Annotated in this window: 46 protein-coding genes and 2 tRNA genes; 25 read left to right on the top strand and 23 right to left on the bottom strand. The window is 73.3% G+C overall.

Annotated features, from left to right (window positions below):
• Nucleotides 1–112 precede the first annotated feature (112 nt).
• Nucleotides 113–571, top strand: a complete 459-nt coding sequence (locus ACIGG8_RS33575; RefSeq protein WP_396552430.1) for a hypothetical protein — start codon at nucleotides 113–115, stop codon at nucleotides 569–571.
• Nucleotides 572–801: 230 nt separating this feature from the next.
• The gene (locus ACIGG8_RS33580) at nucleotides 802–2,175 is read left to right on the top strand and encodes an FAD-dependent oxidoreductase (protein WP_396552431.1); all 1,374 of its coding nucleotides are present in this window, start codon (nucleotides 802–804) and stop codon (nucleotides 2,173–2,175) included.
• Nucleotides 2,176–2,202: 27 nt separating this feature from the next.
• Here the strand turns inward: ACIGG8_RS33580 and ACIGG8_RS33585 are convergent, their stop codons facing one another.
• The 3 genes from ACIGG8_RS33585 to ACIGG8_RS33595 form a co-directional block, all read right to left on the bottom strand.
• A complete protein-coding gene (locus ACIGG8_RS33585) occupies nucleotides 2,203–2,883 on the bottom strand; it encodes a DsbA family oxidoreductase (RefSeq protein ID WP_396552432.1) in 681 nt (226 codons plus the stop codon).
• A gap of 106 nt (nucleotides 2,884–2,989) precedes the next feature.
• Complete coding sequence (locus ACIGG8_RS33590) at nucleotides 2,990–5,668, bottom strand: MXAN_6230/SCO0854 family RING domain-containing protein (RefSeq protein ID WP_396552433.1); 2,679 nt, start codon at nucleotides 5,666–5,668, stop codon at nucleotides 2,990–2,992.
• A gap of 269 nt (nucleotides 5,669–5,937) precedes the next feature.
• Nucleotides 5,938–6,654, bottom strand: a complete 717-nt coding sequence (locus tag ACIGG8_RS33595; RefSeq protein WP_396552434.1) for a chitinase — start codon at nucleotides 6,652–6,654, stop codon at nucleotides 5,938–5,940.
• A 236-nt stretch (nucleotides 6,655–6,890) separates the two neighbouring features.
• Between ACIGG8_RS33595 and ACIGG8_RS33600 the strand changes: the two genes are divergently transcribed.
• Entirely contained in the window at nucleotides 6,891–8,822 is a 1,932-nt protein-coding gene (locus ACIGG8_RS33600) for a hypothetical protein (RefSeq protein WP_396552435.1), read from the top strand.
• 65 nt (nucleotides 8,823–8,887) lie between these two features.
• On the opposite strand, the gene ACIGG8_RS33605 is transcribed toward ACIGG8_RS33600, so the two are convergent.
• Nucleotides 8,888–9,082: a DUF6011 domain-containing protein gene (locus ACIGG8_RS33605; RefSeq protein ID WP_350526494.1), complete on the bottom strand. Its 195-nt coding sequence runs from the start codon at nucleotides 9,080–9,082 to the stop codon at nucleotides 8,888–8,890.
• Between the two features lie 60 nt (nucleotides 9,083–9,142).
• Between ACIGG8_RS33605 and ACIGG8_RS33610 the strand changes: the two genes are divergently transcribed.
• The gene (locus ACIGG8_RS33610) at nucleotides 9,143–9,919 is read left to right on the top strand and encodes a TetR/AcrR family transcriptional regulator (protein ID WP_396552436.1); all 777 of its coding nucleotides are present in this window, start codon (nucleotides 9,143–9,145) and stop codon (nucleotides 9,917–9,919) included.
• A 91-nt stretch (nucleotides 9,920–10,010) separates the two neighbouring features.
• Here the strand turns inward: ACIGG8_RS33610 and ACIGG8_RS33615 are convergent, their stop codons facing one another.
• Nucleotides 10,011–10,415 (bottom strand): winged helix-turn-helix transcriptional regulator, encoded by a 405-nt coding sequence (locus tag ACIGG8_RS33615; RefSeq protein ID WP_396552437.1) that lies wholly within the window; start codon nucleotides 10,413–10,415, stop codon nucleotides 10,011–10,013.
• 96 nt (nucleotides 10,416–10,511) lie between these two features.
• On the opposite strand from ACIGG8_RS33615, the gene ACIGG8_RS33620 reads away from it, so the two are divergent.
• Both ACIGG8_RS33620 and rarD read left to right on the top strand, forming a co-directional pair.
• The gene (locus ACIGG8_RS33620; RefSeq protein WP_396552438.1) at nucleotides 10,512–11,366 is read left to right on the top strand and encodes an SDR family oxidoreductase; all 855 of its coding nucleotides are present in this window, start codon (nucleotides 10,512–10,514) and stop codon (nucleotides 11,364–11,366) included.
• A gap of 192 nt (nucleotides 11,367–11,558) precedes the next feature.
• On the top strand, nucleotides 11,559–12,536 hold the full coding sequence (rarD, locus tag ACIGG8_RS33625) for an EamA family transporter RarD (RefSeq protein ID WP_396552439.1): 978 nt from the start codon (nucleotides 11,559–11,561) through the stop codon (nucleotides 12,534–12,536).
• Between the two features lie 40 nt (nucleotides 12,537–12,576).
• Here the strand turns inward: rarD and ACIGG8_RS33630 are convergent, their stop codons facing one another.
• From ACIGG8_RS33630 to ACIGG8_RS33640, 3 genes are read right to left on the bottom strand one after another with little or no spacing between them, the layout of a single operon-like run.
• Complete coding sequence (locus ACIGG8_RS33630; RefSeq protein WP_396552440.1) at nucleotides 12,577–13,449, bottom strand: ABC transporter permease; 873 nt, start codon at nucleotides 13,447–13,449, stop codon at nucleotides 12,577–12,579.
• Nucleotides 13,436–14,515: an ABC transporter ATP-binding protein gene (locus ACIGG8_RS33635; RefSeq protein ID WP_396552441.1), complete on the bottom strand. Its 1,080-nt coding sequence runs from the start codon at nucleotides 14,513–14,515 to the stop codon at nucleotides 13,436–13,438. The genes ACIGG8_RS33630 and ACIGG8_RS33635 overlap by 14 nt, the downstream gene beginning before the upstream one ends.
• A 3-nt stretch (nucleotides 14,516–14,518) precedes the next feature.
• The gene (locus ACIGG8_RS33640; protein WP_396552442.1) at nucleotides 14,519–15,787 is read right to left on the bottom strand and encodes an outer membrane lipoprotein carrier protein LolA; all 1,269 of its coding nucleotides are present in this window, start codon (nucleotides 15,785–15,787) and stop codon (nucleotides 14,519–14,521) included.
• Nucleotides 15,788–15,968: 181 nt separating this feature from the next.
• On the opposite strand from ACIGG8_RS33640, the gene ACIGG8_RS33645 reads away from it, so the two are divergent.
• Together ACIGG8_RS33645 and ACIGG8_RS33650 are read left to right on the top strand one after the other, a co-directional pair.
• Nucleotides 15,969–18,557, top strand: coding sequence for a bifunctional FO biosynthesis protein CofGH (locus ACIGG8_RS33645; RefSeq protein WP_396552443.1), 2,589 nt, complete (start codon nucleotides 15,969–15,971; stop codon nucleotides 18,555–18,557).
• Nucleotides 18,558–18,740: 183 nt separating this feature from the next.
• The gene (locus tag ACIGG8_RS33650; RefSeq protein WP_350526502.1) at nucleotides 18,741–19,856 is read left to right on the top strand and encodes an ADP-ribosylglycohydrolase family protein; all 1,116 of its coding nucleotides are present in this window, start codon (nucleotides 18,741–18,743) and stop codon (nucleotides 19,854–19,856) included.
• Between the two features lie 81 nt (nucleotides 19,857–19,937).
• Here ACIGG8_RS33650 and ACIGG8_RS33655 read toward each other — a convergent pair whose 3' ends face one another.
• From ACIGG8_RS33655 to ACIGG8_RS33665, 3 genes are all read right to left on the bottom strand, one after another.
• Nucleotides 19,938–20,153: a DUF397 domain-containing protein gene (locus ACIGG8_RS33655; protein WP_396552444.1), complete on the bottom strand. Its 216-nt coding sequence runs from the start codon at nucleotides 20,151–20,153 to the stop codon at nucleotides 19,938–19,940.
• Complete coding sequence (locus ACIGG8_RS33660; protein ID WP_350526504.1) at nucleotides 20,150–21,013, bottom strand: helix-turn-helix transcriptional regulator; 864 nt, start codon at nucleotides 21,011–21,013, stop codon at nucleotides 20,150–20,152. The genes ACIGG8_RS33655 and ACIGG8_RS33660 overlap by 4 nt, the downstream gene beginning before the upstream one ends.
• A 645-nt stretch (nucleotides 21,014–21,658) precedes the next feature.
• Entirely contained in the window at nucleotides 21,659–22,405 is a 747-nt protein-coding gene (locus ACIGG8_RS33665; RefSeq protein WP_396552445.1) for a GPP34 family phosphoprotein, read from the bottom strand.
• A gap of 297 nt (nucleotides 22,406–22,702) precedes the next feature.
• Here ACIGG8_RS33665 and ACIGG8_RS33670 point away from each other — a divergent pair, with 297 nt between their 5' ends.
• The gene (locus ACIGG8_RS33670) at nucleotides 22,703–25,198 is read left to right on the top strand and encodes a hypothetical protein (protein WP_396552446.1); all 2,496 of its coding nucleotides are present in this window, start codon (nucleotides 22,703–22,705) and stop codon (nucleotides 25,196–25,198) included.
• Nucleotides 25,199–25,387: 189 nt separating this feature from the next.
• Here ACIGG8_RS33670 and ACIGG8_RS33675 read toward each other — a convergent pair whose 3' ends face one another.
• Nucleotides 25,388–26,923, bottom strand: a complete 1,536-nt coding sequence (locus ACIGG8_RS33675; RefSeq protein WP_396552447.1) for a glycosyltransferase family 39 protein — start codon at nucleotides 26,921–26,923, stop codon at nucleotides 25,388–25,390.
• Nucleotides 26,924–27,099: 176 nt separating this feature from the next.
• Here ACIGG8_RS33675 and ACIGG8_RS33680 point away from each other — a divergent pair.
• A tRNA-Arg gene (locus ACIGG8_RS33680) sits at nucleotides 27,100–27,172 on the top strand.
• A gap of 441 nt (nucleotides 27,173–27,613) precedes the next feature.
• Here ACIGG8_RS33680 and ACIGG8_RS33685 read toward each other — a convergent pair.
• Together ACIGG8_RS33685 and ACIGG8_RS33690 are read right to left on the bottom strand one after the other, a co-directional pair.
• A complete protein-coding gene (locus ACIGG8_RS33685) occupies nucleotides 27,614–28,492 on the bottom strand; it encodes a carbon-nitrogen hydrolase family protein (RefSeq protein WP_396552448.1) in 879 nt (292 codons plus the stop codon).
• 42 nt (nucleotides 28,493–28,534) lie between these two features.
• Complete coding sequence (locus ACIGG8_RS33690; RefSeq protein ID WP_396552449.1) at nucleotides 28,535–29,509, bottom strand: phosphatase PAP2 family protein; 975 nt, start codon at nucleotides 29,507–29,509, stop codon at nucleotides 28,535–28,537.
• Between the two features lie 423 nt (nucleotides 29,510–29,932).
• Between ACIGG8_RS33690 and ACIGG8_RS33695 the strand changes: the two genes are divergently transcribed.
• Nucleotides 29,933–30,904 (top strand): sigma-70 family RNA polymerase sigma factor, encoded by a 972-nt coding sequence (locus tag ACIGG8_RS33695; RefSeq protein WP_396552450.1) that lies wholly within the window; start codon nucleotides 29,933–29,935, stop codon nucleotides 30,902–30,904.
• Between the two features lie 217 nt (nucleotides 30,905–31,121).
• Nucleotides 31,122–31,409, top strand: a complete 288-nt coding sequence (locus ACIGG8_RS33700; protein ID WP_396552451.1) for a hypothetical protein — start codon at nucleotides 31,122–31,124, stop codon at nucleotides 31,407–31,409.
• Nucleotides 31,410–31,434: 25 nt separating this feature from the next.
• Here the strand turns inward: ACIGG8_RS33700 and mscL are convergent, their stop codons facing one another.
• The 5 genes from mscL to ACIGG8_RS33725 form a co-directional block, all read right to left on the bottom strand.
• Nucleotides 31,435–31,854: a large conductance mechanosensitive channel protein MscL gene (gene mscL, locus ACIGG8_RS33705; RefSeq protein WP_350525959.1), complete on the bottom strand. Its 420-nt coding sequence runs from the start codon at nucleotides 31,852–31,854 to the stop codon at nucleotides 31,435–31,437.
• Nucleotides 31,855–31,884: 30 nt separating this feature from the next.
• A complete protein-coding gene (locus ACIGG8_RS33710) occupies nucleotides 31,885–32,157 on the bottom strand; it encodes a hypothetical protein (RefSeq protein WP_396552452.1) in 273 nt (90 codons plus the stop codon).
• Nucleotides 32,158–32,436: 279 nt separating this feature from the next.
• Nucleotides 32,437–32,733: an FmdB family zinc ribbon protein gene (locus ACIGG8_RS33715; protein ID WP_396552453.1), complete on the bottom strand. Its 297-nt coding sequence runs from the start codon at nucleotides 32,731–32,733 to the stop codon at nucleotides 32,437–32,439.
• Nucleotides 32,734–32,871: 138 nt separating this feature from the next.
• Entirely contained in the window at nucleotides 32,872–34,233 is a 1,362-nt protein-coding gene (locus tag ACIGG8_RS33720) for an MFS transporter (protein ID WP_350525962.1), read from the bottom strand.
• 316 nt (nucleotides 34,234–34,549) lie between these two features.
• On the bottom strand, nucleotides 34,550–36,034 hold the full coding sequence (locus ACIGG8_RS33725) for a potassium/proton antiporter (RefSeq protein WP_396552454.1): 1,485 nt from the start codon (nucleotides 36,032–36,034) through the stop codon (nucleotides 34,550–34,552).
• Between the two features lie 241 nt (nucleotides 36,035–36,275).
• Here ACIGG8_RS33725 and ACIGG8_RS33730 point away from each other — a divergent pair, with 241 nt between their 5' ends.
• Nucleotides 36,276–38,993, top strand: a complete 2,718-nt coding sequence (locus tag ACIGG8_RS33730) for a penicillin acylase family protein (RefSeq protein ID WP_396552455.1) — start codon at nucleotides 36,276–36,278, stop codon at nucleotides 38,991–38,993.
• A 99-nt stretch (nucleotides 38,994–39,092) separates the two neighbouring features.
• On the opposite strand, the gene ACIGG8_RS33735 is transcribed toward ACIGG8_RS33730, so the two are convergent.
• Complete coding sequence (locus ACIGG8_RS33735; protein ID WP_350525965.1) at nucleotides 39,093–39,668, bottom strand: 5-formyltetrahydrofolate cyclo-ligase; 576 nt, start codon at nucleotides 39,666–39,668, stop codon at nucleotides 39,093–39,095.
• A gap of 62 nt (nucleotides 39,669–39,730) precedes the next feature.
• Between ACIGG8_RS33735 and ACIGG8_RS33740 the strand changes: the two genes are divergently transcribed.
• The 10 genes from ACIGG8_RS33740 (at nucleotide 39,731) to ACIGG8_RS33785 (ending at nucleotide 49,249) form a co-directional block, all read left to right on the top strand.
• Nucleotides 39,731–40,642 (top strand): GGDEF domain-containing protein, encoded by a 912-nt coding sequence (locus ACIGG8_RS33740; protein ID WP_396552456.1) that lies wholly within the window; start codon nucleotides 39,731–39,733, stop codon nucleotides 40,640–40,642.
• Between the two features lie 51 nt (nucleotides 40,643–40,693).
• Nucleotides 40,694–41,614 (top strand): UTP--glucose-1-phosphate uridylyltransferase GalU, encoded by a 921-nt coding sequence (galU, locus tag ACIGG8_RS33745; protein WP_350525967.1) that lies wholly within the window; start codon nucleotides 40,694–40,696, stop codon nucleotides 41,612–41,614.
• Between the two features lie 22 nt (nucleotides 41,615–41,636).
• Entirely contained in the window at nucleotides 41,637–42,974 is a 1,338-nt protein-coding gene (glp, locus tag ACIGG8_RS33750) for a gephyrin-like molybdotransferase Glp (RefSeq protein ID WP_396552457.1), read from the top strand.
• Between the two features lie 127 nt (nucleotides 42,975–43,101).
• Nucleotides 43,102–43,542 carry a cyclic pyranopterin monophosphate synthase MoaC gene (moaC, locus tag ACIGG8_RS33755; RefSeq protein ID WP_350629603.1) on the top strand — a complete coding sequence of 147 codons (441 nt, stop codon included), beginning with the start codon at nucleotides 43,102–43,104 and terminating at the stop codon, nucleotides 43,540–43,542.
• On the top strand, nucleotides 43,539–44,072 hold the full coding sequence (locus tag ACIGG8_RS33760) for a MogA/MoaB family molybdenum cofactor biosynthesis protein (RefSeq protein ID WP_350525969.1): 534 nt from the start codon (nucleotides 43,539–43,541) through the stop codon (nucleotides 44,070–44,072). The genes moaC and ACIGG8_RS33760 overlap by 4 nt, the downstream gene beginning before the upstream one ends.
• Complete coding sequence (locus ACIGG8_RS33765; RefSeq protein ID WP_350526001.1) at nucleotides 44,069–44,695, top strand: GNAT family protein; 627 nt, start codon at nucleotides 44,069–44,071, stop codon at nucleotides 44,693–44,695. Before ACIGG8_RS33760 ends, ACIGG8_RS33765 begins: the two co-directional genes overlap by 4 nt.
• A 149-nt stretch (nucleotides 44,696–44,844) precedes the next feature.
• Nucleotides 44,845–45,849, top strand: a complete 1,005-nt coding sequence (locus ACIGG8_RS33770; protein WP_396552458.1) for a hypothetical protein — start codon at nucleotides 44,845–44,847, stop codon at nucleotides 45,847–45,849.
• Between the two features lie 81 nt (nucleotides 45,850–45,930).
• Nucleotides 45,931–46,004 (top strand) — tRNA-Ala (locus ACIGG8_RS33775).
• Nucleotides 46,005–46,363: 359 nt separating this feature from the next.
• On the top strand, nucleotides 46,364–47,557 hold the full coding sequence (locus tag ACIGG8_RS33780) for a glycosyltransferase 87 family protein (RefSeq protein WP_396552459.1): 1,194 nt from the start codon (nucleotides 46,364–46,366) through the stop codon (nucleotides 47,555–47,557).
• A 72-nt stretch (nucleotides 47,558–47,629) separates the two neighbouring features.
• Nucleotides 47,630–49,249: a DUF2079 domain-containing protein gene (locus ACIGG8_RS33785; RefSeq protein ID WP_396552460.1), complete on the top strand. Its 1,620-nt coding sequence runs from the start codon at nucleotides 47,630–47,632 to the stop codon at nucleotides 49,247–49,249.
• 81 nt (nucleotides 49,250–49,330) lie between these two features.
• Here ACIGG8_RS33785 and ACIGG8_RS33790 read toward each other — a convergent pair whose 3' ends face one another.
• Together ACIGG8_RS33790 and ACIGG8_RS33795 are read right to left on the bottom strand one after the other, a co-directional pair.
• Nucleotides 49,331–50,194, bottom strand: a complete 864-nt coding sequence (locus ACIGG8_RS33790) for a peptidase (protein WP_396552461.1) — start codon at nucleotides 50,192–50,194, stop codon at nucleotides 49,331–49,333.
• Nucleotides 50,195–50,196: 2 nt separating this feature from the next.
• Nucleotides 50,197–51,528: a VWA domain-containing protein gene (locus tag ACIGG8_RS33795; RefSeq protein WP_396552462.1), complete on the bottom strand. Its 1,332-nt coding sequence runs from the start codon at nucleotides 51,526–51,528 to the stop codon at nucleotides 50,197–50,199.
• A 469-nt stretch (nucleotides 51,529–51,997) separates the two neighbouring features.
• Between ACIGG8_RS33795 and ACIGG8_RS33800 the strand changes: the two genes are divergently transcribed.
• The gene (locus ACIGG8_RS33800; protein ID WP_396552463.1) at nucleotides 51,998–53,488 is read left to right on the top strand and encodes an amino acid permease; all 1,491 of its coding nucleotides are present in this window, start codon (nucleotides 51,998–52,000) and stop codon (nucleotides 53,486–53,488) included.
• Between the two features lie 128 nt (nucleotides 53,489–53,616).
• Nucleotides 53,617–55,026, top strand: a complete 1,410-nt coding sequence (locus ACIGG8_RS33805) for a glycosyltransferase 87 family protein (RefSeq protein WP_396552464.1) — start codon at nucleotides 53,617–53,619, stop codon at nucleotides 55,024–55,026.
• A gap of 27 nt (nucleotides 55,027–55,053) precedes the next feature.
• Here ACIGG8_RS33805 and ACIGG8_RS33810 read toward each other — a convergent pair whose 3' ends face one another.
• Entirely contained in the window at nucleotides 55,054–56,814 is a 1,761-nt protein-coding gene (locus tag ACIGG8_RS33810) for a penicillin-binding transpeptidase domain-containing protein (protein WP_396552465.1), read from the bottom strand.
• Nucleotides 56,815–57,044 lie beyond the last annotated feature (230 nt).

Below are 57,044 nucleotides of genomic sequence, written 5' to 3' on the forward strand. Positions count from 1 at the left end.
TGCAGGGGGGACCCTGTGGGAGAGTAGGACGCCGCCGAACAATCATTGCTGAAGAACCCCCATCCGGTTTCCGGATGGGGGTTCTTCGCGTTTCCGGACTAGCCTGACCGGCATGGACGAGACGGACGGGTTCGAGGCCCGGTTGCACAGCGCCTGGGAGTGGTGGGATACCGCCATCGAGGACGCCCAGGAGGGGCGCTGGACCCGTACGACGCTTGAACGCCGGGTCATGGACGACATCGCCGTCGCGACCCCGGCGTACGTGGACCCCTCCACCGAACTCCCCTGGCCCGTACGGCTCGGCCGTCTCGCTGCCTGGGCGGAGGTGCTCCGCGTCGCGGCCCGGGCCGGCGGCTGGGAGCTCGTGTCCGTCACCGGTGTGACGCCGCCCCGGCCGGCGGGTATGGCCGAACTGCTCTCTGCCATCCACGCGGTGGGCGAGCAGGGCGAGATCTGGCTGCGGCGGCTCCCCCTCGACGGCCCGCCGACGTCCCGGGCGGTCCGCGGCTTCGAAGCGTTCCTCTTCGGCCCCGGCGCCGCCGACGACCTCCGTCAGTTCTTCTACGACTGAGACCCGCGCCGTGGTCTGCCGCAGTGACGATCGAATGACGATCGAATGCCGGACGGAGCCACCGTTGCCCTTGGTGCCTGCGGCCGGATTTCCTTGTCCCGCTTGACCGTTGACCTCCGACGCGTGATCCGACCGGCACCGGCCCGACCCCGTGGCCGGCGGCCGCGCTTGGCGATCGAAGATCATCGAGCGGTAGTCTCCCTCCGCAACACGACGCGAAGGGGAGTTCGATGGCGCGGGTTGCGGTGATCGGTGGGGGTACCAGCGGGCTGGGGACAGCGCTCATGCTCGGTCGACGGGGCCACACGGTCACGTTGTTCGAGCAGGACGCGCGCGAGGCCGGAGACGACCTGAACCAGGACTTCTTCCACTGGAACAGGCCGAGGGTCCCGCAGGCCGTCCAGCCCCACTCGTTCCTCGCGCCGGTGCGTACCGTCCTGCGCGCCGAAGCCCCGGATGTCCACGCGGACCTGCTGGACCGCGGGGCCCACGAGTACCACGACTTCGACTGGTTCGAGGAGCGTCCGCCGCACCGGGCGGGTGACGAGGACCTGGTGACCCTGCGCACCCGGCGCATCGTGCTGGAGGCCGCCCTGGCCGCGGCCGTGCGGCGGGAGCCCACCGTCGAGATGCGGTCGGGCTGCCGGGTGAGTGCCCTCACCTTCGGGGAGGGCGGCCCCGCCCGGGTCACCGGGGTCCGGGTGGGCACGGAAACGCACCGGGCGGACCTCGTCGTCGATGCCTCCGGCCGTCGCTCGCCGGTTCCCGCGTGGTTGGTCGCGGCCGGTTGCCGCCCGCCGGTGGTCGAAAGCCACCGCACCGGGATCGCCTACCTGAGCCGCTGGTACCGCTTGCGCGCCGAGGGCCCGCGGGACGCGGGGCGGGTGAAGAACGGCTCGGCCGCAGCGTTCGCGTTCGCCGGTGTCTTCCCTTCCGACAACGACACCTTCGCGGTGAACGTGATGCTCTCCACGGCGGATCCGACCCGCGGCGCGCTCACCGACCCCGCCGTGTTCGAGGCCGTCGCCCGCCGCTTCCCCGCCACCGCCGCCTGGCTCGACCTGGCGGCCGAACCGCAGTCGGCCGTCCTGGCGATGGCCGGCCTGGACAACCGCTGGACCGCCCTCGCCGACGAGGACGGCCCGGTCGTCACCGGCCTGGTCAACGCCGGCGACAGCCTCGTCCACACCAACCCCACCCTGGGCCACGGTGTGGCCCTCGGCCTGCTCGCCGCCCAGTACCTGGCCACCCATGCCGACCGGATCGCCGCGGACCCGACCGACTACCACGCCTGGACGACGCAGGCGCTCCGCCCTTGGTTCGACGCGCAGGTGACGGCCGACCGGGCCAACGAGCAACGGCTCGCCGAGGGTTCGACCCTCCCGGAGCGACGGGCGGCCGCCGTGGCCGCCTGCGCCTTCGACGACCCGGTCGTCATGAGGGCCCGGGCCCAGGTGCGCCATCTGGTGCGGACGGCGGACGAGGCCTACGGCAGCGAGGAGGTGGACCGGCACGTCACCGCCTGGCTGGCTGCCCGACCGGACTTCACGCCGGAGCACGACGGTCCGACCCGGGCCCAGTGGGAGGCGCTCATCCCGGCCTGAGCGCCGGGGCAGGCGGTCGGGCCCGTGCTACTCCTTCGGCGCGAGCGGCGTCAGCGGCGTCAGCGGCACGGTGACCCGGCTCTCCCAAGCCTGCTCCAGCGCGCGGGTGAACGTTTCCGCAGGCTGGGCGCCCGAAACGCCCAGCCTGCGGTCCAGGACGAAGAAGGGCACGCCCGTCGCCCCCATCGCGCTCGCCGTCGTCTCGTCCTCGCGGACCGCGTCCGCGTACGCCTCCGGGTCGGCCAGCACGGCCGCCGCCGCCGCACCGTCCAGCCCGGCCTCGGCGGCCAGCTCGACCAGCCGGCCCTCCTCGAACGCCGAGCGCTCGTCGGCGAAGTTGGCCCGGTAGAGCACGTCCAGCAGCTGGGCCTGCCGACCGTGTTCCTCGGCGAAGTGCAGCAGGCGGTGCATGTCGAAGGAGTTCGCCGCGTCACGCCCCTCGCTCAGGTACGGCAGCCCCTCCGCGCGCGCGTTCTCGGCGATCCGCGCCTCCGCCGCCACGGCCTGCTCCAGGCTCATCCCGTACTTGGCGGCCAGCAGCGGCACGACCGGACGGGCCTCGTGCGGCGCACGCGGGTCCAGCTCGAAGGAGCGGTGGACGACCTCGATCTCCTCGCGGTGCGGGAACGCTTCCAGGGCCCGCTCGAACCGCGCCTTGCCGATGTAGCACCACGGGCAGTTGATGTCGCTCCAGATCTCGACGCGCACGGCGCTGCTCTCCTTCCCTCGCGCAGGCCCTTCCCGCGTCGATCTCCGGCGTCAACGCGGTCGGGAGCCTGAATATTTCAGGACAAGAAATATTCAGGCTCCGGCGTCACGGTCGAGGCGCCAGCCCGGCCACCAGGTCCCCGGCGGTCAGCCGCTCCAGCTCCTCGGCCGCGGCATCCACCGGCCCGGGGTACAGCCGGTACAGCGCGCCGGACAGCTGCTCCGGCACCGGCACGTCCCCGTCCACCAGCGCGACGAACGCGCGCCCGCCGTTCGGAAGCCGGGCCGTCCCGGTGCCGTCATCGTCCCGGAGCGCCCGCAGCCGTGCGGCGAAGGAGCCGAGGTCCTCGCCCTCCCGCCGGCGCCACCGCCGCACGGGGCCGCCGTCGCGTCCGCGCACGTGCACCACGTCGGTGCCGGCCGCCGCCCGGGCGCAGGCGACGTCCCACAGGGTGGCCCGGTTCTCCGGGCCGAAGTGGGCGAGCACGTCGCGGCTGAGCGCGCCGACCTCGGCCTGGTGCCGGTACACGCTGTGGTAGCCGCCGTCGGCGCCGGTGTTGAGGTCCGTCCAGGTGTACCGCCGCTCCGCCAGGTCGACGATCATGGGCACGGAGATCTTGGCGTCGCCGACCAGGTCCAGCCGCTGCCGGACCGTCCGCGGGTGGTAGTGCGCCCCGCCGGACGGTGTCGCGCCGAGGTCCATGAAGCCGGCGAAGGCCTCGGTCAACTGCTCGAAGGCGACGTCGTTGTAGCTGAACACGATCACCACGGCGTACCGGGCGCCGCCCGCCGCCAGCCGGGCGACGTCCAGGTCGACGAACTCCGTGGCGCCGTTCGGCGGCGGTGCCGAGACGTAGTCCCCCGAGTGCACGGCGGCCCGGTCGCCGTGCACCAGGTTGGTGAAGTCGCACAGCCCGCTGAACCGCCACTGTCCGTCGTACAGGGCGACCGAGAGGTCGAGGTCCACCCGCAGGTGCTCCGGCTGCATCCAGTGCACGAACAGCCGCAGCCGCTCGCCCTCCGGCAGCCGCTGCCGACTGCCGCGCGGCACGCAGACCAGCGTCTTGGCGGCGGCCCGCTCGGCGAACGGCGCGACCAGGTCGACCAGCCCCTCGTCGAGCAGCGCCAGGTCGTACCGCTCGCCGCCGGTGCTCCGCCGCAGCAGCTCCGCCTCGATCAACGCGCAGACGGGAGCGCTGAGTTCGGTGGGCACCACGGTGCCGTGGTCCTCCCGGGCGTGCGCCAGCGAGACGGTGCCCCGGGGGAAGTAGAGCCGTCGCTCGCCTGCTGTACGGGCCCCGCGCAGCCGTCCGTACGCGCCGAGCAGCGGCCCGGGCGCGACCCGTTCGAGCGCGCCCGCGACCGCTTCCAGCAGCTCCGGGGGCAGCGGGGCACCGGGCGCGCGGGTGGCGTGCACCCTCAGCACGTGGTGCAGCCGGCGGACCAGCTCGCCGGGGCGGCCGGCCAGGACGCGGACCGCGCGGACGGCGTCCCCGGCGGCCAGCAGGGACTCGACCCGCCCGGCGAAACCGGTGAACGCCAGCCGGGTGCGTTCCCGGCCCGGTTCCCCGCCGGTGACCACGCGCAGCGGCGCGGGCGGCTCGGCGAACTCTCGGCCGACCTCGTGCGTGCGCAGGTCCGTCTCCCGCAGCAGCACGAACGCGGCCGTCACCGCGGGGAAGTGCCGCCGGTACTCGTACGGGTGCAGCAGCTCGCCCGCGCGCAGCCAGGCCGAACGGTGGCGGCGCAGGTCCTCGGCGAGGGCGACGGGGGAGAGGCCCTCCAGGACCTCCAGCAGGCCGCGGCGCAACGGCCGGGGCAGGTTGCGCAGTCGCAGCCGCCGCGCGGTGGCGGGCAGCAGGTCGGGCTCGGCGCCGGACCACGCCCAGAGCAGCCGCAGCACATCGGTCGCGGTGTCGACCCGTTCGGCCAGGACGGGCAGGGCGTCCGCGCCTCCACGGCGCAGCAGGGCGGCGAGCACGGTGGCCTTGGTCTCGCGCAGCGGGATCCGCTCGGGCAGGCGCTGCGGCAGGTCCTCCGGTGCGTGGGCCAGCAGCGCGGCGAGGTCGTCCCGGTCCTGCGGGGAGAGCGGGGTGCGGCGGGCCAGCAGCCGGTGGAACTCGGCCATGGCGCCGGTGACCTGGTCCTCGGCGATCAGTCGCAGCGGGCGCAGGGCCTGGCGGCCGCCGAAGTCCTCGGCCGCCCTTCGGCCGACCGTGCTGTCCTCGCCGAGGTAGGTGCCGGCGTCCAGTGACGTGCCGCAGACCGGGCACCGCTCGCCCCGCCCCTCCTCGGCCAGCCCGTCGTGGCAGGGGGTGCAGAGCAGGTGCGCGCACGGTGCGAGTGCGCCGATGCCGACCTGGGAGCCGCGCCGACCGCAGTGAGCGCAGGGCTGGTTGGGCTGGTTGAGCAGGAAGGCCCGGATCTGCCGGGTGTAGAAGACGTGCGCGTGGTCGGGCACGGCGTCCGGGAAGCGGCGGAACAGCGGGACGTGCTCGCGGTCCGCGCCCAGCAGGTGGTCGATCCTGGCGAGCAGCCCGTCGCCGAGTTCGGCGAGCCGGACGGGCGTCAAGCGGGCCAGGGCGGCCCGCAGCCGACCGGTCAGGACGTAGCCGCGCCGGACCAGATCGGCGTCGAGGGCCACCAGCCCCCGGGCGCTCCACGGGTCGGCGGTGGGCAGCAGCTCGCCGGGGGCCACACAGACGGCGCCGCGCCGGCGGAGAAGGAAGGAACCGAGGTCGAGATCGACGTCGACGTCGAAGGGAGCCGCGATGGCTCGGGGCATGCGGAGAGATCCCCCCCACGGAGGCGGAAAGAAGAAAGGGGGCGGAGAGGGGGCGCGCTACAGGGTCCGAGGAAGGATGAGAAGGAAGCGCGTCGCGGAGCCGCCGACGTGGTCACCATAGCCGGGTCCTGCCGCTCCGCCCACCGATTATTTTCGGCCGCTCCAGAGTGGGAAGTCGGCCCGGCCGACTTCCCACTCCGCGTCAGCGAGGCCTCAGCGCCGCACCGGCGGCTCACCGACGCCGCACCGAGACCTCGGCGCCGCGTCGATCAGCAGGAGATGTTGCCGCCGCCGACGTCCGTGCCCAGGGTGCCGACGAACTTCCGGTAGAGGTTGATGCGGTCGTTGCGCTGGTCGGGGTTCTTGCCGTTGCACTCCAGGGCGCCGTTGATGCTGCGGATGGTCTCGCCGAAGCCCCTGTTGTTGACGATGGCGTCGTGCGCGGTCATCCGTCCGGCGCCGTTCTGGCTGTTCCAGAACCAGAGGGCGGTCTTCCAGGAGGTGGCCGGGTTCCTCTCGACCTGGTACGGGTCGTGCAGCAGGTCGATGTGCAGGGCGTCGCCGGCGGCCTTGTAGTTGAAGTTCCAGCTGAGCTGCAGCGGGCCGCGCCCGTAGTACGCGGACTGCCCGGCCGGGCACCCGTAGGGCTGCGAAGTGTCGCAGTAGTGCGGGTAGTTGGCCTTGTTCTGCTCGACGACGTACTTCAGGCCGCCGGTTTCGTGGCTGACGTTGGCGAGGAAGGCGGCGGCCTCGCGCTTGCGGGTGGCGGTGTCGCCGGTGGCGGCGAACTTCGGGTAGGCGTTCAGCGCGTCGACCAGGCCCTTGTACGTGTAGAAGGGGTTCCGGCTCGGGAACATCTGGTTGAACTGGGACTCGCTGACCACGAACGAGCCGGCGGCGGACGCCGGGGCGGTCTGACCGGCGAGGGCGAGGGTGCTCAGGACGGCGGCCGAGGCGGCCAGCGACATGGTGCGCGAAAGCTTCATCGGATCCTCGATGTGTCCTCGATCGACAGGGGGACGGCGGCACTTCGGCTGCGAAGCGCCTCGGCCATCGTGGTGGCAGGTGGCTGCGAGTTGCATGCCTCGGAGGTCTGAACCACTCGTAAGGGCCGTATCCGATCGGAGAGTTGGCCGGAGTTCACCGTCAGGCTGATCACCGGGGCGTCGCCCGCACCGGATAGCCTCGTCCGGATCGAGACGACGCAACCGGGGGGCAAGGCATGGGCGGTCACACCGACGACGAGGGCGACGCCCGGCTGGCCGCCGAGGGGGAGGTCGCGGTCGCCCGGCTGGCGATCGACTCCGGTGAGCTCGACCACGCCGCCGACCACCTCTCCGACGCCATCCTCGCCGACCCGCAGCTGCCCGAACTGCACGAGGCGCTGGCCGAGTTGTCCGCCGCTGCCGGCGGCCCGGCGGCCGCGCGCGAGCTGTTCCCGCTGGACGGCGAGGTGTACCTCGGCACGGTCGTCTGCCGCGCCCACGTGGAGGCGGCCGCCGGGGACTGGGACGCCGCCGTCGGCCTGCTCGCCTCCGCCATCCAGTACGAGCCGGCCCGGCCCTGGGCGCACACCGCCTGGCTGGCCCGGGAGGACCTGCCCGGCCTCGTCGACCCGGACGCCGTCGCCCAGGCGGTGGCCCGCGCGGCCGGCGCCCTGCCCGACCCGCTCCCCGCCGAACTGGCCGATTCCGTACGGCCCTTCGACGTGTTCGTGCAGGCCGTGCTGGCCCGCCACGGCGACCACGCGCTGCTGCTGGCGATGGCCTCCGGCCTGACCCGGCGGCTCGGCGCCACCGCCCACGCCGTCGAGCTCGCCGAACGGGCCCATCGCGCGGCACCCGGGTACCTGCCCGCCGTGATGCTCGGCAACGCCCTGCGCGCCGACGGCCGTCCGGAGCGCGCCCTCGCGGTCTGGGAGGCCGAGTTGGAGCGGGTCGCGCCGGACCGGGACAACTCCAGCAGCTACCTCGCCGTCGACGTGGCCGAGTTGTACGGCGCCCTCGACCGCCCCGCCGAGGGCCTGCCCTGGCTGGACCGGGTGCTCGCCACCGAGCCCGACCACCCCAAGGCGGCCCCGGCCCGGTACGGCCTGCAGCACGCCCTGGACGGCGACCCGGCGCACCTGCTGGGCCTGGCCGACCACCACCGCGCCCACCCCGACCACGAGTACGCCCAGGACGTCCTGGCCCGGTTGAGCCACCAGGAGCCCTGGCTCGGCATGGTTCCGGGCACGCCCGAGGCCACCGTCAACCTGCTGCACCAGGTCCTCGCGGCGCCCGACACCGACCGCGGGACGGCGATCGACTGCAACGTCTCCACCCTCGAACCGCCCAGCTCGCAGCTCGCCCTCCACCTCGCGCTGCCGCTGTGCGCCGTCGTCTACCAGTCCGTCGACGAACCCGACCCCCGGCGGCCGCTGACCGCGACCGCCACCCGGGTCTGGGCCTGGGAGGGCACCGACCCCAGGCCCGCCGTCGCCCCGCCCGCGCCGGAGAGCGCCGAACTCGTCCGCGCCACCGCAGGGATCGTCTGGCCGACCGTCCCGGCCGCGTACGACCACGCCGTCCGCCTCGCCGGGTTGTCGCTCGACGACCTGCTCGGCGTCCTGACCCACCCGCCACTGCCGCCCGAGGACGAACTCGGCCGGGCCCTGCTCGCCCACCAGCCCGAGCTGTGGGTGCGTGCCGTCCAGTCCTTCGCCTGCCTCGGCATCGCCCACCACCGCACCGACCAGCCGTGGCCGGAGTCGGAGCGCCGCCGGGTGCTGCTCGACCTGCTGCTCGGCCCGGAGGACTGGGTCGCCGAGGCGGCCGGCTTCGCGCTGGTCGCCATCGGCTGGACGCACCCGGAGGCCCGCGCCGACATCGCCGGGCAGCTCCGGCGGCGGCTGCACTACTGCGTCGACGCCCGGCGGGTGCGCGTGGTGACGATCCTGCGCTCGGTGTGCCGACTGGTGCTCGCCGCGCCCTGGGTGTCGCCCGCCGACCGCGACCTCGCACGGGCGGCCATCCGCGCCGAGGACGCCGCCGACGCCCCGAAGTCCGAGCCCGACCCGGCGCCCGCGCCCGAGTCCGACCCGGCGCCCGAGCCGGAACGGCCCCCGGGACCGCAGCGCCCCGGCTTCCTCGGACGGTTGCTCGGCCGCGGCTGACCCCGCACCGGCGCCGCACCGGCCCCGCGCAAACCCCGCACTGACCCCGGCTCACCCCCGAGCGGCTACCCGACGCCCGGCAGCGGATCCTGGTCGACGTCGAACCGCGCGACCCGCTCCGCAGGGTCGCGGCACTCCGGCCCCAGCCGCAGCATCCGCGACTCCGGGTCGTGCAGCGGTCGGTGGCAGCGGCGGCAGGTCACCCGGGCGCGGAGGGCCTGCGCGGTGTCCGTACCGGGGAGTGGCTCAGGGCTGGTCATGGGGAGACGGTAGCGGTCCGGCCGTTCGGGGCCCCCGGGGATGCGTGAAACGATGACCCCATGGCCACCGACCGCAGCAGCGCAGGAGATCCGGCGCGCACCCTCGCCCTGCTCTGGGGGCTCACCGCCGAGGAGAAGCCCGGCCGGCGCGGGCCCAGGCAGGCGCGCTCGACCGGTGAGATCGCCGCCGCCGCGGTCGCCCTGGCCGACGCCGAGGGCGTGGACGCCGTCACCATGCGCCGGGTCGCCCAGGAGCTCGGGCTCTCCCCGATGGCGCTCTACACCTACGTGCCCGGCAAGGCCGAGCTGCTCGACCTGATGCTGGACACCGTCTACGCGACCATGCCCCGCAGCGCCCCCGCCGGCGACGGCTGGCGCGCCCGGGTCACCGCCGTCGCGGACGACAACCGCGCGCTGCACCGCGCCCACCCCTGGGTCGCCGCCGTGTCCACCAGCCGCCCGCCGCTCGGGCCCGGCCTGATGGCCAAGTACGAGTACGAGCTGCGTGCCTTCGAGGACACCGGTCTGACCGACGTCGAGCTGGACGCCGCGCTGACCCACCTGCTCGGCTTCGTCCAGACCTGCGCCCGGATGGCCGCCGACGAGCGCGCCGCCCAGCAGGACAGCGCGATGACCGACGAGCAGTGGTGGGCCGCCAACGCCGAGCTGCTGGCCCGGGTCTTCGACCCCGAGCGCTACCCGGTGGCCGCCCGGGTCGGCGCCGCCGCCGGCGAGGCGCACGGCGGCGCGTACAGCCCCGACCACGCCTACGCGTTCGGCCTGGCCCGCGTCCTGGACGGCCTGGCAGCCCTCGTCGGCGAGGCCCGGCCGGCCTGACCGCGCAGCCCCGCCGCCCCTGCGCCCCGCCGCCCCTGCGCCCCGCCGCCCCTGCGCCCCGTCACCCAGGCCACCCCGCCGCCCCGGCGGATCAGCGGGGCCTGGCGTCGTACTCCTCGCGGGCCTCGGAGACGGCGCACATCCGGGCCTCCACCCAGTGCGCGAGCGCCGAGACGTACTCGGCCGCCTCCATGCCGAGCGGGGTGAGGCTGTAGTCCACCCGGGGCGGGATCACCGGGTGCGCCTCCCGCAGGACCATGCCGTCCCGCTCCAGCGTCTGCAGGGTCTGCGAGAGCATCTTCTCGCTGACCCCGGCCACCCGGCGGCGCAGCTCGCTGAAGCGGTAGCCGCGTTCCCGCAGGGCGATCAGCACCAGGACCCCCCACCGGCTGGTGACGTGCTCCAGCACGCCCCGGGAGGGGCACATCCGGTCGTAGACGTCGGGCACCCGGTCCAGCAGCGACCGGTCCTCCTCGACTACCTCGATTACCTCCATGTCAGTACCGTACTTCAAAGTGCGTACTATCCAGAAGTTAGTGCCCTCCCTAGGGTGAGTTTCGAAGACACCGGAACACCCACAGGGAGCAGAACCATGTACGTCGTCACCGGAGCCACCGGACAGCTCGGCCGCCTGGTCGTGGAGGGCCTGCTGGCGGCCGTGCCGGCGAGCGAGATCGCGGTCGTGGTCCGCTCGGCAGCCAAGGCCGAGGAGTGGGCGGAGCGAGGTGTCCGGGTCCACGAGGCGGACTACGGCCGGCCCGAGACGCTCGCCGGGGCCTTCGCGGCCGGTGACCGGGTGCTGCTGATCTCCGGGAACGAGTTCGGCAGCCGGGTGGCCCAGCACGGTGCGGTGATCGACGCGGCCAAGGCCGCCGGGGTGGCGCTGCTCGCGTACACCAGCATCCTGGGCACGGCGACGTTCCGGCTGGGCGACGAGCACAAGGCGACCGAGGAACTGCTCCTCGCCTCCGGCCTGCCGTACGCGCTGCTGCGCAACGGCTGGTACACCGAGAACTACCTGGGCGACGTGGCCGGCACGCTGGAGCGGGGCGTGGTGCTCGGCAGCGCCGGGGACGGCCGGGTGGCGACCGCCCCGCGCCGGGACTACGCGGACGCGGCGGTGGCGGTCCTGACGGGCGAGGGCGACGGCCACGAGAACACGGCGTACGAGCTGAGCGGTGACGCGGCCTGGAGCCTGTCCGAGCTGGCCGCCGAGCTGGCGGAGGCCTCGGGCAGGCCGGTCGTGCACCGGGACGTCACCCCGGCCGAGCACCGCGAGGTGCTGGTGGGTGCGGGGATGCCGGAGGGCTTCGCCGAGGTGTTCGTCGACGTGGACGCCGGCATCGCCCGCGGAGAGCTGGCCGGCACCCCGGGCGACCTGGCCCGGCTGATCGGCCGCCCGACCGTCCCGCTCGCGGAGTCCGTCCGCGCCGCACTGACGGCCTGAGCCTTCCGAACGGATCGCCCGGGCGCTCGCGTCGACCCGCCCGGTCGGGTGCACCCCCGCCGACCGGCCCGGACGTCGGAAACGTCCAGCATTCAAGCAATGTCATGACCAAAATCCGGAAACGGAGATGACAGCCTGCCCTTCCGCCAGCTACGGTCACCTGACCACACGCGCGCGGAAGGGCACTCGGCCATGCCACAGTCAGAGCAGCAGGACAGCGGCCGGGGCCTCTGGTACGGCTTCGCGGCCTACGGGATCTGGGGGCTCTTCCCGCTGTTCTGGCCGTTGCTGGAGCCGGGCGCCGCCGACGACATCCTGGCCAACCGGATGGTCTGGTCGCTGGTCGCGGTGGTCCTGATGCTGGTCGCCCAGCGGCACTGGGGCTGGATACGCCCACTGCTGCGCCAGCCCCGCCGGCTCGCCATGCTGGCCGGCGCGGCCGCCGTGATCTCCGTCAACTGGGGCGTCTACATCTGGGCCGTGAACTCCGGACACGTCGTCGAGACCAGCCTCGGCTACTTCATCAACCCGCTGGTCACCATCGCGTTCGGCGTCCTGGTCCTCAAGGAGCGGCTGCGCGTCGCGCAGTGGACGGCGGTGGGCGTCGGCGCACTCGCCGTCGCGGTGCTGAGCGTCGCCTACGGGCAGCTGCCGTGGATCGCGCTCACCCTCGCCTTCTCCTTCGCCACCTACGGCCTGCTGAAGAAGAAGGTCGGGCTGAGCGGGCTGGAGAGCCTCGCGGCGGAGAGCGCCTTCATGTTCCCGTTCGCGCTCGGCTACCTGGTCTACCTGGAGCTCAGCGGGCGCGGCACCTTCGGGCACACGGTGGCCGGCTCGTACGGCTGGGGGCACTCCGGGCTGCTGATGCTCAGCGGTGTGATCACCGCGATCCCGCTGCTGTTCTTCGGCGCGGCCGCCGTACGGGTGCCGCTGACCGTGCTCGGGCTGCTGCAGTACCTGGCGCCGGTGTTCCAGTTCCTGATCGGCGTCGCCGTCTTCCACGAGGCGATGCCGCCCGCCCGCTGGGCCGGCTTCGCCCTGGTCTGGGCCGCGCTCGCGCTGCTCACCTGGGACGCGCTGCGCCAGGTGCGGGCCGACCGCGCGGTGCGGGCCGCGACCGTGCCGCAGCCCGCACCCGCGCGGACGGCCGGGGCGGCCGTCACGCGCTGAACGCCGTCACGCGCTGATGGTCGTCACCTCTTGACGATCGTCACGCGCTGATGTCCCGGCTGGTGAAGCGGGACCAGGCCGCCGAGCCGAACACGGCGACGTAGGCGGCCTGCAGCCCGAGGTTCTTCAGCACGTCGTCCCAGTACATCGGCTGGCGCAGCAGGTCGGAGAAGCTGAGCCAGTAGTGCGTGAACAGGAACGGCCTGATCGCGTCCAGCTGCGGGAAGGCGTCCAGGATCTGGACGGTGATCACCAGCCCGACGGTCGCGGCCATCGCCGCGATGCCGCTGCCGGTGAGCGTGGAGACGAACAGCCCGATCGCGACCAGCCCGGCCAGCGAGGCGGCGACCACGCCGGCCACCAGCACCGCGCGCAGCAGCGCCTCGGTGAAGCCGATGGTGTCACCGGAGATCAGCGTGACCTCGCCGAGCGGGAAGAGCGCGGCGCCGGTGGCCAGTGCCGCGGCCGCGACCGCCGCCGTCGCGGCCAGGCAGAACACCAGCCCGGCGGTGAACTTGGCGGCCAGCAGCCTGGTCCGCCCGGCCGGGGCGACCAGCAGGTAGCGCAGCGTCCCGGTGGCCGCCTCGCCCGCCACCGAGTCCCCGGCGACGACGCCGACCGTCATCGGCAGGAAGACCGGCAGCGCGACCGCCAGTGCGGTGAAGACCAGGAACAGCCCGTTCTGGGTGGTCTGCGCGATGAAGCTCGGACCGCCGCCCTCGTGCGGGCTGTCCGTGTTGAGCTTGACGACCACCCCGATCAGGACCGGCAGCACCGCCAGGATCCCCAGCAGCACCTTGGTGCGCAGTCGGCGGAAGGTCAGGTGCAGCTCGTTGCGGAACAGCGCCAGGAACCCGGACGCCGTCTGCGGCCGCCGGCCCGTACGCGGCGCAAGCGCCTCAGCCCGCGACATCGAAGCCCTCCCCGGTCAGCGCCACGAAGGCGTCCTCCAACGTGCCCCGCTCCAGCCCGAAGCCGTGCACCCGCACCCCGGCCTCCACCAGTGCCGCGCACAGCTTGGGCAGCGCGTCGTCTCCCCGCTCGCCCGGCTCGCCGTCGATCCGGCCCTCGCCGGGCACCAGGGCGGTGACCTGGTGGGCCGCCAGCACCTCGGCGGCCTGCGCCACGTCCGGGGTGCGGACCACCAGCCGGCCCTGCGCCCGGGCGGCGAGCTCGGCGACGGTGCCCTGCACCACCAGCCGGCCCCGGGACATCACTGCCGCGTGGGTGCAGACCTGTTCGATCTCGTCCAGCAGGTGCGAGGAGAGGAACACCGTGGTGCCCTCCGCCGCGACCTCCCGGACCAGCGCCCGGATCTCCCGCATGCCCTGCGGGTCCAGTCCGTTGGTCGGCTCGTCCAGCACCAGCAGTTCGCGCGGCTGCAGCAGCGCGGAGGCCAGGCCCAGGCGCTGCTTCATGCCGAGCGAGTACGCGCGGGCCTTCTTGCCCGCGGCGGCGCTCAGGCCGACCCGCTCCAGCGCCGTGTCCACCCGCTGCGGCCGGGTGCGCGGGTCGGCGGTCGGGTCGGCGGAGTCGAACCGGACCAGGTTGTCCCGCCCGGAGAGGAAGCCGTACAGCGCGGGGCCCTCGATCAGCGCGCCCACCCGGGGCAGCACGGAGGCGACGGACTGCGGCATCGACTCGCCGAGGACGGTGGCCACGCCCGCGGTGGGGGCGATCAGACCCATCAGCATCCGGATGGTGGTGGTCTTGCCGGAGCCGTTGGGGCCCAGGAAGCCGAAGACGGAGCCGCGCGGAACGGCCAGGTCCAGGCCGTCCACGGCGAGCTGGCCGCCCCGGAAGCGCTTGGTGAGGCCGCGGGTCCTGATGACGTCGTCGCCGGCGGAACCGGCGGAGGCAGCAGGGGAAGCGGGGGAAGCGGGGGAAGCGGGCGGAACGGGAGCGGGGGCCGGGCGCGATTCGGCGCCCGGACCCCCGGCCGACTCCGTAACGTCCCCCGTTACGGGAGTCCTGGTCATCCGTCAGTTCACCCCGGCGGCGTGCTGCAGGGTCGGCAGGGTGACCGCGCCGGCGAAGACCCGGCCGTCGTCGGTGAGCAGGACGTTGACGACCTTGGTGCCGATCAGGGTGCCGCCGTCGACCTGCTTGCCGAGTGACTTCATCAGCCCCTGCGGGTTCACCGAGCCGCGGCCGCCGTGCTTGCCGTCGCCCTTGCCGTCGCCCTTGGCATCGCCCTTCGGCATCTCGACCGCACCGCTGGGCAGCTGCGAGGTGAACACGGCCGTCCAGCCCTCGCCGATCACGTTCATGCCCTCGTGGCCCTTGGCATCGCCCTTGGCCTCGCCCTTGCCCGCGGCGTCGCCCTTGCCCGCGGCCTTGCCCCCGGTCGCCGCGTCGTCCGCCTTCTGCTCCGTCACCTTGGCGCCCTTGGGGGCGGTGAAGTCGAAGGTCTTGGCGGCCGGCTTGGCGAAGGACACGTCGGTGAAGTGGACGTCCAGCACGGTGGTGCCGTCGGTGGACTTCACCGCCACCGCCAGCGGCACCCCGTTGTCGGCGGCCACCGAGATCCGGACCTCGGCGATGGTCGAACCGCTCTGGGTCGGCTTCACGCTCAGCTGGTAGGCCTTCTGCCCGGCCACGTTGGCCGTGCCGGCCACGGTGACCGCGGTGGTGCCGGCGCTCGCGGTCAGGAACTGCCGGGCGGCCTCCTGCGGGGCGGTCGGCAGCTCGGCCAGCGGGGCCCGGGGGTGCTGGTCGGCGGGCCGGCCGGTCATGTGCACCGCGCTGTTGGACGAGCTGTCCCAGGCCCAGGCCTGGTCGCCGTTGCGGACCACCGTGTAGCCGGCCATGTTCTCCATCATGTCGACCCGCTGGTGCTCCGGGCCGTCCACCGCGACCCGCAGCGTCCGGTCGCCCCCGAGCAGGCCGAGCAGCTTGGCCTGCGGGTCGGCCGACGCGCCCGCCGCGTCCCCGCCGTGCCCGGACGCCGCCGCGCCGAGCCCGCCGGCCATGCCCAGCAGCTGGCTGGGCAGGCCGAGGTCGGTGCTGACGGAGACCGTCCCGGACAGGGCCTGGGTCTGGGAGCCGAGGGCCTTGGCGACGACCTGCTCCGCCGTCAGCGTCGGCAGGTCGGGCGGGGAGTCGGCGGCCAGCGCGGGCACCAGCCCGATCCCCGTGGCGATCACCGCGGCCACCGCCAGCGGCACCCCGGCACGCACCAGGACGTGCCGCCGAGAGCGGTACGGAACGCCGCCGTCCTGGTCGTCCCCCGTCGCCGTCTCATTGGTCATGGCGTACTCAACTCCTCTGCGGACACGCGCGATTGGTCTTGCCCCTCCATTAGAGGCCGCGGTGCCACCGGCGTCATCGCCCTGCAGGGCCAGATCGGGTTGGCCTTCGTGGGTATGCCGACCCTGAGACGGTCTCAGGGTTGCTCATCCCGGGGTACCGCCGCTGGCGTAGGGTCGCGCCATGGACGGAACCGCCATGGACGCAAGCAACCCCCCGACCGCGAACGCGATGCGCCGCGCCCTGCGCCGCGCCCGGGACGGCGTCGCCCTCGACGTGACCGAGGCCGCCGTACTGCTGCAAGCCAGAGGCGAGGACCTGCGGGACCTCTGTTCGAGCGCCGCCCGGGTGCGCGACGCAGGTCTCGAAGCGGCCGGCCGTCCCGGCGTCATCACCTACTCCAAGAGCGTGTTCATCCCGCTCACCCGGCTGTGCCGCGACAAGTGCCACTACTGCACCTTCGTCACCGTCCCCGGAAAGCTGCGCCGGGCGGGCCAGGGGATGTTCATGTCCCCCGACGAGGTGCTGGAGGTGGCCCGCCGCGGGGCCGAACTCGGCTGCAAGGAAGCCCTGATCACGCTCGGCGACAAGCCCGAGGACCGCTGGCCCGAGGCCCGCGAGTGGCTGGACGCGCACGGCTACGACGACACCATCGCGTACGTGCGGGCGATGTCGATCCGCATCCTGGAGGAGACCGGGCTGCTGCCGCACCTCAACCCCGGGGTGCTGAGCTGGACGGACTTCCAGCGGCTCAAGCCGGTCTCCGCCTCGATGGGCATGATGCTGGAGACCACCGCCACCCGGCTGTGGAGCGAGCCCGGCGGTCCGCACCACGGCTCCCCGGACAAGGAACCCGCCGTCCGCCTGCGGGTGCTGGAGGACGCCGGACGCAGCTCCGTCCCGTTCACCAGCGGCCTGCTGATCGGCATCGGCGAGACCTACGAGGAGCGCGCCGAGTCGCTGTTCGCGCTGCGCAAGGTCTCCCGCGCCTACCACGGCATCCAGGAGCTGATCCTGCAGAACTTCCGCGCCAAGCCGGACACGGCGATGCGCGGCATGCCGGACGCCGAACTGGACGAGCTGGTCGCCACCGTGGCCGTCGCCCGGCACCTGCTGGGCCCGGCCGCGTGCCTCCAGGCCCCGCCGAACCTGGTGGACGGCGAGTACGAGCGGCTGATCGCGGCCGGCATCGACGACTGGGGCGGGGTCTCCCCGCTCACCCCGGACCACGTCAACCCCGAGCGCCCCTGGCCGCAGATCGAGCGGCTGGCCGAACGCTCGGCGGCGGCCGGCTTCGAGCTGCGCGAGCGCCTCGCCGTCTACCCCGACTACGTGCGCCACGGCGAGCCCTGGCTGGACCCGCGGGTGCTGCCGCACGTCCGCGCGCTGGCCGACCCGGAGACCGGCCTGGCGAAGCCGGACGCGGTGGTCCGCGGCCTGCCCTGGCAGGAGCCCGAGGACCTGCCGGAGTCGTACGGGCGGACCGACCTGCACGCCACCATCGACACCGAGGGTCGCACCGGGGACCGCCGGGCCGACTTCGAGGACGTGTACGGCGACTGGGAGGTGCTGCGCGAGCAGGTGCTCGCGAAGGGCGCGCCCGAGCGCCTCGCCGGGGACCTCCGGGAGGCCCTGGCGGTGGCGGCCGACGACCCGGTGAAGCTGACCGACGACCAGGCGCTGGCCCTCTTCCACGCGGACGGCCCGGCCCTGGACGCGCTCTGCCGGATCGCCGACGACGTGCGCCGCGCCGCCGTCGGGGACGACGTCACCTACTGCGTCACCCGGAACATCAACTTCACCAACGTCTGCTACACCGGCTGCCGGTTCTGCGCCTTCGCCCAGCGCCGCACCGACGCGGACGCCTACACCCTCTCGCTGGAGCAGGTCGCCGACCGGGCCGCGCAGGCCTGGGAGGTGGGTGCCACCGAGGTCTGCATGCAGGGCGGCATCCACCCGGACCTGCCCGGCACCGCCTACTTCGACATCGCCCGCGCGGTGAAGGAGCGGGTGCCCGGCATCCACGTGCACGCCTTCTCCCCGATGGAGGTCGTCAACGGCGCGACCCGCACCGGCCTCTCGATCCGCGAGTGGCTGCAGCGGGCCAAGGAGTCGGGCCTGGACACCATCCCGGGCACGGCCGCCGAGATCCTGGACGACGAGGTCCGCTGGGTGCTCACCAAGGGCAAGCTGCCGGCCGCGACCTGGGTCGAGGTGGTCACCACCGCGCACGAGCTGGGCATCCGGTCCTCGTCCACGATGATGTACGGGCACGTGGACACCCCGGAGCACTGGCTCGGCCACCTGCGGCTGCTCGCCGGGATCCAGCAGCGGACGGGCGGGTTCACCGAGTTCGTGACCCTGCCGTTCATCCACACCAACGCCCCGGTGTACCTGGCCGGCATCTCCCGGCCCGGCCCGACCGCCCGGGACAACCGTGCCGTGGTCGCGATGGCCCGGCTGCTGCTGCACCCGCACATCCCGAACATCCAGACCAGCTGGGTCAAGCTGGGCGCCGAGGGCGCGGCCGAGATGCTCCGCTCCGGAGCCAACGACCTGGGCGGCACCCTGATGGAGGAGACCATCTCGCGGATGGCGGGCTCGGCGTACGGGAGCTACAAGTCGGTGCGCGACCTGCAGGCGATCGCCGAGGCCGCGGGCCGTCCGCACCGCCAGCGCACCACCACCTACGGTGAGGTGCCGGCCGAGCGCCGGGCCGCGGCGCTGGCCTCGGACGGGCACCTGCCGGAGCTGCTGCCCGTACTGGACTGACCGTGCCGGACTGACCGTGCGCGCCCCGGCCGCCGCCCGCGCGGCGGCCGGGCCCGGCACCGGGGAAGGGCACTGAAGTTCGAGGGATCCCGTCGATCCGCACGGCCGTCGAAGTACAGTGCGAGGGCGCGCGACCGGCCGAGCGTCGCGTCGCCCCACCCCGAGGAAAGGCGCCCCGTCGTGATGCCACTGTGGTCACGCGCCCAGCAGCAGGACTACCGAAGCCGGGTGCGGGGCTGCCTGCTCGGCGGGGCCATCGGCGACGCGCTCGGCGCCGGCGTCGAGTTCGAGGCGCTGGAGAAGATCCGGGCCCAGCACGGGCCGCAGGGCGTCACCGGCTACGTCCCCGCGTACGGGCGCACCGGCGCCGTCACCGACGACACCCAGCTCAGCCTGTTCACCGTCGACGGCCTCATCCGCGCCCACATCCGGCGCGACACCGGCAGCTGGCACCCGCCCACCGACCTGCACCTGGCCTACCTGCGCTGGGCCGCCACCCAGCGCGACTGGGGCCCGGACGAGCGCCGCCCCGACCTCGGCTGGCTGGGCCGCGAGGAGTGGCTGTACGCCCAGCGCGCGCCCGGCCAGGGCAGCCTGTCCGGCCTCACCGGGCCCGACGCCGAGCGGCTCGGCACCGTGGAGCGGCCCAAGAACCCGCACTCCAAGGCCTGCGGGACGGTGGTGCGGGCGGCGCCGTTCGGGCTGCTCACCACCTGGGAGCCGGGCCTGGTGTTCCAGCTCGCCGTCGAGTGCTCGGTGCTCACCCACGGCCACCCGACCGGCTACCTCGCGGCGGGCGCGTTCGCGGTGATCGTCCAGGCGGTGGCCCGCGGCGGCACCCTGGAGGAGGGCGTCCACCTCGCGCTCGCCCTGCTCTCCGAGCGGCAGGCGCACGAGGAGACCACGGCCGCGCTGCGGGCCGCGCTGGACGCCGTCCGGGCCGGCGAGCCCTCCGCCGACCGGGTCGAGGCGCTGGGGGAGGGCTGGGTCGCCGAGGAGGCGCTGTCGATCGCGGTCTACTGCGCGCTGGTCGCCCACGACGTCCGCTCGGGCCTGCTGCTCGCCGTCAACCACTCCGGGGACAGCGACTCCACCGGCGCGATCTGCGGCAACCTGCTCGGGGTGCTGCACGGGGACACCGCGCTGCCGCCGGGCCTGGTGGCGGGCGTCGAGGGGCGCGCGGCGATCCTCGAACTCGCCGACGACTTCGTGCTGGAGCTGATGCACGGCGCCGAGCTGCACGACCGGCAGACGGCGGAGGGCGTCAACTGGGCCGTCCGTTACCCCGTGACGGGCTGAACACCCCGCGAGGGGCCGGGCGCCGACCCCGACGCGCCGGGTGCGGAACCGCGCGGGCGGGTGCGGAACCGCGCGGGCGGGTCAGCCCGGGAGCTCGCCGAAGGCGCCCGCCGCCGCCGCCGTGGCGAAGGCGTTCCAGGCTTCGGTCGAGAAGCGCAGCTGGGGCCCGCGGGGGTCCTTCGAGTCCCGGACGGCCACCGCCCCCGTGCCGGGGACGGCGATCTCCACGCAGGCGCCCTGGCCGCCGCTGTGACTGCTCTTGCGCCATCGGGTTCCGTACTCGGACGGGGTGATCATTCGTGGAATTCCTTTTCGATGTCGGCTATCAGCGACCGGCTCTCCGCGACACCGAGTGCGGCCGCCCTCAGGTAGTCGTACAGACCGGTATAGCGGCGCACATCAGCCTCCTTCTCCAGGTAGAGATCGCTCGTCACACCTTCGAAGTAGACAACCGTGGAATCGGCTGACTCCGGGAACTCCAGCAGGGAGAATGTCCCGGTCATGCCGGGGTGCGCGCCGTGCGAGAACGGGATCACCTGGATGGTGATGTTCGGGCGCAGGCTGAGCTCCAGCATCTGCTGCAGCTGGCGGGCCATCACCGCCTTGCTGCCGACCTCGCGGCGCAGCACCGCCTCGTCTATGACGGTCCACAGGCTGCCCAGCTGGTTCTCGCCGTGGACGCGCTCCTGCCGTTTCATCCGGACCTGCACCCGGCGCTGCACGGCGTTCGCGTCGGTGTCCGGCTGGGTGCCCTCGACCACGGCCTGGGCGTACTGCTCGGTCTGCAGCAGGCCCGGGACGAAGGAGGACTCGTACGCGCGGATCGAGGAGGCCTCGGCCTCCAGGCCGATGTAGACGCTGTAGGGGGTCGGCATGTCGTTGAAGTCGTGCCACCAGCCGCGCTGGCGGGACTCCTTGGCCATCTCCATCAGGCTGGCGCGCATCTGGTCGTCGGACACCTTGTACACGTCGCAGAGGTCCCGGACGTCCCGCTGGCTGATGCTGCGGCGACCGTTCTCCAGCCGGCTGATCTTGGACTGGGAGACCATCAGCCGGCCGGCGACCTCCTCGGCCGTCATGCCGAGGCCCTCGCGGAGCTTGCGCAGCTCGGAGCCGAGGCGTCGGCGGCGGACGGTGGGATTGACGTTGGCGGACACTTCGACCTCCGGCCGGACCTCTGGTGATCGTTGGAACGGCAGCCCTCGGAACACTTCGGACATTGGGAGCAACCCCCCTGACTTGGAGCAGCATGTCACCTTGGGCCAGGTCGGCGCCGGGGAATCACAGCAGCGCGGTAGAACAGATCATCGGAATAGCGCTTCCGCGGGACAGCGAAAGCCCCCAGGTGGTAATGCGGCTCGACGACTCGGACAGGTAGTGCGACGGATGTCCCCGGGGGCGCCTCCGCACGTGCCTCCGGCATGTGTGGGAGCCGCGGCCGCAGGCCTCCGGGGACGGCAAGAGGGGCGGTCGCCGGGCGACTTGCGTCGCGGGGCGACCGCCCCTCGGTGCTTCCGGTGGTGCTCTTCGTGCTCTTCGTGCTCGTCGTGCTCGCCGTGCTCGCCGCGCTTGTCGTGACTGTCGTTCGGGCGGCGCGGGTGGCGCTCCTCGTGCTCAAGGTGCCACTGGTACCGGTCGTGCGGGTGTGCGTCGGTCGTGCGTCGGGTCGCTCAGCGCCTCCGGGGGCGCGGGCGATGCGGCCCGCGCCGTCCGGCGTGCCCTCGGGAGCGGCGGACGGCACACCGGGCGCCCGTCCGTCCGTCAGCGGGCCCGGCCGACGGGCCCCGGTCGGCGAGCGCCGGTCAGCGGACGCCGACCCGGGAGGCGGGGACCCGCCCGCCCGAACCCCGGCCCGCCGTACGGGAGCCGGCGCGGCCGGCCACGGGGGCGGGCCCGGCGCCCTGGGAAGAACGGTTCTGCTGCGTCGGCAGGCCGTTCTGCACGTCCATCACGGCGTGCGCGACCATCCCGCCGAGCGGGTCGTACCGGATCAGGTCGCGCAGCCGCGACCGCGAGGACCGGCCCTCGTTGCCCGGGTACAGGTGCTTGCCCAGCCCCACCGAGTGGGCGAGCGCCGCGAGCGCCGCGGTCCGCGGGTCCGGCGGCACACCGGTGCGGATCGCGGTGTCCAACCGCTGCTTGATCGCGGCGTTGGTGCAGTCGTCGGACGCCTGGTACCGGATCGTCGGCAGCACCCCGCACACCTGGCCCGGCACGGCCGTCACCATGCCGCAGCGCTCCAGGTGCGCCAGATAGGTCTGCCGCAGCCCCAGCCGGGGCCCGCCGATCCAGTGCGCCGCGCGAACCGGACTGCCGCGTCGGCGCAGCAACTCCAGTGCGTGGTCAAGGGTCGGGTCGCCGGTCGGCCGCGCCAGCACGACAGCGATCCGGTCTCCCTCCGGTACGATCCGTCCGGCCAGGGACAGCTCGACGAGCTGCGCCCCGGCGAGTCCGAGGTCGAGGGTCTGCGGCTGCGCCGTGGTACCCGTGGTCGGGTCCAAAGCGAGCAGCAAGAGTTCCTCGGGAACAGTTCTGCGGCTCTTGCCCATCCAAGCCTCCCCGCGTGGATGAGAGACAGGGTGACGCCTCTCACACGGGCTTGTCGAGTACGCCTCCGAATCGTGACCTTGCGGTGAAGGCGCGGAACCGGCGGCCTCGGGCCCGGCGTCTGACCGGTGAACGGACCGCGGTGCGGCCGAGCGATGGCAATAAGCGCCGGTCGGGCGGGGTGTGCGCGGTGGGAACGGCCGTCGGTGGCGGAGACTGTACAGGTACACGGGGCGGGGCGTCGGCTTCCCGAAATCGGGTTCGCCGGTGCCCCACGGGCGTTGAGGAGGCTGGGATACGTGGGCGAGTCCCCCGACAGGGTGCTGAGGGACGGCGAGCGGGAGCAGGGCCGCGAACGCGAACGGACCGGTACGACGGCCGGTGTCGCCGAGGGCGGTTCCGGCCCGGCGGCTGCCGGGGCGTCAGCCGCGACCTCCTCGGACGGTTCGTCGGACAGTTCGGCGTCGACCTCGGGCGAGGCGCCCGCGAAGGCAGCCGCGAAGCCGTCCTCGGAGTCGTCCGCGGCGGCGCCCGCGAAGGCCTCGGCGGAGGTGCCCGCGAAGGAGCCTGCGAAGGAGTCCGCGAAGGAGCCTGCGAAGGAGTCCGGCGACGCTCCGGTGGCCGGGGCCAAGGGCGGCTCGACCGTACAGCTCCGCGTCCGGGATGTGGACAGCAAGACGACGATGCTGCGGCTTCCGGTGGACAACAAGACCACCGCGCTGCGGCTGCCCGACGAGCTGGTGAAGGCCGCCGGTAACGGGAGTTCCGGTGATGAGGGGGAGAAGAAGGAAGCCCCGTCGGCGGACGCCGAGTCGAAGAAGCCCGCCGAGCGCCCGTCCGTCGCTGACCCGCGTCTCGCCATGCGGACGAAGGCGGCGGCGGAGAAGGCTGAGGACAAGGCCGAGGGGAAGCCCGAGGACAAGGCAGAGGACAAGGCGGCCGAGCCCGCCGGAGCCGCAGCCGGGTCCGAGGCCGCGCCGGCCGCCAAGGCCGCCAAGGCCGCCAAGGCCGTTGAGGACGGGAAGGCCGAGGAGACCGGCAAGGCGGCGAAGGCCGAGGAGACCGGGAACTCCACGAAGGCCGACGGCGCCGCAGCCCCCGCCGAGAACACCGAGGAAACGGACGGATCCGAGCAAGCCGAGGAGGCCGACGAACCCGAAGGCCCCTCCGCCGAGGACTCTCCCGCCGCCGACGCCGCCCCCGTCACGCTGACCGAGACCGGGCAGCCCGGTCAGAAGGCGGGGCAGGCCGAGAAGCTGGAGAAGCCCAGGCCGCTGCGCGCCTCCGCCGCGTCCGCGGCCGGCACCGTGCCCGAGCCGCCGGCGCCGGCCCCCGTACCGGAGCCCGAGCCGACGCCCGGCCCGGAACCGCTGCCGAAGCCGGCCCCCAAGCCCGCGCCCGGACCCGCGCCGGCCCCGAAGCCGCTGCCCCGGCCCGACCCGCGGCCGGTCCCGCCGGTCCCGCCGCTGCCCCGGCCCGAGCCGCTGCCCTCCCCGGAGCCACTGCCCTCGCCCGAGAACACCGCGGAGGCGATGGAGGTCCTGGCCTCCCTCAACGCCCGCCCGGTCTCGCCGCTGCGCCGCGCCCTCAAGCGGGTGACGATCTGGACCGTCTTCGTCGCCGTGGTGCTCGGCGCCCTCGCGGTGGCCCAACTGCTGCGGCCGCTGCCGGACGCCAAGGCGAAGATGACCGCCGCGGGCAGTTTCAGCTTCTCCGGTGATCAGCTCGACCTCGCCTGGCCGGCCAAGGGCCAGTCCGCCGCCGAGGTGGTCGGGGTCGGCAGCCTCGGCAGCTCGGGCCCGGAGACGCCGGCCTCGATCGCCAGCGTCACCAAGGTGATGAACGCCTACCTGATCCTGCAGAAGTACCCGCTGAAGAAGGGCGAGAGCGGCCCGAAGATCGTCGTCGACAAGCAGGCCGCGCAGGAGTCCGGCAACGTCGACGAGTCCAAGGTCACGCTCACCGAGAACCAGGTGCTCACCGAGTACCAGGCGCTGGAGCTGCTGATGCTGCCCTCCGCCAACAACGTGGCCCGGCTGCTCGCCCGCTTCCACTCCGGATCCGAGGACGCGTTCGTCAAGGTCATGAACGACACCGCCTCCAAGTTCGGCATGACCAACACCATCTACGCGGACCCGGCGGGCTACAACTCGGACACCAAGTCCACCGCCAAGGACCAGCTGAAGCTGGCCGAGCAGGTCATGCAGGACGAGATCTTCCGGCAGATCGTCTCCACCCCGGAGACCAACTTCAACAACGTGAAGATCCCCAACACCAACAACCTGATCAACCCGAAGACCGGCGTCATCGGCGTCAAGACCGGTTCCAGCACCCCGGCCGGCGGCTGCCTGATGTGGGCCGCGTACAAGGAGATCGGCGGTGTGAAGCGGCTGATCCTCGGTGTCACCCTGGGCCAGCCGGCCACCTCGCCCGCTCCGGGCGACGGCATCCTGCCGACCGTGCTGAAGGTCAGCGGCAAGCAGATCCAGGCCGCGCAGAACGGCGTGACCGGCCAGACCGTGGTGAAGAAGGGCGACGTCGTCGGCTCGGTGGACGACGGTCTCGGCGGCTCGGTCCCGCTCGTCGCGACCAAGGACCTGGTGGTGGCCGGCTTCCCGGGGATCTCGGGCACGGTCACCCTGGACGCGGCGAAGATCGGCCACAGCGAGCAGGCCGGCAAGGAGGTCGGCACGCTGCAGGTGGGCACCGGCGACAACAAGGTGGAGGTCCCGGTGGCCCTCCAGTCGGACCTCAACCCGCCGTCCATCCAGTCCCGCCTGCTGCGCATGCTGTGAGGCACTGACGTCGCCGAGCGGCCGAGCGGCCGAGCGGCCGAGCGGCTGAGCGGCTGGGCCACTGAGCCGCCGCGACGCCGAGCCGACGAGCCGGCGGAGAAACGCCGAAGGGGAGCCGGTCCGTACCGGCTCCCCTTCGGCGTTCGTGGCCGTGGCCCGTGGCCGTGGCCCGCGCCCTCCCGCCCGCGCCTACGTGTCGCGGTCGAGCAGCGCGAGCGTGAACCCGCCGAGCGGCGTGACCTGGTCCGGGTCGCCGTACTGCGTGCGGAGCAACTGCGCCTGGTCCGTCGGCATGGCGCCCAGCGGGTCCGCGGTGTCACCGAGGACCAGCAGCCAGATCCGGGACACCGAGCCCAGACAGTCCTCCGGCTTCGTGCAGGCGACCGGCGACAGGTCCTCCGCGTCGTCGGCGCTCTGCGCGACGAACACCGGGTACGGGTGGACGTCCGACGGCAGGTAGTGGCTGACGCCCGGCCAGACCATCGCCCAGGACTGGTTGCCCAACGGGGCCGCCATCCCGTCCCCGGAGTGGTAGCCGACGGCGATCGTCCGGGCGGCCACCCGGAACGGCTCCTCCGAGCCGGTGTGCGAGCCCACGTACCGGATCGCGGGCTGCCTGGGCAGCGCCGCCACGGCCGGTACGGCGAGCATGCCCGCCGCCACCACCCCGGCCACCGCCACGGCCCTGCGGGGCGCCGGACCGCGTCGGACCAGGGCCGCCACCGCACCGTAGGCCGCACCGACCCCGCCCCCGGCCAGCACCGCCCACGCGGGCACCGTGAACAGCAGGTACCGGTCGATGAAGTACGAGGTCTCCCCGAGGCGGGACACCAGCCAGACGCTCACCACCGGCAGCTCGGCGAGCAGCAGCGCCTGCCAGGCCTGCAGCCGCCGACCCGGCAGGGCCAGCGCCGGGACGGCCAGCAGCACGAAGGCGTAGAACACCAGGTGCGAGCCGAACAGGGACTCGCCGAAGCGGGCCAGGCCGCGCAGCGACGGCGTGGCGATCCAGCCCAGCTGCCGGTCCGACTGGCGGCTGCCCAGCAGCACCACCGGCAGCACCGGCAGCGCGGCCACCACGACCGCCAGCGGGTACTGCCACAGCAGCCGCCGGTCCGTCGCCTCCCGGGTGCGCCACAGGTGCAGTCCGACCAGGGCGGCCTGCCCGGCCACCGTGCTGAACGACACCAGGTGCCCCGCGCCCGCCAGCGCCATGGCCGCGCAGTACGGCGCCCAGCGCCGCCAGGTCGGCCGCTCCAGGGCCCGCAGCAGGAAGTAGGTCGCGGCCGCGATCGCACAGGTCACCAGCGCGTACGAGCGCGCCTCCTGGGCGTAGCGGGAGACCAGCGGCGGCACCGCGAACAGCAGGCCGGCCCCGATCGCCGCGACCCGCCCGCCGAACAGCCGCCGGGCGGTGAGCGCCACGAACGCCGCGGCGCCCGCCATGGCCAGCACGGACGGAATCCGCAGAGCCACCGCCGAGTCGCCGAAGACCGCGGTCCAGCCGTGCATCAGCAGGTAGTAGGCGCCGTTGCTGGCGTCGATGTGCTGGAGCAGCCGCAGCATGTCGCCCAGCGAGCGGGTGGCCACCGTCGAGGTCGCGATCTCGTCCCGCCACAGGTCCGGGGTGCCCAACCGGTACGCCCCCACGGCCAGCATCACCAGCGCGGGCCACAACCACACCTGCCCCAGCAGTCGGCCGACCGGGCGCACAGCAGGTCTCATCGGGTCCTTCGTCTCCTTCGCGCGGGGTGCCCCGGCGGATCAGGCACTTCCCGGCAGGCTACTTGACCCGGGCTGACGCCTCGTCGGCACCCGCACCCCACCCGTGACCCGTCCGCCACCCCGCTCCCCACCCCCGATCCGGTACGCTGTGAACGGCCTCGCCACAACCGGGCCACGCCTCAGTAGCTCAGGGGATAGAGCACGGCTCTCCTAAAGCCGGTGTCGCAGGTTCGATTCCTGTCTGGGGCACAGCACGGAACGCAGTCGCAGGCCCCCGCCCACTCCGGGCGGGGGCCTGCGCCGTTTCCGGCCCGGCGCTTCGCCGGCGGACCGGTCCCAGGGGCGCCGTACCTCTCGGGGACGAGCCGCCGGGGCCGGTGGTCCGTCCGCGGAGTGATCATGGAGCAGACCCCCAGGCGGTCCTGCTCGCCCTGGCCCTGACCGTCCTGACCGGCCTCGCCGCGGCCGTCCTCCCCGTCCGCCGGGTCGGCCGGATGGCGGTGGCGGCGGCGTGGGCCGGGGGCGGGTCCCGTCGGGCGGGCCGACCGATCGGGCCGGGGTGAACTCCGGGGCCGGGACGTTGACTTCCCGGCCCGCGGACCGCCCGAGCGGGCTCCCCCGGGCCGCCGCCCGGCCCGGCCCCGGTGGGTCAGGGCCGGGCCGGACGTCGGTCGGGCCCCGCTCGCCGGGTCAGGCCAGGGTGACGTGGGTGCGCGGCGCGGCCGGCTGTCCGGCGGCGAGGGCGAGGTCGGCGAGCAGGGTCTCGTTCTCGCGGGTGGTGCGCAGGACGGCGGGGTCCAGGTCGACGACGACGACCTCGCGCCGGTCCTCGCTCGCCTCGGCGATCAGGCGGCCGTCCGGGCCCCACACCGCGCTGCCGCCGCAGGTGTGCCAGGGGCCGGTCCGGCCGATGTGGTTGGCGAGCACCGTGTAGAGGGTGTTGTCGAGTGCGCGGGCGGGGAACCACGTGCGGGACTCGTGGTGGCCGTGGCCCCTGCTGAACAGCGCGCCGACCAGGTAGGCGTGGCAGCCGTCGAGCGCGGCGGCACGGGCGTGCTCGGGGAAGCCGGAGTCGTAGCAGATGCCGAGCCCGAGTCGCCAGCCGTCCAGCTCCAGGGTGCAGCCGGCCGTCCCGGGGCGGTACAGGTCGCGTTCGCTCTTGAACAGGTACTGCTTGTCGTAGCGGGTGACGAAGCCGCCGTCCGAGCCGAGGACGAGGGCGGAGATCCGCAGGTCGGCACCGTCCTGCACGGCGGCGCCGACCACGGCGACGGTCCCCGTCTCGCGGCACGCCTCGGCGATCGGTGCGAGGCGCGGGTCGCCGTTCTGGACGGTGTACTTGAGCGGGTCGGCGCGGATCAGCTCGGGCTCGTACCCGGAGAGGAACTTCTCGGTGAACAGCACCAGGCGGGCGCCGGCACCGGCCGCCTCGCGGATCAGCGCGGCGGCCTGCTCGGCGTTGGCGGATATGTCGCCGGCCACGGCCTGGGTCTGGACGGTGGCGATCCGCAGCGGCCGCTCGGGGTGTCCGGCGGGCTGGGTGGGGGCGGGAGCAGGGGTGGTGGACATGGCGGTCACGCTAGTCGACGGGTCCGCGCCGGTGACGCGGACTCAACTGACGGTCTCGTCGGGGCGGTCGGCCGCGTCCTTCCGGGCCGCGCCGCCCCGTCCGCGTCCGCTCGGCGTGCCCTCGGCAGGCGAGCCGTCCGCCCGTCGACCTTCGCCCGGTACGCCGTTGCCCGGTACGCCGTCGGCCGGCGGGTCCGGCTCGGGCCTGCCCTCGGCCCGCGGGGCGTCGTCCGGGTGGTCCTCGTCCAGTGGGTCGACGGTCCGGGCCGGTCGGCCGGACGACACGATGACCCGCTGAACCCTGGGCCTGGTGCGCCAGTTGACCCGCCGTACGTCGCGGGCCAGCGCGCCGGGCCGCCAGAGCTCGATCACGGTGGTCACGGCACCCAGCACGATCCCGGCAGCCAGCCAGCCGCCCAGCACGTCGCTGGGCCAGTGCACGCCGAGCGCGATCCGGGTCCAGCCGATGGTCAGCACGGTCGCCGCCGCCACGGCGGAGGCGGCGGTCCGGCCCCGGCGGCGGACCCGGTACCAGAGCAGGCTGACCAGGACGGCGCAGGTGATCGTCGAGGCCATGGCGTGGCCGGAGGGGAAGGCCGGGCCGCCGGCGTGCGAGACCGGGTCGGAGAAGCCGGGCCGCGCGCGGTCGAAGGCCAGCTTCAGGGCCCACTGGGCGCCCCAGCCGACCAGTGTCTGGGCGGCCACCCAGCCGGCCAGCACCCGCGCGCCGATCAACCAGAGCCAGGCGGCGGCGATTCCGAGGAGTGTACGCATCGTGACGGTGCCGCCGATGTCCGAGAGCGTCTGCACCGAGGCGGTCCAGATCCGGTGTTCCCGGGCGTAGATGTGCAGTTCGTCGGTCCACTCCTGGTCGAAGCGTTCCAGCGGGCGCCAGTGGCCCGTCATCAGCGCCGCCAGGAGGCTGAACAGTGCGGCACAGACCAACATGACCGCGGCGTCCCGCAGGAGACTGCGATTACGCGCAGTGGCGGAGGTCGTGCTGTTGGTCAGGTGCATGGCTGACACCTTCCCAGTGTCCTGTGCCGATCGGGAGCTGGAGCGATAGCGATTCGGCATCATTTGTGCGGAGGTCCTGCGTGCGCCGGGGCGTGGGCGCGGGCGTGCGGGCGGAGGTGCGCGGGAACGCCGGCGGCCGTTCGCGGGTTCAACCAGTAGGCGACCGGCGCGTGAGGGTCGGGTGAAGAAATCGCTCCGTGAACGGTCGCCGGAATGCACGGGTCGTGCCCGAGTGGTCACCGAGCGTCCAAAGTCGGAGTGAAAACCGGCAGGATACTGCATCACCGGGAAGAATCGGAGTGACTTGGGAATGTTGTCCGGAATCTGTTCGTTGGATCGTTACGTGTGAGCCCCGCGGGGCCCGCACTTCTTGCCCTCGGGGCAGGCAGGCAGACCTCGGCAACACCAGCAAAGGGAGCAAGCATGGCCACCCGTGCCGTCGTTCGCGACAGGGCCGACCGGACTCGCGCGGCCCGCCCGACCAACCTTGAGGCCGACCGTGACCTGGTCGGCATGTACCTCGACGAGATCGCCAGGACGCCCCTGCTCGATGCCGCCGAGGAGGTCGAGCTCTCGCTGCGGATCGAGGCCGGGGTGTACGCCCAGCATTTGCTGGACGAGGACGAACTCCCCGACGGCATCGCGCGCGAGGAGCTGGAGACGATAGCCGCCGACGCGGAGCGCGCCAAGGACGTCTTCATCCGTTCCAACCTCCGGCTCGTGGTCGCGGTCGCCCGCAGGTACCCGCGCAGCGGCCTCCCCCTGCTCGACCTCATCCAGGAGGGCAACGCGGGCCTGGTGCGCGCCGTCGAGAAGTTCGACTACGCCAAGGGCTTCAAGTTCTCCACGTACGCGACGTGGTGGATCCGGCAGGCGATCACCCGGTCCATCGCCGACCAGTCCCGTACCATCCGGCTGCCCGTGCACCTGGTGGAGGAGCTGGGGCGGATCCGCCGGGTGCAGCGCGAGAAGTCCAAGGAACTGGGGCGCGAGGCCGAGCCGGCCGAGATCGCGGCCGAGTTGGACACCACCGAGGCCCGGATCAAGGACGTGCTGGACTGGGCGCGTGACCCGGTCAGCCTGAACATGTCGGTGGACGACGAGGGCGAGACCCAGTTCGGCGACCTCGTCGAGGACACCGGGGCGACGTCCCCCGAGGACGCCGTGATGGTGATGCTCCGCCGTGAGGAACTGGACGACCTGATCGGGCGGTTGGACGACCGCACGGCCTCGATCATCCGCTCCCGCTACGGGATGGAGGACGGCCGCGAGCGCACCCTCACCGAGGTGGGCAAGCAGCACGGCCTCACCCGTGAGCGGATCCGGCAGATCGAGAAGCACGCGCTGGCCGAGCTGAAGAAGATCGCGGACCACGCGGGCTTCGAAGCCGCCTGACCGGCCCGAGCCCGGCCCGAACCCGGCCGGTCGCCCGCGCCCGGTCGTCGGGCCCGCCTGACCAGTCCGTCCGCCGGCCTGCCGGACGGATCTGCCGCCGCCCGCCCGGGCCCCGGTACGGAGCGCTCCGCACCGGGGCCCGAGTCGTGCCACGGGGCTCTTAGGCTGGAGGGACAGGACGGGCGGCCAGGACGACGCGAACGACGGAGTGGACAGGGTGAGCGAGCACGGGCAGAAACAGCCGGCGGAGCAGGGCACGGGCGAGGACCAGAGCCGGAACCAGGGCGAGGTCCGGGACCAGAGCCGGAACCAGGACCCGACCCGGGACGGCGAGCCGCAGCAGAAGCCCGCGGCCAAGGCCCGGCTGGTCTTCCGGGACCCGCTGGACCAGCAGTCCCGGGACGATACCGACACCGGCTGGGGCGAGCGCTCCGGGGCGGGGGAGAGCGGTAGGCGGGGGCTGGACTGGTACCTGAGCCAGCGCCCGCCGCACCACGGGGGCTGAGGGGCGGACGGGGAAGGTCTGCGCGTCAGCGCAGGGGCGCGACCAGCGCGTCGCGGATCTCGGTCAGTAGCTGGACCTCCTTGGCTTCGGCCTCCGCCGCGACCTCCCCGGGGGTCTTGCGGCGGGCCGCCATCCGGTTCATGGGCACGATCAGGACGAAGTAGACGACGGCCGCGGTGATCAGGAACTGCAGGGCGGCGCTGAGCACCGATCCCCACAGGATCTGGACCCCGGAGGTGACCTCACCGGTCGGGCTCACCACACAGGGCCCCTTGAGGCAGGAACTGTAGGAACCCAGGTCCTTCGTTCCGAAGACGCCGATGATCGGGTTGATCACGCCCTTCACGAAGGCGTTGATGATGTTGGTGAAAGCCGCGCCGATGACCACGGCGACGGCGAGTTCGACGACATTTCCGCGCAGCAGGAATTCCTTGAAGCCCTTCATGCCGCCTCGAACGACGAAGCCGTCGCCGGGTTACGGGTGATCTTCCGCAGCCCCGGATTGACAACCCGTCCGGCCCAGCGCGCCCCCGCCGGACGGCGGCAGGCCGGCCCGCGCGGGCCCGAGTGCGAGCGCGGCGGCCACCGCGAGCAGCACCAGCGCGGGCACCCCGGCCCGTCGCCGGACCGCGCTGCGCAGACGGTGCCACCCGCCGCACCCGCGCCGGATCGGCGGGAAGCTGGGCACCTCCTGCCGGGGTGGAACGGCGGGGGCGGGCAGCGGGACGGAGAAGCCCACGGTCGTCATCGACGCACCTCCGGAGGGTCCGGCAGCCGACCCCCGGTGGGCCGGCTGACCACCCACACGATGCGCGCTCGGGCCGGGCCCGGAAAGCCGTTTCCCCAGCCTGTGGACAAACCCGCCCCTGTGGACGACTTCGTACACCCACACCGGTCGGCCGGGTCCTCGGGAGTTGACGAAAGCGGGCCGAAAATATGCGGAAAGGCCCGCCGCCCCCGCGTGGAAGCGGGGTCGACGGGCCTTTCCGAGGACTGCTGTGCGCCGGGATTCCCCCGGGCGCCCGGGTCAGCTCGCGGCCGGAGCCGGGCTGGAGGGGGCCGAGGAGCCCGTGCCCGACGCGGGGGCCGTGGAGGTCGTCGTCGACGAGGTCGAGGACGACCCGGAACCGACCGAGCTGCTGGAGGAGGAGCGGCTGTCGGTCCGGTAGAAGCCGGACCCCTTGAACACGACACCCACGGCCGAGAAGACCTTGCGAAGCCGTCCCTGGCAGTCGGGGCACGTGGTCAGTGCCTCGTCGGTGAACTTCTGCACCGCCTCCAGGCCGTTGCCGCACTCGGTGCACTGGTACTGGTACGTGGGCACTTGTCTTCCTCCTGGCACTCTCGCCTGATGAGTGCTAACGATGGTCAATGATGCGGCATTCCGCGGGATCAGTCCAGCGACTCCGGTGTGAGATCGGCCCCGCCCCGGCCCGGGATCGGCCGCGAACCACCGCCGCGCTCAGCCCTTGGCCGCGCCCACCAGCTGCGCAGCACCGGCGGACTCCACGGAGCCCGCCGCGGAGCCGGCGACGATCCGGTTCGAAGTCCGCGGCGCCACCAGCAGGTGTCGCAGCGAGAACAGCGCGAGCAGCCCCAGGCCGGCGCCGACCAGCGGCACCAGGAACCCGGTGGACGGCCCGTGCCCGTCGATCAGCCGGCCCGCCACCATCGAGCCGACCGCGAGCCCCAGCCCGATGGCGCCGGTCAGCCAGGTGAAGGCCTCCGTCTTGGCGCCGTCCGCGACCAGCGTCTCGACCAGGGTGTAGCCGCTGATCAGGGTCGGCGCGATGGCCAGGCCGCAGACCAGCCCGGCGACGGTGAGCGCGACCAGGTTCGGCATCGCCCACAGCGTGGAGCAGCCCAGCACCAGCAGCGCGTAGCTGATCAGCATCCGCTTGTGGACGGGCCGCCGCCAGGCGATCACGCCGTAGAGCACGCCGGCCAGCATCGAGCCGCCCGCGAAGATCCCGTACACGGTGCCGCCCGCGTCGTGCTGCCCGACCGAGTCGGCGAAGGCGTTCACCGAGACCTGCATGCCGCCGAACACCGCGCCGACCCCGAGGATGGAGCCGGCGAGCAGCCGGACGCCGGGGGAGGCGATCGCCGAGACGCGCTCGGCGCCGGGCTGCGGCACGATCCGGGCCGGGGCGGTGCGCCGCTGGGCGGCGAAGGCCAGGCCGCCGACGACGGTCAGCGCGGCCTCGGCGACCAGGGCGGTCGCCGGGCTCGCCATGGCGGCGATGCCGGAGGCCAGGATCGGGCCGATCACGAAGGTGAACTCGTCGGTCACCGACTCGAAGGCGAACGCGGTGCTGACCCGGGCCGCCGAGGCGTCGGACGGGCCGTCGGCGGTGAACCGGGCGACCCAGCGGGCCCGGACCATCGCACCGATCTGCGGGACGCTCGCACCGGCCGGGACGGCGGCCAGGAACAGGCTCCAGGCCGGCGCGTGGCCGAGCGCCAGCGCGATCAGCACGCCGACCGAGGCGCCGTGCACCAGGACGGTCGGGACGAGCACCGAGGCCTGGCCGTACCGGTCGGCCAGCCGCCCGGTCTGCGGCCCGACCAGGGCCTGGGCGACGGCGGCGACGGCGGTGACCGTACCGGCGGTGCCGTACGAGCCGTGGGTCTTGGAGACGAGCAGCAGGATGCCCATGCTGAGCATCGCGTACGGCAGTCGCGCGACGAGGGCCGGGGCCAGGAAGGTCCAGGCTCCGGGGGTGCGCAGCAGCTCGCCGTACCCGACGCGGGCGGGGGCCTGGGCTGCGCTGGTGTCCGCGGTGCTGTCCGCGGAGGTATCGACCGTTCGGCGGGCCGTCACGGTCGGTCCTTCCTGCTGCCTGGTAGCGCGGCAGGGCATGGTGTGGCCCCGACGGCGCCGAGAGTCGTCCTCTCGCGCGTCGACCGGGGTAGATACCGGGTCGGCCCGGTGTGGTTGCCGGGGGCCGGACCGCGGCCGCCGAGCGGTCGCGCCAACTCTGCGTCAGGCAGATGCTGGGGGTGGTCTAGCGGTGGTTATACGGCGTGGTCGAACCAGCATACAGTTACGCGCGTAGATCCCGCCAGCCCGCCCCGCCCCAAGCACCCCGGAGGGCCCGGAGCGCCCAAGCACCCCAGGCGCCCCGAGCGCCCCGGGCTCACCGCCCGTTGAGCCACCCCGCGAGCTTGCCGCCCCGGTCGACGGCCCGCAGCCGCCGCTCCGCGGCCTCGCTGACGTCGTCCGTGGTGACCACCAGCAGCTCGTCCCCGCCGCGCAGCACCGTCGTCTTGTCCGGCACGAAGGAGTTGCCCTCGCGCACGACCAGGGTGACCGCGGCGCCCTTGGGCAGCCGCAGCTCGCCGATCTCCACACCGGACATCCGGGAGGTGGGGGAGAGCGCGACCGACAGCAGGTGCCCGTGCAGCTTCTCCAGCGGGGCGGACTCGATGCCGAGGTCCTGGCCCATCGCGCCCTCGCCGATCCGCAGGCGCTTGGCCACCCACGGCAGGGTCGGCCCCTGGAGCAGGGTGAAGACGACGACGAGGATGAAGACGATGTTGAACACGTCCTCGGCCTGGTGCGCGCCGGACACCACCGGGATGGTGGCCAGCACGATGGGCACCGCCCCGCGCAGCCCGGCCCAGCTGAGCAGCGCCTGCTCGCGGGCCGGCACCTTGAAGGGGGTCAGCGAGACCACCACCGACAGCGGCCGGGCCAGGAAGACCAGCACGCCGCCTATGACGAGCGCGGGCACCACCGCGGACCCCATGGTCGCGGGCGTGCAGAGCAGGCCGAGCAGGACGAACATGCCGATCTGCCCGATCCACGCCAGCCCGTCGGCGAAGCCGCGGACGGCCGGGCCGTGCGGCAGCTTGGAGTTCCCGAGGATCACCGCGCAGATGTAGACGGCGAGGAAGCCGGAGCCGTGCAGCAGCGCGCCGCCCGCGTAGGCGAGCACGGTGAGCGCCATCACGGCGATCGGGTAGAGGCCCGAGGAGGGCAGCGCGACGTGCTTGATGCCGAAGGCGCCGATCTTGCCGACGGCGAGGCCGATCGCCGCGCCGATCGCGAGTTCGGCGAGGATCGTGCCGATCAGGACGTACCAGGGGTCCAGCTCGCCGGTGGTGGCGAAGGCGACGACCAGGATGACCACGGGCGCGTCGTTGAAGCCGGACTCGGCCTCCAGCAGACCGGTGAGCCGGTGCGGCAGCGGGACCATCCGCAGGACCGAGAAGACGGCCGCCGCGTCGGTCGAGGAGACTATGGCGCCGAGCAGCAGCGAGGTCCGCCAGTCCAGGCCGACCAGCCAGTGCGCGCCGGCCGCGGTGGCGAACACGCTGATCCCGACGCCGACGGTGGCCAGCACGGTGGCCGCCGGCATCACCGGCTTGATCTCCCGCCAGCTGGTCTTGAGACCGCCCTCGGCCAGGATCACCACGAGTGCCGCGTAGCCGATCACCTGGGTGAGCTCGGCGTTGTTGAAGGTGAAGCCGACCCCGTTCTGGCCCAGCGCCACGCCGATCCCCAGATAGATCAGCAGGCTGGGCAGCCCTGATCGGGTGGAGATCCGTACGGCGACCACCGCGAAGAGCAGGATCACGGAGGCTTCGAGGAGGAGCTGGTTCAGGTGGGAGACGTTCACGCAGTGGCACCTCGGGCAGGCAGGGGCGGACGGGGTGTCAGGGTGGTGCTGAGGGGTCGACCCGTTAAGAAGGCGTCAATGCTCCCCTTGCGGATCGTTACGCAGTCTAACATTTTGCCATATCTTTAGCTTGGTCCCCCGTTCACAGTGCTCGGCAGACTCGGCCTAATGTGGTTCCCTGCCACGGCCGCTGGCCCTGGACACGCCCGCCCGCCCCGAAGTCAGGACCGCAAGGACCCAGATGCCCCGCTCGAAGAAGTTCCGGCGCGCCCGTCTGTTCGTGATCGTGCTGGTCGTGCTGCTGGTGGCCGGCGTCGGCTACGGCGGCTACCGCGGGGTCTCCGCGGTCCGCGCGTCCTTCCCGGAGGTGGACGGCAGCGTCAAGGTCGCGGGCCTGACCGCGCCGGTCGACGTGAAGCGGGACGCCAACGGCATCCCGCAGCTGTACGCCGACACTCCCGAGGACCTGTTCCGCGCCCAGGGCTACGTCCAGGCGCAGGACCGCTTCTGGGAGATGGACGTCCGACGCCACATCACCGCCGGCCGGCTCTCCGAGATGTTCGGTGACGGCCAGGTCGACACCGACGCCTTCATCCGCACCATGGGCTGGCGGCAGGTGGCGCAGAAGGAGTTCGACACCAAGCTGTCGCCGGAGACCAAGAAGTACCTGCAGTCCTACTCGGACGGCGTGAACGCCTGGCTCGCCGAGCACCCCGGCGGTGCGAAGGCCTCGCTGGAGTACACCCTGCTCGGCGTCGTCAACAGCGGCTACGAGCCCGAGCAGTGGACGCCGGTCGACTCGGTGGCCTGGCTCAAGGCGATGGCCTGGAACCTCTCCGGGAACCTCCAGGAGGAGGTCGACCGCTCGCTGCTGGCCCAGGACTTCACCCCGGACAAGATCGCCGAGCTGTACCCGGACTACCCGTACACCCGCAACGGCACCATCGTGAAGACCGGCACCGTGGCCGGCGACGCCTACCGCCCGGCCGACGGCTCCGCCCAGCCGGGCACCGGCAACGGCACCGCCACCGCCCAGGGCGAGGCCACCACCAAGGCGATGCTGCAGAGCCTCACCGACCGGATCGACGGGATGCCGCAGCTGCTCGGCCGCCCCGGCCAGGGCATCGGCTCCAACTCCTGGGTGGTCGCCGGCTCCCACACCACCACCGGCAAGCCGCTGCTGGCCAACGACCCGCACCTCGGCCCCGGCCTGCCCTCGGTCTGGTACCAGATGGGCCTGCACTGTCGGACGGCCTCCCCGGCCTGCCAGTTCGACGTCTCCGGCTTCACCTTCGCGGGCATGCCCGGCGTGATAATCGGCCACAACAAGGACGTCGCCTGGGGCTTCACCAACCTCGGCGCCGACGTCACCGACCTCTTCCTGGAGAAGGTCACCGGCCCGGACACCTACCAGGTCGACGGCAAGGACGTGAAGTTCGACCTCCGCAAGGAGACCATCAAGGTCGCCGGCGGCGAGGACCGCACCATCACCGTCCGCACCACCCAGACCGGCGCCCCGCTGATCTCCGACCAGAGCAACGAGCAGCAGAACGTCGGCAAGTACGCCCCCAACGGCACCTCCGCGCCCGACCGCGGCACCGGCGGCTACGGCGTCGCCCTGCAGTGGACGGCGCTCAGCCCAGGCAAGACCATGGACGCCGTCTTCGAGCTGGACAAGGCGAAGAACTGGGACGACTTCCGGGCCGCCGCCAAGGACTTCACCGTCCCCGCGCAGAACCTGATCTACGCCGACGCCAAGAACATCGGCTACCAGGCCCCGGGCACCATCCCGGTCCGCGGCAAGGGCGACGGCACCTACCCCGCGCTGGGCTGGGACTCCGCGTACCAGTGGAAGGACCCGATCCCGTTCAACGCGCTGCCGTGGAGCCTCAACCCCTCCTCCGGCTACATCGTCACCGCCAACCAGGCCGTGGTGGACCCGAGCTACAAGTACAGCCTCACCAAGGACTGGGAGTACGGCACCCGCGCCAAGGAGATCACCGACCAGATCGAGGGCCTGCTCAAGAACAACGGCAAGATCTCGCCGGACGACATGCAGACCCTGCAGCTGGACAACACCAACGTGATGGCCAAGACGCTGGTCCCGCTGCTGCTCAAGCAGCAGATCGACGACCCGTACGTCCGCGAGGCGCAGGACCTGCTGAAGGACTGGAACTACCACCAGGACGCCGACTCGGCCGCCGCCGCCTACTACAACGGCGTCTGGCGCCAGCTGCTCACCCTCGCCTTCGGCCAGAAGTTCCCGGCCGACCTCCGGGCCAAGGACAACTGCCTGCTGGTCCGCCAGCAGGACGACCCCACCAAGCCGGACAGCACCACCAGGATCGTCACCGAGTGCGGCACCCGTGACCCGGCCAAGGCCCAGCCGGACGGCGGCGACCGCTGGACCGAGGTGGTGCGCGACCAGCTGGAGAAGCCCGACAGCTCGTGGTGGACGTACATCGACTCCCAGCACGACGTCCAGAAGGGCCTGGACAACCTGCTCAAGGAAGCGATGAAGAACGCCCGCCAGGAGCTGACCTCGCTGCTCAGCAAGGACGTCTCCACCTGGAGCTGGGGCCGGCTGCACAAGCTGGAGCTCAAGGAGCAGACGCTGGGCACCGACGACTCCTCGATCGCCTCCGGCGTGCTCCACAAGCTGCTCAACCGCGGCCCGTACCGCCTCTCCGGCGGCTCGGCGGCGGTCGACGCGGCCGGCTGGAACGCGGCGGCCGGCTACCAGGTGGACTGGATCCCGTCGATGCGGATGGTGGTCGACCTGAACGACCTCGACGCCTCGCGCTGGATCAACGTCGGCGGCGCCTCCGGCCACGCCTTCCACGAGAACTACAACGACCAGACCGACCTCTGGCTCAAGGGCAAGCTGCTCACCTGGGCCTCCAGCCCGGACGCGGTCGAGAAGGCCACCAAGCACAAGCTGGTGCTCACCACCGGCTGACGCCCGGACGGACACCCGGCGGCCCCGCTCCCACCCCGGAGCGGGGCCGCCGCCGTTTCCCGGGCCCGGGCTGGCACCCTCAGGGGTGCCGGCCCGCCGTCAGCCCAGCCGCCGCACCCCCGACGGCGTGACCGCCAGGTCCACCGGCCGGTCGTGCGGCTCGGCGGGTACCCGCTCCAGCAGCTCGTGCTCGTACAGCAGTACCGCCAGCACCGGCCGTACGCCCGCCCGCCCCAGCCGGGCCAGCACCCGGTCGTAGCTGCCGCCGCCCCGGCCCAGCCGCAGCCCGCCGCGGTCCACCGCCAGGCCCGGCAGCAGCACCACCGAGGCCCGGGTGACCGCCTCCGGCCCGAGCCGGGGACCGACCGGCTCCAGCAGCCCGCGACCCGCCGGGGCCAGCTCCCCGGGCCCCGCGTACTCGGCCCAGTCCAGGTCGTTGTCGGCCAGCAGCACGGGAAGCAGCACCCGCACCCCGCGCGCCCGCAGCTCGTCCAGCAGCGGCCTGGTACCCGGCTCGGCGCCGACCGAGACGTACGCGGCCACCGTGGCGCCCGGCCCGGCCAGCTCCCCGGCGTGCCCGGCCAGCGCGAGCGCCGTCGCGGTGCGCTCCTCGGCGGAGAGCCCGCGGCGCCGCGTCAGCAGCCGTGTCCTCAGGTCGCTCTTCTCGTTGTGCACCGGATCCTCCACGTCTCCAGACCGTCGACGCGCAGAGCCTGCCACGCGAAAGGGCGCCCCGATTGTCCACCCCGCTGCTGGTCCAGGCCCTGGCCGCGCTCAGCGTCCCCGCACTGGCCGGCGCCACCGCCCTCGGAGTGCGGGTCCGGCGGGTCCGGGCCGGGGCCGCGGCCGGGACGGAGCGGCTGCGGGAGCGGATCGCCGAGCTGGAGGCCCACTGCGCCGAACTGGAACGCACCGCGTCCTGCGACCCGCTCACCGGCGTGTGGAACTACCGCCACCTGCAGCTCACCCTGGACCGGGAGATCGAACGGTCCCGGCGCGCCGAGCACACCGACCCGGGCGACGGCCCCCGGCCGCTCGCCGTGCTGATGCTGGCGATCACCGGCTTCGACGCGGTCGTCGCCGAGCACGGCCGCGGCCGGGCCGGCGCGATACTGCGCGACCTCGCCCAGCGCCTCGCGATGGAGATCCGCCGGGCCGACACCCTCGGCCGGTACGGCGGCGAGGAGTTCCTGGTGGTGCTGCCCGACACCGGGGCCGAGGGCGCCGTGCAGGTCGCCGAACGGCTGGTCTGGTCGGTCCGCCGCCACCTGCTGCTCGACTGGTCCTCGGGGACGCGCGAGTCCCGCCCGGTGCGCGGCAACGGCCTCACCGCCGCCGCGGGCATCGCCGTGCTGCCCGAGGACGGGGCCCACGCCGCCGTCCTGCTGCGCGCGGCCGACACGGCGCTGGCCGAGGCCCGGGCGGCCGGCGGCGACTGCTGGCGGATCTCGCCGCGCCACGGCGACCTGCCCGCCACCGGGCTTCCCCGGCCGGTCGATTCCGGTGCGGAGCACGGTCCGACTGCCGAACGTGACCGTTCGGGAAAGCCGGGTAGTCTGTCGGCCTGTGCCGGAGGGGACCCCCTCGCCCAGCCGGTCCCATCCCATACGCCAGCCTCTGTGGCCGTGCCCCGCGACGTGCTGTCCTAGCCGTCCGACCGCGCTCGGCCGGGCGAAAACGTGCCTGAGTAAGGTAAACGCATGACGACGACCAACTCCCGAGTTCCGGTAACCAAGGCCGTGGTACCCGCGGCCGGACTGGGCACCCGCTTCCTCCCGGCGACCAAGGCCACCCCGAAGGAGATGCTGCCGGTCGTCGACAAGCCGGCGATCCAGTACGTCGTCGAGGAGGCCTCCGCCGCAGGCCTGTCCGACATACTGATGGTCACCGGCCGCAACAAGCGCGCGCTGGAGGACCACTTCGACCGCGCCTACGAGCTGGAGGAGCTCCTCGCGCGCAAGGGCGACCAGCAGCGCCTGGCCCGGGTGCGGGAGTCCGTCGAGCTGGCCAACATGCACTACGTCCGCCAGGGGGACCCGAAGGGCCTCGGCCACGCCGTCTCGGTCGCCGAGCAGCACGTCGCCGGCCAGCCCTTCGCCGTCCTGCTCGGCGACGACCTGATCGACCCGCGCGACCCGCTGCTCTCCCGGATGATCGAGGTCCAGCAGGAGCTCGGCGGCTCGGTCGTCGCCCTCATGGAGGTCGACCCCTCCCAGATCCACCTCTACGGCTGCGCCGCCGTCAAGGCCAACGGCTTCGGCGAGGACGTCTTCCAGGTGACCGACCTGGTCGAGAAGCCCGAGCCGGGCGAGGCCCCCTCGAACTACGCCGTCATCGGCCGGTACGTCCTCGACCCGCTGGTCTTCGACGTGCTGCGCGAGACCCCGCCCGGCCGCGGCGGCGAGATCCAGCTCACCGACGCCCTGCGCGAGCTCACCACCCGCGAGCCCGCCGACGGCGGCCAGGTGCACGGCGTGCTCTTCAAGGGCCGCCGCTACGACACCGGCGACCGCGCCGACTACCTGCGCGCTATCGTCCGTCTGGCCGCCGAGCGCGAGGACCTGGGCCCGGAGTTCCGCTCCTGGCTGCGGGAGTTCGTCGGCTCCGAGATGCAGGACTGACACGACAGAGAGCGAGCCGCCGATGACCGGGTCCACCGAGCACAGCACCACGCCCGCAGCCTGCTGCGACGCCGGAACGGACCCGGCACCGGCGGCCCCCCGCCTCTGGACGGTGGACGAGCACCTCGCCGACGTGCTCGCCGCCGTCGGCCCGCTGCCCGCGATCGAGCTCCGGCTGCTCGACGCCCAGGGCTGCCGGCTCGACGAGGACGTGGTCGCCGACGGCGACCTGCCGCCCTTCGACAACAGCTCGATGGACGGCTACGCCGTCCGCACCGCCGACACCGAGGGCGCGACCGACGCCTACCCCTCGGTGCTCTCGGTGGTCGGCGACATCGCCGCCGGCGCGGACGAGCTGCCCAGGGTCGGCCCCGGCCAGGCCGCCCGGATCATGACCGGCGCCCCCGTGCCGCCCGGTGCCCGCGCCGTCGCCCCGGTCGAGTGGACCGACGGCGGCACCGGCACCGGCGTGGCCGCCGCCGCGATGACCGCGCCCGTCCCGGACGAGGAGGTCCGCGTCCTGCGCCCGGTCGCCGAGGGCGCGCACATCCGCCGCCGCGGCAGCGACGTCGCCGCGGGATCGAAGGTCCTGGAGGCCGGCACCCGGCTCGGCCCCACCCAGCTCGGCCTGCTCGCCGCGATCGGCCGGGCCAGCGTGAAGGTCCGCCCGCGCCCGCGGGTCGTGGTGCTGTCCACCGGCAGCGAGCTGGTCCAGCCCGGCGAGCCGGTCGGCCCCGGGCAGATCGCCGACTCCAACAGCTTCACCCTCACCGCGGCCGCCCAGGAGGCCGGCGCCATCGCCTTCCGGGTCGGCGCCGTCCCGGACGACGCCGACCGGCTGCGCGCCGTCCTGGAGGACCAGCTCGGCCGGGCCGACCTGATCGTCACCAGCGGCGGGGTCAGCGTCGGCGCGTACGACGTGGTCAAGGAGGTCTTCGAGACCTACGGCGGCGTCGACTTCCGGAAGCTGCGGATGCAGCCCGGCAAGCCGCAGGGCTTCGGCCGGATCGGCGACGCGCCCGGGGTGCCGTTGCTCGCCCTGCCCGGCAACCCGGTGAGCGCCTACATCTCCTTCGAGCTGTTCGTCCGTCCGGTCATCCGCACCATGCTCGGCGCCGCCGACGTGCACCGTCCGGTGGTCCGCGCGCTCTGCCCGGCCGCGCTGCGCTCCCCGGCCGGCCGTCGGCAGTTCCTGCGCGGCCGCTACTCGGCGGCGGACGGCACGGTCGAGCCGGTCGGCGGCGCCGAGTCGCACCTGGTCGGCGCGCTGGCCCGGGCCGACTGCCTGATCACCGTCCCCGAGGACGTCACCGACCTGCCCGCCGGCAGCGAGGTCGACGTGGTGCTGCTGGACTCCTGAGCGCCCGGGGAGTCACGGAGTTGTACGGTAGCGCGGTACTTCGACCTGCGCGCCCCTGGAGCCACCCGTGACGACACCTCCCCCCGGCGACCGCCTCACCCACGTCGACGACCAGGGCGCGGCCCGCATGGTCGACGTCTCCGAGAAGGCCACCACCGCGCGCACCGCCGTCGCGGCCGGACGGGTGAGGGTCTCCCCGAAGGTGGTCGAGCTGCTGCGCGGCGAGGGCGTGCCCAAGGGCGACGCCCTCGCGGTGGCCCGGATCGCCGGGATCATGGGCGCCAAGAAGACCCCGGACCTCGTCCCGCTCTGCCACCCGATCGCCGTCTCCGGCGTCAAGGTCGACCTCGCCGTCGCGGACGACGCGGTGGAGATCACCGCCACCGTGAGGACCGCCGACCGCACCGGCGTCGAGATGGAGGCGCTGACCGCCGTCGCGGTGGCCGGGCTGACCGTCATCGACATGGTCAAGGCCGTGGACAAGGGCGCCACCATCGAGTCCGTCCGGGTGCTGAGCAAGACCGGCGGCAAGAGCGGCGACTGGTTCGCGCCGGAGGTGGACGCATGACCGCGTCGGCCGGGAGGGCGCTGGCCGTGACCGTCTCCAACCGGGCCTCGGCCGGTGTCTACGCGGACAAGGGCGGCCCGCTGCTGGTGGCCGGCCTGACCGCGATGGGCTTCACCGCCGACGGCCCCCGGGTCGTCCCGGACGGGGAGCCGGTGGAGGCCGTGCTGCGCGAGGCCGTCGCGGCCGGCTACGACGTCGTCCTGACCACCGGCGGCACCGGCATCTCGCCGATGGACCTCACCCCGGAGATGACCGCCCGGGTGATCGACCGGCAGATCCCCGGCATCGCCGAGGCCATCCGTGCGTACGGCCGGGAGAAGGTGCCCACCTCGGCGCTCTCCCGGGGGCTCGCCGGGCTCGCCGGACGTACCCTGATCGTCAACCTGCCGGGATCGACCGGCGGCGTCAAGGACGGTCTGGCCGTCCTGGAGCCGCTGCTCGCCCACGCCGTCGACCAGCTCGGCGGTGGGGACCACCCCCGGCCCGACGCCCCGGCCCCCGGGGCTCCAGAATCCAGGAGAGGGCACTGAACGCCGGCTGGCCGGTAGAACTCCACGAGGGGGAGGTCGCGCTGCGCCCGATCCGGGCCCGCGACCAGCGCGACTGGCAGGAGGTGAGCCGCCGCAACCGGGACTGGCTGCGGCGGTGGGAGGCCACCGTGCCGCCCGGCCCGGCCGGCCAGACCGCCGGGCCCCGTCCGACCTACCGGCAGATGGTCCGCTTCCTGCGCGGCGAGGCCTCGGCGGGCCGGATGCTGCCCTTCGTGGTGCTCTACAAGGGCGAGCTGGTCGGTCAGTTGACCGTCGGCGGGATCACCTGGGGCTCGATGTGCTCGGCGAACATCGGCTACTGGGTCGACGAGGCGGTGGCCGGCCGGGGCATCATCCCGGCCGCCGTGGCGCTTTCGGTGAACTATTGCTTCCGCACCCTCGGACTGCACCGGATCGAGGTCTGCATCCGTCCGGAGAACGCCCCGAGCCGGCGCGTGGTGGAAAAGCTCGGCTTCCGCTCGGAGGGAATCCGCCCGCGCTATCTCCACATCGACGGCGATTGGCGCGACCACCTGGTCTACGCGCTGACCGACGAGGAGGTTCCGGAGGGGATGCTGGAGCGCTGGCGCGCGCTCAGTTCCGGACACCGGCCAGGTAATTGAATATATGTTCGAATGAAATATCGATCTGGCATCGGCCCGGTGGCGGACCGTCACAAATACCGGCAAAATAGTCGGAGAATCAGCTTGATCACACGACACGCCGGGCCAAATTGCTGCCAGGCCTTCCCGGCGCCCGTACGGTGTGAATCGTGAGCAGTAGCGGCCTTATCTACGCCGTCATCGTAGGGGCCTGGGCCGCCTATCTGGTGCCGATGTGGCTCCGCAGGCAGGACGAACTCAACGAGGCGCGCCCGACGGAACGCTTCAGCACCGCCATCCGCCTGCTGGCCGGGCGTTCGGCGCTGGAGCGGCGGGCAGCCCGGGCCCTGGGCGACGAACCGCGTGACGACGAGCACAGCAACGACGGCCCTCCCGGACGGGACGAGGCCGCCTCCGGCGACCCCGCGGCGCGGGAACCCGAACCACCGGCGGAGCGGGCGGCCGAACGGCCGGCCCCGGCGCCGCGGGTCGGGGTCGAGCGCCGGGCGCGGCTGCTGGCCCGCCGGCGCCGGATGGTCACCGGTCTCTTCCTCTGCTTCGCGCTCGGCGCGGTGGTCGCGGCGGTGGCCGGACTGGCCTTCCTCTGGGTCCCGGCCGTTCCCGCGGCCCTCCTCACCCTGTACATCGGCCACCTGCGCAAGCTGGAGCGCCAGCGGTACGAGGTGAAGCTCGACCGCGTCCGGGCCGCCCAGGCGGCCGAACGGCTGCGCAAGCGCGAGCAGCAGCGCGTCCCGGCCCCGTCGGCCGACGCTGCCCCGGCCGAGGCGCCGGCGGGGGCGGAGCCGGCCCCGGCCGCGCCCGCCGGGGAGCGCGCCGCGCGCCGACCGCACCTGCGGCTGGCCGCCGACCCGGAGGAGGCCACCGTCTCGGTGCCCTCCGCCTCCGCGGTGGCCGAGGCGACCGAGCACGAGGAGTGGGTCGACGGCATGCGCGAGCGCGGCGCGGCCGGCCCGGACTCCTGGGAGCCGGTGCCCGTCCCGCTGCCGACCTACGTCACCGCGCCGGTCGCTCCCCGGGTCTCCCGGGGCCTCGACCTGTCGGCCCCCGGCACCTGGACGGCGGGCCGCCCCGCCGAGTCCCGCAGCACCCCGCTCTTCGACCAGTACGCCGAGCCGCAGGTCACCGAGTCCCGCCCCCGCGCGGCCAACGAATGACCCCGGCCACCCCCCGGTCGGCGCCGCCACCGGGGGGTGGTCACGGACCACCTCCGAAAGGTGCTAGAGTTTCTTCTCGTTGGGGCTGTGGCGCAGTCCGGTAGCGCACCTCGTTCGCATCGAGGGGGTCAGGGGTTCGAATCCCCTCAGCTCCACCCAACGGATCGGCTCCGGCCGGTCCACCGAATCCCGCCGGGAGGCAACTCCCGGCGGGATTTCGCGTTTTGTGGCGCGGGGGTCGTCACGGGTCGGTCCGACGACCGTTGTGGTCGAGATCACAGCACCTTCCGGGGGCGGTTTCTGACGCGGTTTGGGCCTCAGAGGGGTCGGTTATGGTGGGTTGGCCCAGACGCTGACGACGGAACGATCTGGTCTATCTCAACGGGGTGCCATCGCGGTGCGCGAGTTCGGTCTGACACGGTGGGCGCGGCAGTCCGGCCCGGACGAATCCGGCGGCACCCCGGAAACCGGAAGATCGAATTCCTGGACCCTCGCGGCGGCCTGCGCGGCCGCCGTGTCACTGGCGGTGTTCGCCTGCTTCCGGCACGCCCACGGGGCCACCATGGTCGACATGCTGGTCTACCGGGCCGAGGGCCAGGCCGTCGTCCGCGGCCAGGACCTGTACGCGATGCGGCTGCCCGGCTGGGACCTGCCGGCCACCTACCCGCCGTTCGCCGCGATGCTCTTCGTGCCGAGCACCTGGTTCGACGTGAGCACCCTGCGCGTGCTGGTGATGCTCCTCAACTACGGGCTGCTCGCCCTGGCGGTGCACCTGTCGCTCAAGCTGGCCGGGTGGGCCAGGCACAACCGGCCCGCCGTGGTGATCCTGGCGACCGGCCTGGGCATCTGGCTGGAGCCGGTGTTCACCACCTTCCAGTACGGCCAGGTCAACCTCGGCATCCTCTGCCTGGTGCTGTGGGACCTGACCCGCTCGGACCGCAACCGGTTCAAGGGCGTGGGCATCGGCCTGGCCACCGCCATCAAGATCACCCCGGGCCTGTTCGCGGTCTACCTCTTCCTGACCGGCCGGGTCCGGGCCGCACTGGTCTCGGCCGGCACGTTCGTGGCGGCGGGTCTGATCGGCTGGGTCCTGCTGCCCGACGCCTCGTACGGGTTCTGGACCACGTACCTCTGGGACCCGAGTCGGGTCGGCGTGACCGTCCTGGTGGACAACCAGTCGCTGCGCGGCGCCGTCTGCCGGCTGCTCGACGTCAACGACCCGGGCCTGGTCGGCCTGGCCGCCTCCGCGCTGGTCGGCGCCTTCGGACTCGGGGTGGCCGTGCTGGCCGGGCGCTCGGCGCGGGTGCTGCGCCGGGCCGACGCCTGGGGCGGGGTCTGCACCGCGTTCACCGCCCTGCTGGTCTCGCCGATCAGCTGGACCCACCACTGGGTCTGGTGCGTCCCGCTGATCGCCCTGCTGGTGGTCGAGGCCCGGACCAGGGCACGGCAGGTCCTGCTCGGCGTGACCCTCCTCGTGTTCCTCTCCCACGTCATGTGGACGGTGCCGCACCGCTGGGGCCGCGGGGTCGCCTGGTACTGGCAGCTGCCCGGCGCGATCTACCCGCCGATCGGGATCGCCGTCCTGGTCGTCCTCGGGGTGCGGCTGTACCGCGCCCGGCGACAGGCCGTCGATGCCACCGGCGGCGGGGCCTGGGCGTTGCTGGCCGCCAAGCTGGACCGCGATCCCGCGCTGACGAACCGGACCTGACGGACCGGACCCGACCCACCGGGCCCGCCCCACCGGACCCGACGGACCCAGACCGGACGGATCAGACCTGACGTGACCACCCAGACCGCACCCCCGTCGCCGCCCGCCGCCGCGCCCACCGCCCGGAACGCGGCCGCGGCCCTGCTGCACGGCCCGGCCCGGCGCACCGCGCTGCTCACCGCGCTCTGCTTCGCGGTGATGTGCGCCGTCGGCCTGCAGGGCTGGACCTCGGTGTCGCTCGGCGGCTTCGACCTCGGCATATTCGACCAGGGCGTGCGCGGCTACGCCCACTTCGGGCTGCCCGTCTCCACGCTGAAGAGCTACCACCACGAGTTCCCGCCCGGCTTCTCGCTGCTGGGCGACCACTTCTCGCCGGTCCTGGCGCTGCTCGCCCCGCTGTACTGGATCTGGGACGACCCGCGCTCGCTGATCATCGGGCAGTCGCTGCTGTTCGCGGCCGGGGTGCCGCTGATCCGGCGGATCGCCGCGCACGGCTTCGCCGCCGCCCCTCCGCGCACCGCCCGGCGGGCCGCCGACCTGGCCGGCCTGGTCCACGCCCTCGGCTGGCCGCTGCTGGTCGCCGCCCGGGTCGGCTTCCACGAGGTCGCCTTCGCGGTGCCGCTGACCCTGCTGATGCTGGAGCGCGGCCTGGCCCGCCGGTACGGCACGGTGGTGCTCGCCGCCGTCCTGCTGTGCTGCACCAAGGAGGACCTCGGCCTGATGGTCGGGGCGTACGGGCTGGTGCTGCTGCTGCGCACCCGCCGCACCGGGGACCGGGCGGGCCGCTTCACCGGCCTCGGGCTGCTGCTGGGCGGCCCGGTCGCCTCGGCGGTCACGATCACGTGGCTGATCCCGGCGATGGGCGGGGAGCCGGGCTACTACTGGAACTACGCGGCGCTCGGCACGGACGGCGGGGACGCCCTGCGCCACCTGCTGCACAACCCGTTCCTGCTGGTGCAGACGGCCTTCGACCAGCCGCTCAAGCCGCTGCTGCTGCTCTGGCTGTTCGGGACGACACTCCTGCTGCCGCTGCGCTCGGCCACCGTGCTGTGCGCGGTGCCGCTGCTGGCCGAGCGGATCCTGTCCAGCAACCCCAACCACTGGTCGATCGCCCGGCACTACGACTCGATGCTCTGGCCGATCCTGCTCACGGCCGCCGTCGAAGTGCTGGGCCGGCTGAGCAGCACCGAGCGGCCCGAGCGGACCGTCCGGCGGGCGCGACGGCTGGGCCTCGGCGCGGCCTGCATCGCCCTGGTGGCCGCCGTGCCGATCGGGCTGGTGCAGCTGGCGGTGCCGTCCTCCTGGGAGGCCAAGCCGAGCGAGGCCGCGCTGGTGCGGGCGGCGGCGCTGATCCCGGACGGCGCCTCGGTGGAGGCCGACAACCAGATCGCGCCGCGGCTGACCGCCCGTACCGACGTGGTGCTGGTGGACGGCACGCCGCGCGGGCGCGAGTACGTGCTCACCCGGTCGAACAAGCGCTCCTTCCCGTTCGCCACGGACACCGAGCAGGCCGCGCGGATCCGGCTGCTGCTGGACCACGGGTACCGGCAGCTCTGGGCCGAGGACGGCGTGGTGCTGCTGCACCGGGAGAGCGGCGAGCCCGTGCCCGGCGAGCACGTGCCGGGGCCGGACAGCAAGCCGGTCCAGGACGTCGTCCCGTCCGACGTGGGGCACGACCTCTTCCGCGGCTGACGCCCGCCCCGGGGCCGGACGTGGCCGAGGGCCGGTCGGAGGAGTCCTCCGGCCGGCCCTCGGGCTGTGCTGGGGCGCGGGTCAGGGGCGGTCGGAGTAGGAACCGCTCTGGTACGAGCCCTGGTGCGGCACGGTGCCGTGGTGGCCCGGCCGCCGGCCGCGGGGGTGCCGGGTCAGGTTGTAGCCGAGGACGCCCGCCAGCGCGGCCAGGAAGCCGCCGCCGATCGTCCAGTACCAGCGGCTGTTCCAGCCGGAGAACCAGCCGGTGTACCAGTGCTCCTCCTCCGCCACCGGGGCGGCCGCCTTGGCGGTGCTCGCACCGCCGCCGACCGGCGGGACCAGCGGGGCCTTCAGCTCCCCGCCCTCCGGCTGGGCGTTGTCGGAGCCGCCCTTGGCGGCGACGTGCAGCCGGACGGAGGTGGCCAGGCCGAGGTCCGGCTGCGGGACGTCGGTCACCGACAGCCGCACGTAGTAGGTGCCGGGAAGCGGGTCGCCGGACCACGGCTCGGCCCAGGTGCGGACCTCGCGCAGGGTGCAGTCGAGCGCCACCGAGGTGGCGTTCTGGTCGCCGGTGGCGTTCTGGGTGCCGGCGGTGCAGGCCTGGCGGCGGCGCAGCCCGTCGAAGACCTCGACGGACCAGGTCTGCGGGCCGTGCCGGTCGGTCGCCGGGGCCAGGTTGACGGTCAGCTTGACCGTCGGGGTCTGCCCCTCGGAGGCGCCGAACGCCCAGTACAGGTAGTCGCCGGTGGAGGCGGCGACCTCGGCGTCCTGGCCGGGGGAGAGGTTGACCGCGGTCAGGAAGGAGGTGCCGGCCTTGGTGGCCGGGGCCGGGGTGCCGCTCGCGCTGGCCGAGGGGGACGGCGCGGCCGAGGCCGCCGGGGCGCCCAGGGCGAGGGCGGGCAGCAGGGCGAGGGCGGCGAGGGCGCCGCGAATCGTCGTACGCATGGTCAGTTCTCCCGCCAGACGGCGATCCGCCAACGTGCGATCCAGCCGAACAGCAGGCCGAAGACCAGGCCGGCCAGGGTGAGGGTGAGCAGCAGGATCCAGCCGCGGCCGAGGCCCATCGCGGCGCCCTCGGGGGCGGGCGAGGAGGAGGTCAGGTCCACGGTCAGCTCCAGCGGCATGCCGGGGTCGGCCTGCACGCCGGCCTGCGGGGCCAGCGAGTTGCTGACGACCAGGCAGACGGTGGTGGTCGGCTTCTCCTTCGAGGAGCCGGAGGAGGAGGTCGGGCTCGCCGTGACGTAGCCCTTGGAGTCGTCGGTGGACCAGCGCAGGCCGGTGGAGATCACGTCGGTGCGGCTGCTGCCGGCGTCGGTGCCGCGGACCAGCTCCTGGCCGGTCGCGCTGGTGGCCTGCAGCAGGACGCCGTAGTCCCGGGCCGTCGGGCGGTCGAGTGCGACGCTGACGGAGGCGCGCAGCTCCTGGCCGGCCTTGACCGGGACCTTGTAGACGCGGTGCTCGGAGAACTTCTCGCGGTCGGTGTAGACGCCCGGGGCGAGCACCGGGGCGCTCTCGCACTTGTCGGTGCCGGCGGTCTTGACCGGGGTCACCGTGTAGGTGTCGTTGGAGCGGTCGACGAGCTGCTTCACCTTGTCGGTGAGCTGCTCCTGGGTGCGGACGTCGGTGTAGGTGCCGCCGGTCGCGTTGGCGATGCAGAGCAGCTGCTGGCGGGTCTTGTCGTCGTGGGCCAGACCGAGGGTGTCGACGACCAGGTGGATGCCCTGGGAGGCGAGTTCGCGGGCGACGTCACAGGGGTCGGGCGGGGTGCAGGTGTCCTCGCCGTCGGTGATCAGCACCACCCGGCGGGTGGTCTCGCCCTTGCCGAGGTCCTGGGCGGCGCCGCGCAGGGCCAGGCCGATCGGGGTCCAGCCGGTGGGCCGCAGGGTGGCGACCGCGGTCTTGGCCTCGACCTTGTTGGTCTTCCCGACCGGGAAGAGCTGCTTAGTGTCCTGGCAGCCGAGGTTCTTGTCGTTGCCGGGGTAGGTCGCGCCCAGCGTGCGGATGCCGAACTCGGTCTCCGCGGGCAGCGCGTCGATCACCTCGTTCAGCGACTGCTGGGCCACCGAGATGCGGCTCTTGCCCTGGATGTCGGTGGCGGTCATGGAGCCGCTGACGTCCAGGACGAGGTCGACCCGGGGGGCCTCCTTGGGGGCTGGGGCGGCGCCGGCTGATGGTTCGTCGGCGTGGGCGGGCAGGCCGAGGAGCAGCGAGGCGCCCGTTATCGCCAGGGCGGCCAGCAGGCTGCCGAGCCTGGTCTGTGGTCGTCGTCCGGTAGTCACCCGGCCGATCCTAGGGATCATCAGTTCGCCGTGGCGAAACGAGTCCGGACCGTGCGTCGGACCGCTCCGGCGTGAACTCCGGCGCGGGGGCGGCGAATCGGCGCCGCCCGGGCTTCGTGCGCGCGCGGTCGACCGGGCCGTCGGGCCGGGCCGTGCGGGAGGGCCGCGGCTGTGCAGCGCCCGCCTCGGCGGTCCGGGCGGTGCTCGGCGGATGATCCCGGCCCCCGGAACGGCTCTGAGCTGCTGCTTTAGCTGCTCACCGGCAGATGCGCCGTTTGCGAAGTGTCCGGTTTGTACATCGATATGTGCCGATTTGGACAATGCGCGTACCCGGACTGTTCGTTTGCGACACTGGTGCTTTCGCCGGGTACTGTCCCATCTTTGTTCGGTTGGTCCGCAATGACTCCCATCGGTGGTGTCGGGTGGCCAGCCGCCACCACACCCTCCCCCGTCTAGAAGGACCGCAGTTTTGGCCAGCAACACCCTTGGTGCGCGTCTGCTGCGACGCAAGCCCGTCTCGACACTGATCGCGGAGAGCGAGGGGCGCGACGCCCTTCCGGCCGGCGCGCCCGAGGAGGGCGGACGCTCCGGCATCCACCTGCGCCGCTCGATCGGCCTCTGGCAGCTCTCCTCGATCGGCATCGGCGCCACCATCGGCACCGGTATCTTCTTCGTGCTGAACACCGCGGTGCCCTCGGCCGGCCCGGCCGTCATCCTGTCCTTCGTGATCGCCGCGGTCACCGCCGGACTCACCGCGCTCTGCTACGCCGAGATGGCCTCCGCGATCCCGGTCTCCGGCTCCTCGTACTCCTACGCCTACGCCACCCTCGGCGAGGGCGTGGCCTTCGGCGTCGGCATCTGCCTGCTGATGGAGTACGGCGTCTCCGCCTCCGCGATCGCCGTCAGCTGGGCCGAGTACCTGAACAAGTTCCTCGACCTGGCCTTCGGGTTCAAGATCCCCGAGCAGCTCGCCGGCGCGCCGGACAGCACCCACTGGTTCAACCTTCCGGCGCTGCTGCTGGTCGCGATGGTCTGCGTCCTGCTGATCCGCGGCGTCAGCGAGTCGGTGAAGGTCAACGCGGCCATGGTCGCGATCAAGATCGTCATCCTGCTGCTGTTCATCGGCGTGGCCCTGACCGGCTTCCACTCCGGCAACCTGACCCCGTTCATGCCGCTCGGCATCGGCGGCGTGCAGGTCGCCGCATCCAGCATCTTCTTCTCCTTCATCGGCCTGGACGCCGTGTCCACCGCCGGTGAGGAGGTCAAGAACCCGCGCCGCACCCTGCCGCTGGCGATCATCATCTCGCTGGTCGTGGTGACCCTGCTCTACATCCTGGTCGCGCTGGCCGGCATCGGCGCCCAGCCCTGGAACAAGTTCGACGGCCAGGAGGCGGGCCTCGCGCAGATCCTCCAGGACATCACCGGCCAGAGCTGGCCAGCGATGGTCTTCGCGATCGGCGCGATCCTCTCGATCTTCAGCATCACCCTCGTGGTGATCTACGGCCAGACCCGCATCCTGTACTCGATGGGCCGCGACGGCATGCTGCCCAAGCGCTTCGCCCAGCTCTCCCCGCGCACCGGCACGCCGGTCTGGAACACCATCGTGGTCGGCCTCGGCGTGGGCGCGCTGGCCGCGTTCATCCCGCTGAACGTCCTGGCCGACATCACCAGCCTCGGGACGCTCATCGCCTTCTCGGTCGTCTCGATCGGCGTGATCGTGCTGCGCCGCACCCAGCCCGACCTGCCGCGCGGCTTCAAGGTGCCCGGCTACCCGGTCGTCCCGCTGGTCAGCGTCGCCTTCTGCATCTACCTGATCACCGGCCTGCACGCCGACACCTTCCGGGCCGGCGCGATCGCCCTCGCCGTCGCCGTGGTCGTGTACTTCGGCTACAGCATCAAGCACTCGCGCCTGGAGCAGACCGAGGAACCGGCCGTCGCGGCCGACCAGACCGCCGGCTGACCCGCAGGCGAATCCGACGTGAAGGGCCGCCGACCGACTGGACACCCGGCGGCCCTTTTCGTGCCATCACCCGCCCAGTGCCCCACGCCATGGCGACAGGGCCGGGCCCACACCCATAACCTTCCACCATGGTGAGCACCCGCACGCCCGGCTACTCCCGCCCAGGCGGCCGCTTCACCGGCCGCCGCAGAACGCCGGCGCAGACCTTCGTGACCGAGACGTCGTCCAGACCCGGACGGCCGCCGAGAGGCTTCTCGGTCCGCCCCTTCCCCCGCCAGCGTGGCGAAAGCACCTTTCCGCCCACGCCCGAACGACTGAATCCCGCCGGACTCGCCTCGCTGCGGTCCGTCCAACTCCTCGGCTGCCTGATCGCCGCCGGCTGGGCCGCCGCCTTCCCACTGGTCTCCGACCTGGCCAACCAGCGGCTGTGGGGCCTGATCGCGGCCCCCGCCTACGCCCTGGCCGGGCTGCTCTGCCTGACCCTGCCGCGGCGATTCGCGGCCCACGCGGCCGCCGCGGTCGCCCTCGTCGGCGCCGTCCTCGTACCGCTCGGACTGCTCGCCCTGCACGGCCGCCACCAGTCCGAGGTCATGGTGGTCGAACGCTCGGCCCACCTGCTGCTCACCACCGGCGACGCCTACCTGCCCCACCCGGTGGTGGTCACCGACTACAACCCGTACCTGCCTGCGATGGCCCTGTTCGGGCTGCCGCGCCAAGTGCTCGGCGACTCCACCGCCTTCGCCAGGGTCGCCGGGGACGCCCGGATCTGGTTCGCACTGACCTTCTTCGCCTGCCTGCTGGCCGCCTGGCGCCTGCTGCGGCCCTCCAGGGACCGCGCGCCGCTGCTGCCGCTGGCCGTCCTCACCGCCTCGCCGCTGATAGCGCTCGCCCTGGTGGTCGGCGGGGTGGACCTGCCGCTGATCGGCGTCTGCTGCCTGGCCATGGCGCTCGCCGAGCGGGACCGCACCGTCGGCGCCGGGCTGGTGCTCGCCCTCGCCTGCACCCTGAAGTGGACGGCCTGGCCCGCGCTGCCGGTCGCCGTCCTGCTGCTCTGGCGGCTGTACGGCCGCCGGCCCGCCGCCCGGACCGCACTGATCGGGGTCGGGGTGAGCACGGCGGTGATCCTGCCGTCCGTCCTGACCCAGGCGGACGCGCTGCGCGAACAGGTGGTGCGCTTCCCGCTCGGGATGACCGCGATCCGCACCCCGGCGGGCAGTCCGCTGCCCGGCAAGGTGCTGGCCGGCTTCGGGCCGACCGGGCACACCATCTCGCTGGCCCTGATGACCGTGGCCCTGATCGGGGTGGCGATCTGGCTGCTGGCCCGGCCGCCGGTCTCCGCGATCGCCGCGGCCGACCTGCTGGCCGCCGGGCTGGCGATCGCCTTCATGCTCGCCCCGGCCGGGCGGTTCGGGTACCTCGCGCTGCCGGTGGTGCTGATGATCTGGCCCCGGCTGGCGGCCCGGCGCTGGAGCAGCCGGCGCCCCGCCCCGCCCGGCCGGGTGCCGGAGACGCCGGAGCCCGCCCTGCCGCGGAGCTGAGGCGGGGCGGGCTCGGGACGGAGGCCGCTAGCGGCCGGCGGCGGCCTTCAGGAGGGAGGCCACCGCCGGGCCGGCCGCGTCGACGCCGTGGCCGCCGCCCTGGACCTCGGCGGCCACCGCGATGTTGCCGCGGAAGGCGGTGAACCAGCTGTTGGTGGTGGACGCGCCCTGGACCTCGGCGGAGCCGGTCTTGGCACCCGCGTTGTCGGTGATCCCGGCCATCACCTGGCTGGCCGTACCGCCGACCGCGGTGGCGTTCATCATCGCGCGCAACTTGCCGGCGACGTCCGGCGAGATCTGGCGGGCCGCCGCCTGCTGCGGCAGACCGGCCACCAGGATCGGCTGCTTGAACGCCCCGCTCTGGACGGTGGCGGTGATCGAGGCGATGGCCAGCGGGTTCATCTGGACCTTGCCCTGGCCGATGTAGTTCATGGCCTGCTCGTCCTTGCTGCCCGGCGTCGGCGGAACCTTGCCGTCGGCGTTCGGCAGGCCGGTCTTCCACTCCAGGCCGATGCCGAACACGTCCTTGGCGGTGGCGGACAGCGTCTCCGGCTTGAGGCTGGTCAGACCCTGGTTGATGAAGGCGGTGTTGCAGGACACCATGAAGTCCTGCTGGAGCGTGTTGTTCGGGAAGGCACCCGGGAAGTCGTTGGGGATCGGGACCGAGTTGCTGCTCTTCTCGGGGCAGGCCACCACGCTGTCCGGGTTGAGCCCGGCCTCCAGCAGCGCCGCCGAGGTGACGATCTTCATCGTCGAACCCGGCGCGAGCAGCCCGGTGAAGGCCCGGTTCTGACCGTTGGCGGGCGAGTTGGCGAAGGCCAGCACCTGGCCGGTGCTCGGCTCGATGGCCACGATGGAGCCGGGCTTGCTGCCGAGGTCGGTCATCGCCTTCTCGGCGGCGGCCTGGACGGTGCTGTCGATGGTCACCTTGAACGGCTTGCCGGGCTTCGGCTCGACGATGGTGAAAAGCTTGTCCGCGGCGGCCTTGCCGGCCGGATCGTTGATCACCACGGCCTTGCCGGAGTCCTGGTCCCGGGTCGGGTCCGGCGGGAGCAGCTTCTGGGCGTTGTCCTGCACGGTGGCCATCAGTGCCGGGGTGAGCGAGGCCGCCTGCAGCGGCTTGCCGTTGCGGTCCACCACGGTGGACGGCGGGGCGAAGACCTGCTGGACGGCGATCGTCTCGTTGCCGGACAGGTGGGGGTGGATCACCGTCGGCGCCCAGTGCACGGCCGGGGTGTTGTCGCTCATCTTCACGACGCCCAGGAAGCCCTGGTAGTCCCAGGCCCGGTTGGTGCCCTCGAACTCGGCGCGGGCCTTGAAGCTCATCAGCGTGCCGGTGGGCCCGGGGGCGGCGGTGGCGGACGGCGAGTCGGTGGCGCCCGGGGTGCTGCCGGCCGACGGCGTCGCGGAGGCCCCGGCGGCGGGCTTGGCCGGGGCCGGGCTGCCGGTGGCCGCGGTGAAGACCTGCTGGGTGGTCGGACCGGTCGGGGTGAGGGTCAGCGCGCTCGGCTTCACCTGGTCCCGGAAGGCGGTCAGCGCGGTGGTGGCCGCGGCCGGGTCGTCGGTCAGCGAGGCCGCCTTGGCGATGTCGCCGGACGCCCAGGCCGCCAGGAAGTCCTTCGCGCCGGCCGCCGCCTGATCGGCCGAGGGCGGTTCGGCGACCACCGTGCGGGGCTTGGCGCCGCCGGAGTCCGAGCCGCCCATCAGGCTGTACGCGGCATAACCGCCGCCCGCGAGGACGACGATGGACACGCCGGTGATGATGCCGATCTTCGCGCCACTGCGCATGGTGCAGTTCCCCCAGGGGTCTCGCGGCCGGGCGCAACCGGCCGGAGCCGGAAACGCGTTACGCCCCCACCCTAGGCAGGCGGAATCGGTGCGCCGACGAAACGCCCGGGACTTGTGACGGATCTGGTACGTGTCGTGCACCGCATACGGACGATTCGGGGGGACACGGTGTCGGCCGGAGCGCGCGGCCGGCCGTCCGGGGGGGGGGGGGGGGGGGCCGGCCCGGTGCT

It is taken from the genome of Kitasatospora sp. NPDC085464, from assembly GCF_044541955.1.
Classification (GTDB): domain Bacteria; phylum Actinomycetota; class Actinomycetes; order Streptomycetales; family Streptomycetaceae; genus Kitasatospora.

Bases quoted from the DNA above. Each gene is read 5' to 3' on its own strand.
- ACIGG8_RS33575 (WP_396552430.1), top strand. From the start codon at position 113: ATGGACGAGACGGACGGGTTCGAGGCCCGGTTGCACAGCGCCTGGGAG.
- ACIGG8_RS33580 (WP_396552431.1), top strand. From the start codon at position 802: ATGGCGCGGGTTGCGGTGATCGGTGGGGGTACCAGCGGGCTGGGGACA.
- ACIGG8_RS33590 (WP_396552433.1), bottom strand. From the start codon at position 5,668: ATGCCCCGAGCCATCGCGGCTCCCTTCGACGTCGACGTCGATCTCGAC.
- ACIGG8_RS33595 (WP_396552434.1), bottom strand. From the start codon at position 6,654: ATGAAGCTTTCGCGCACCATGTCGCTGGCCGCCTCGGCCGCCGTCCTG.
- ACIGG8_RS33600 (WP_396552435.1), top strand. From the start codon at position 6,891: ATGGGCGGTCACACCGACGACGAGGGCGACGCCCGGCTGGCCGCCGAG.
- ACIGG8_RS33605 (WP_350526494.1), bottom strand. From the start codon at position 9,082: ATGACCAGCCCTGAGCCACTCCCCGGTACGGACACCGCGCAGGCCCTC.
- ACIGG8_RS33610 (WP_396552436.1), top strand. From the start codon at position 9,143: ATGGCCACCGACCGCAGCAGCGCAGGAGATCCGGCGCGCACCCTCGCC.
- ACIGG8_RS33615 (WP_396552437.1), bottom strand. From the start codon at position 10,415: ATGGAGGTAATCGAGGTAGTCGAGGAGGACCGGTCGCTGCTGGACCGG.
- ACIGG8_RS33620 (WP_396552438.1), top strand. From the start codon at position 10,512: ATGTACGTCGTCACCGGAGCCACCGGACAGCTCGGCCGCCTGGTCGTG.
- rarD (WP_396552439.1), top strand. From the start codon at position 11,559: ATGCCACAGTCAGAGCAGCAGGACAGCGGCCGGGGCCTCTGGTACGGC.
- ACIGG8_RS33630 (WP_396552440.1), bottom strand. From the start codon at position 13,449: ATGTCGCGGGCTGAGGCGCTTGCGCCGCGTACGGGCCGGCGGCCGCAG.
- ACIGG8_RS33635 (WP_396552441.1), bottom strand. From the start codon at position 14,515: ATGACCAGGACTCCCGTAACGGGGGACGTTACGGAGTCGGCCGGGGGT.
- ACIGG8_RS33640 (WP_396552442.1), bottom strand. From the start codon at position 15,787: ATGACCAATGAGACGGCGACGGGGGACGACCAGGACGGCGGCGTTCCG.
- ACIGG8_RS33645 (WP_396552443.1), top strand. From the start codon at position 15,969: ATGGACGGAACCGCCATGGACGCAAGCAACCCCCCGACCGCGAACGCG.
- ACIGG8_RS33650 (WP_350526502.1), top strand. From the start codon at position 18,741: ATGCCACTGTGGTCACGCGCCCAGCAGCAGGACTACCGAAGCCGGGTG.
- ACIGG8_RS33655 (WP_396552444.1), bottom strand. From the start codon at position 20,153: ATGATCACCCCGTCCGAGTACGGAACCCGATGGCGCAAGAGCAGTCAC.
- ACIGG8_RS33665 (WP_396552445.1), bottom strand. From the start codon at position 22,405: ATGGGCAAGAGCCGCAGAACTGTTCCCGAGGAACTCTTGCTGCTCGCT.
- ACIGG8_RS33675 (WP_396552447.1), bottom strand. From the start codon at position 26,923: ATGAGACCTGCTGTGCGCCCGGTCGGCCGACTGCTGGGGCAGGTGTGG.
- ACIGG8_RS33685 (WP_396552448.1), bottom strand. From the start codon at position 28,492: ATGTCCACCACCCCTGCTCCCGCCCCCACCCAGCCCGCCGGACACCCC.
- ACIGG8_RS33690 (WP_396552449.1), bottom strand. From the start codon at position 29,509: ATGCACCTGACCAACAGCACGACCTCCGCCACTGCGCGTAATCGCAGT.
- ACIGG8_RS33695 (WP_396552450.1), top strand. From the start codon at position 29,933: ATGGCCACCCGTGCCGTCGTTCGCGACAGGGCCGACCGGACTCGCGCG.
- mscL (WP_350525959.1), bottom strand. From the start codon at position 31,854: ATGAAGGGCTTCAAGGAATTCCTGCTGCGCGGAAATGTCGTCGAACTC.
- ACIGG8_RS33710 (WP_396552452.1), bottom strand. From the start codon at position 32,157: ATGACGACCGTGGGCTTCTCCGTCCCGCTGCCCGCCCCCGCCGTTCCA.
- ACIGG8_RS33730 (WP_396552455.1), top strand. From the start codon at position 36,276: ATGCCCCGCTCGAAGAAGTTCCGGCGCGCCCGTCTGTTCGTGATCGTG.
- galU (WP_350525967.1), top strand. From the start codon at position 40,694: ATGACGACGACCAACTCCCGAGTTCCGGTAACCAAGGCCGTGGTACCC.
- glp (WP_396552457.1), top strand. From the start codon at position 41,637: ATGACCGGGTCCACCGAGCACAGCACCACGCCCGCAGCCTGCTGCGAC.
- moaC (WP_350629603.1), top strand. From the start codon at position 43,102: ATGGTCGACGTCTCCGAGAAGGCCACCACCGCGCGCACCGCCGTCGCG.
- ACIGG8_RS33760 (WP_350525969.1), top strand. From the start codon at position 43,539: ATGACCGCGTCGGCCGGGAGGGCGCTGGCCGTGACCGTCTCCAACCGG.
- ACIGG8_RS33790 (WP_396552461.1), bottom strand. From the start codon at position 50,194: ATGCGTACGACGATTCGCGGCGCCCTCGCCGCCCTCGCCCTGCTGCCC.
- ACIGG8_RS33805 (WP_396552464.1), top strand. From the start codon at position 53,617: ATGGTGAGCACCCGCACGCCCGGCTACTCCCGCCCAGGCGGCCGCTTC.
- ACIGG8_RS33810 (WP_396552465.1), bottom strand. From the start codon at position 56,814: ATGCGCAGTGGCGCGAAGATCGGCATCATCACCGGCGTGTCCATCGTC.